Here is a 57671-nt window from a genome sequence, read left to right on the forward strand (position 1 = left end):
TTCTGCTGCTGACCTAAAGCAACTTAGGTTTTATCACCAACAGCTGGTGTTTCCATTACGTAACGCCATGCAATTTGCTCGGGTACGTCGGCAAGCCATGCACGACCACTTAACCGGGGTTGGCAACCGCTTGCTTATGGATGAAATGATTCAGCGCGCTATTATTACCCAACAACGAAACAATTTGCATTATATGCTGTTGCTGCTCGACTTAGACGGCTTTAAAAAGGTAAACGACTCGGCTGGACATCACATGGGCGATCGTATTCTCAAACGCTTTGCTACTGTGGTGAAAGCACAGCTGCGCGGTTACGATAGTGTTTTTCGCTATGGTGGTGACGAGTTTGTTTTATTATTACAAGACGCCGACAACAACAGCGCCAAGCTGGTTTTTGAGCGTATTCAGCAAGGCTTACGCAGCGACCCCTTACTGGCGGAATATAGTATAGGTTGTAGTGCTGGTGGGGTTGCAATAACACAAAGCAGCGACGAGTTAAGCTTAATGGCACAAGCCGATACGGCCCTTTACGAAGCCAAACAAACAGGCCGCGGCCGGCTTTGTTTTGCCCCTGCAAGCATACCTCTAGACGCCGTTAGCTCTTTATAAGATTTTCTCCGTTATGCTTAATCTTTATCAACAAACGTCAGTATAAGCTGGCGTTTGTTGCGTTGAACCGCCCAAGTACCCCAGCGCACCCCAACCTTTCCTTGCGGTAAACGGCTAAGCTGTTGAATTAACTCACTTAGCACTGCGGCACTAGGCATTTTAGCGCCATTTTGTTCCAACCAACGGCGTAATATGGCTTTTTGCATGGCCACCGAGCGCTGTTGCCAGCCTTCAAGCGCAAGCACATTGCCCTGGCTAATGGTTTCCATCAAGCCACTTAGTAACTCATTTAGTAAGCCTTCGTGTTCAGCGCAAAGCTCAGCCGAACGTAAAACAGTATGCTCAATAGCGGGCCAACGACTTTTTAACCGTGGAATAATATCGTGGCGTAAAAAATTACGTTCAATGCGGGTGTCGTAATTGGTGTCGTCTTCAATCCATTGCACCTTAAAGGCTTCACCATAAGCGTACAGTTCAGACTTGCTAATACTTAATAATGGCCGACACAAGCGGCGCTGGCCTACAAAGGGTGCTTCAAATGCCATGGCCGAAAGGCCTTTTGGCCCGGCTCCACGCTTTAGTTGCAGCAAGAAGGTTTCAATTTGATCAGAACGGTGCTGGCCAATTAAAATAACTGCGTTGTGTTCCGTTCGCTCTGCTAAGCCGGCATAACGGGCATCACGGCCAATGGCTTCTTTACTTTCACGCGGCCCCTGCACAATATGCAAGGGTTCGATTAAATAAGGAAAGTTTCGTCGCTCGCAGTCATTCTGCAAAAATGCCGACCAAGCACCCGACTTAGGGTGAAATGAATGGTCTAAATGAATAGCTAAATAGCGATATTGTGGGTAATTGCGGCGATAGCGATCGGTTAAATCGAGGATGGTTTGTGAGTCAACCCCACCACCTAAAGCCACTACAATTTGCTGACCCGCCTGTAAACCAAGCCGGGCCAGCCCTTGTTCAAAAATAGGATAAAGATCAGCAGTAACCAAAGTTCATTAGCTTTTGGTAGCGGCGCTCTAGTAGCTCTTCCTGTGAAAAGCCTTTTAATGACACTAAGTCAGCTGTAATACGTTCTTTTACCTTCGCAGTAACAGCAGCAAAGTCACGATGCGCACCACCTAACGGCTCCTCAATAATGGCATCAATTAATCCAAGCTCTAGCGAACGCTGGGCAGTTACCCCCATCGCTGCGGCAGCAAGGTCGGCTTTGGTTGCACTTTTCCATAAAATAGATGCGCAACCTTCAGGTGAAATTACCGAATAAGTACTGTATTGCAGCATATTTACGCGGTCGCCCACACCAATAGCCAAGGCACCACCAGAGCCCCCTTCGCCAATAACAGTGCACACGGTAGGCACGGTTAAACGCGACATAACTTTCAGGTTACGGGCAATAGCTTCGCTTTGTCCGCGCTCCTCAGCGCCCACGCCAGGGTAAGCACCCGGGGTGTCGATAAAGGTAACAATAGGCATGTTAAAACGCTCGGCCATTTCCATCAGGCGCAGCGCTTTACGATAACCTTCAGGTTTAGGCATGCCAAAGTTTCGACGCACTTTTTCCCGGGTTTCACGACCTTTTTGTTGGCCAATAATCATTACAGGGCTGCCGTCTAAACGGCCAATACCACCAACAATAGCTTTATCGTCGGCATAAGCTCGATCACCAGCCAGTTCGTCGAAGTCAGTAAAAATAGACTCAATATAGTCTAAGGTATATGGCCGCTGTGGATGCCGAGCCAACTGCGCCACTTGCCATGCACCTAAGTTTGCAAATATTTTTTTAGTGAGTTCAGTGCGCTTTTTACGCAGCTGCTTCACTTCCGTTTCTAAATCAATGTCCAATCCGCCTTTTGCACCCACCGCTTGTAATTCATCGATTTGTGCCTGTAATTCAGCTATTGGCTTTTCAAACTCTAAAAAACTCTGTTTCATTTGTACGTGTCCGATTAAGATTCAAAGTTCAAACGCACATCACCTTCACCAACCACTAATTCAAGTTGGTAAAGCAGATCGTCTGTTGGTTCGACGTACCATTGAGCCGGCGTTAATAAACTTACGCTGGCCCCCTCAATTTTGCAGTCAAGCTGTACAGGACAGGTGCCACGCGACGCCTGCTGTAGGGTTTCTATTAGGCGTCGACTCAGCCGATTTTGATCGTTGTTTTGCTCGGCTTCCAAGTTTACCGAAACCTTGATCGATTTGACAAACTGAGCGCGTGCTTGTTCCAACGTCATCATTTCACTGGCTGTCATTGTATTCCCACCATTGAAGTGATCAAAGCCGACCTCTCCTTTAACCCACACTACTTGGTCTTTTGCTAGTAGTGCTTCATGCTGTTCAAATACGTCGGAATAAAAACGTATGTCTAGCCGCGCCGACTTATCATCTAAGGTGACCAAACCCCAGCGTTGGCCTTTTTTGCTCACCATAGCGCGCACATCAAGTATTAAACCTGCCACCGCAACCTGATTACCGCGGCCGGTGGCATCAATGTCGCTTAAGCGGCCATGAGTATAATGTTTAAGCTCTGCACGATAACGGTTTACCGGATGGCCGGTTAAGTATAAGCCTAATGTTTCTCGCTCGCCTTCTAACCACTGACCTTCGGGCCAATGGGGCACCATAACAAAGGCTTCTTCTACTTGCTCTGGTGCTTCCACCATGAGGCCAAACAAGTCGGCTTGCCCTGCAGCTTCTGCTTGCGCCGCTTGCTCTGCTTGGCGCATGGCTTTTTCCAAGGTTGCTAATAGGGCAGCTCGATGCGGCCCAAGGTTATCGAGTGCACCAGCTTTAATTAATCGCTCCATCACGCGGCGATTTAACTTTTTTAAGTCCACCCGCCGACAAAAATCAAACAAGTCGCTAAAAGGCCCATTTTGCCGTGCCGTTATTATCGACTCAATAGGGCCTTCACCTACGCCTTTAATTGCTCCGATACCATACACGATGTGTAAGTTTTCATCGACGCTAAATTTATGCTGCCCTACGTTCACATCTGGTGGCAGTATTTTAACTCCCATCCGGTCGCATTCGTCTACTAGGGTGACAATTTTATCGGTGTTGTCCATGTCTGCCGACATCACTGCAGCCATGTACTCAGCTGGGTAATGAACCTTTAACCACAGGGTTTGGTAGGCCACCAACGCGTAAGCTGCCGAGTGAGACTTGTTAAAGCCATAGCCAGCAAACTTTTCTACTAAGTCAAATATTTTTACCGCCAAGTCGGGGTCGATACCATTGTCTCGTGCGCCAGCTTCAAATAAGTCTCGCTGTGCAGCCATTTCCTCAGGTTGTTTTTTACCCATAGCGCGCCGCAGTAAGTCGGCACCCCCTAGGGTATAACCCGCCATTACCTGAGCAATTTGCATCACTTGCTCTTGATACAAAATAACCCCATAAGTAGGCTCTAAAATGGGCTTTAAACACTCGTGTTGGTAAGTGGCGTCTGGGTAGGACAAAACTTCTCGGCCATGCTTTCGGTCGATAAAGTTGTCCACCATGCCCGATTGCAACGGGCCAGGCCTAAACAAGGCCACTAAAGCAATAATATCTTCAAAGTTGTCGGGCAACTGCCGTTTAATCAGTTCTTTCATACCCCGCGATTCAAGCTGGAATACTGCAGTGGTTTCGGCTTTTTTTAGCGACCGATAACAGGCTTTGTCATCGAGAGGAATGTTCGCAATATCAAGAAGTTCAGCACCACTTTGTTGCAACCTTACATTTGCCATATCTACCGCCCACTGAATAATAGTGAGGGTTCTTAAGCCGAGGAAGTCGAACTTTACTAAGCCGGCCGTTTCCACATCGTCTTTGTCAAACTGAGTTACTGGGTGGTTGCCTTCTTCGTCACAATAGAGCGGTGCAAAGTCAATAATTTTCGTCGGAGCAATAACCACTCCACCGGCGTGCTTACCCGCGTTACGGTTTACCCCTTCTAAGCGCCGGGCCATGTCAATAAGCTCACGTACTTCGTTGTCTTCCTCGTATAACTGCGGTAGGCGCGGCTCTTCTTTAAATGCAGCCGCTAAGGTCATACCTGGTGTACTCGGGATTAGCTTTGAAATACGATCAACAAAGCCATAGGGGTGGCTTAAAACACGGCCTACGTCGCGCACTACGGCTTTCGCGGCCATAGTACCAAAGGTTATAATTTGCGATACGGCTTCACGGCCATATAGTTCAGCTACGTGCTCAATCACTTCGTCGCGGCGGTCCATACAAAAGTCCACGTCGAAGTCGGGCATGGAAACCCGCTCAGGGTTTAGAAAGCGCTCAAATAGCAAGTCAAATTCAAGTGGGTCGAGGTCAGTTATTTTTAACGCATAAGCCACTAATGAACCTGCGCCCGAGCCTCGCCCTGGGCCCACAGGAATGCCGTTGTCTTTACTCCACTGAATAAACTCCATAACCACCAAAAAGTAGCCAGGAAAGCCCATTTCATTGATCACGCGGAGTTCAATAGCCAAACGCTCTTCATACTCGGCACGCTTACCTGCTCTTACTTCAGGGTCAGGAAATAACAGCTGCAGCCGTTCTTCGAGTCCCTCTTCCGACTTCATCACCAAGAAGTCTTCCGTGGACATATCGCCGGTCGGGAAGTTCGGTAAATAATACTTGCCCAGTTCTAATTCCAAATTGCAGCGTTTAGCTATTTCAACCGTATTTTCCAGAGCTTCCGGTATATCTGCAAACAACTCCTGCATTTCTTGTTCACTGCGTAGGTACTGTTGCGGGCTATACTTTTGTGGTCGGCGCGGGTCTGCCAAGGTATAGCTGTCGTGAATTGCCACTCGAATTTCATGTGCTTCAAAATCGTCAGCATGAAGAAAAACCACGTCGTTGGTGGCAACAACAGGCAAATTGTTCTGCTGTGCAAAAGCCACCGCCGCATGTAAATACTCTTCTTCACGGGCACGACCGGTGCGGGTTAATTCAAGATAAAAGCGCTCTGGAAAATGTTGCTGATAAAATGCCAGCAATTGTTCAAGCGCAGTATTATTCGCTTTTAATAAAGCTTCACCAATATCGCCCTGCATACCACCAGAAAGTAAAATCAAGCCTTCACCGTAAGTGGCTAGCCAGTCTTGTTCAATGCAAGGCGTATCAAATTTATGCCCACGTAAATAGGCATTGGAAATAAGTTCGGTAAGGTTTTTATACCCCTGCATATTCATTACTAATGCCGTAAGGCGCAGCGGGGTTTCAGGAAAATGCTCGCTAAGAACACGTAAATCAACGCCAACAATAGGTTTAATACCCAACTTACGCGCGTGCTGGTAATAGCGCACTAAGCCAAACATATTCATTTCATCGGTTAATGCCATGGCTGGCATATTTAAATCGGCAACACTCTGACACAGCGGCTTTATTTTCTGTAGGCCGTCTACGATAGAAAAGTCGCTGTGAATACGTAAATGAATAAAAGTGGTCTGGCTCATTAACTCATCTTTATTATGCAGGTTTGCTCTATTGTGCCTTAAACCACGGGTAGGGAAAAGGCTTGCCCACCTACTTAGGCCGAATGTTTGCTTACATTTATTCACTCAAAAAGGCTTTAAACGCTAACAGCCAAACTAACTCTTTGGTAGTATTGGTCAATCTATGACCTTTATTATAGGCTGAACAATACCAGCTAAAGCAGTATGACCAGCAAGGAAGCAGTAAATTTATGAAGTCATTAAACGTCGACGAAAGCTCTGCTGTTCTTTACAGCATGAAAATAAAAAACAATGTTGCTATTCCCGAGTGGGTTAGTGAAAACGTTGAAAAAGTCACCGGCTATAGCCCCGCCCAAGTTATTCAACCCGCCTGGTGGAATAAATGTATCCACCCCGATGATCAACAAATTGAAGTCGACGTTAATGAAAAGCTTATTAGCGAAGGCTACATTACTTACGAATATCGCTTTATGTTTGCTAATGGTAAATACCATTGGTTGCGTGATGAAATGCGCGTTATTCATAATGATGAACAGGACCACATAGAAATTTTAGGCGTTTGGCGTGACATTACCGAAGAGCGGAATAGTAAAGCCAAACTACTTGCCCACGAAGAGCGCTTGCGTTTTGTTTTTGAAGCCACCGGCGATGGCTTTTGGGATTGGAACATTAACGACCACATTGTGCTTTTTTCAGATAACTGTTGGCACTTACTTGGTTTAAAGCCAACCGCCGACGGCCTTTTCCCTTTCGAGCTTTGGCACCAGTTAGTGCACCCCGACGACAGTGCCCACGTTCAAGAAGCGGCCAACCGTATTTTCAACAATGAGTCTGATCGCTACAACGTAGAATACCGTATGCGCCATAAAAATGGCTCGTGGGTTTGGATTCTCGCTCGGGGCCAAGTTATACAGTACGACAGCAACATGGTACCCGTGCGAGCTATTGGCCTGCTTACTGATATTACGGAGCGCAAACTAAATGAACAAACTGCCTTAACTCGTGAACATATGCTCAACCAACTTGCCCACCAAGTACCGGGCATGCTGTACCAATTCGTTCACCGCGCTGATGGCACCCCTTGCATGCCCTATGCCTCAGACAAAATTGAACAGCTGTATCACGTTACTGCCGACCAAGTAAAAGAAGACGCAACAGTTCTCGCAAAGCATATACACCCAGACGATTTAGTTGAATTACGCCAGTCTATTCTTGAGTCTGCGCGTACTTTGGCCGTATGGCGGCACATGTACCGCACCGTTGATAATAATGGCGTAGCCAGCTGGATAAAAGGCGAAGCAAGCCCAGAACGGCTAAACGACGGCTCGGTGGTTTGGTGTGGTTATAAAATGGACATAACTGCCGAGAGAGTAATCGAACAGCAACAAAAACTAGCCGCAAACGTATTTATACACACCCACGAAGGCATTATGGTAACCGACGCAAACAAAACCATAATCGAAGTAAACCCTATGTTCACTTCGATAACGGGCTATCAGCGTAGCGAGGCCATTGGCCAGCACGCTTCTTTTTTAGCTTCGGGACAACATACCCAGGCTTTTTACGAAAACATGGACCAACACATAGCCAAAGACGGCTTTTGGCAAGGCGAAGTGTGGAACAAAAACAAAAATGGCGACATTTACTGTGAACGGAAATGCATTTCCGCTATTTATGACGACAACGGCAATATATTTCAATATGTAGGGCTGTTTAGCGACATCACGTTACTCAAGAAGCAGCAACAAGAGCTAGAACGAATGGCCCATTACGACCACTTAACTAAATTGCCTAATCGTTCGCTACTGAATGACCGCTTAAGCATGGCCAGTGCAGCAGCGCTTCGTAACGAAGAAAAGTTAATCCTTGCCTATCTTGACTTAGACGACTTTAAACCCATTAACGACCAGTACGGCCATAGTGCCGGCGACAAAGTGCTAAAAGTAATTGGTAGCAGGCTGCAAGCCAGAGTAAGGGCAACCGACACCGTTGCCCGAATTGGCGGCGACGAGTTTATTATTTTACTGCACAACAAGTCTGTTTCGGGTTATCAAACGCTTTTAAAGCGGTTGCTAAATGAAATTACCCAACCTATTGCGTTAGCCGACAGTGAAGTTGTTCTTTCTGCCAGTTTTGGCGTGGCTCATTTCCCCGACGACGCCAGCAGCCCCGAGGCACTACTTCAACTAGCCGATAAAGCCATGTACGAAGCAAAACGCAAAGGTAAGAATCAAATTATAGAATATGGGAAAGCTAAAGCTGCCGGATGGCAATAAGACTGGTAAATACTGGCGGAACGGACGGGACTCGAACCCGCGACCTCCGGCGTGACAGGCCGGCATTCTAACCAACTGAACTACCGCTCCAACGGTATTTAATTCATAATTCCTGCAGTGGCGGAACGGACGGGACTCGAACCCGCGACCTCCGGCGTGACAGGCCGGCATTCTAACCAACTGAACTACCGCTCCACTGCGGAATTATTCACATTAACAAAGACTACACAAATTAACTGGCGGAACGGACGGGACTCGAACCCGCGACCTCCGGCGTGACAGGCCGGCATTCTAACCAACTGAACTACCGCTCCAGTTAATTTATTGTGCGCTGAAAGTGTCTCTCAATGCGGCGTGGATAATACGAGTAGCAGCAAAGCGAGTCAACCCCTTTTTAATGAACCTTGGTTCGTTTGTTCAACTTTCAAGCAATTCCTGTCATTTCGAGGGGTTTTAACTTCATTTTCTGTGCTTTAACTTTATGCTTGCTCAGTTTTCTTTTTCTGTTTCGGGCGCTTTGGTTTACTTGTTTGGTTGCTGCGCAACAGCATAAATAACCCCCACAACCCAACAATAGCTAGGTTTGCCACCACCACCCAAACAATGCGATGCTGCGTTTGCTGTCGCTCTTCTAGCACTGCCGCTAACTCGTTAGTATGCTGTTGCTCTTGTTCCTGCGCAGCCAGTACCGCTGTTTCAACTTGGCTAGGTTCAGGTGTATGTAATCGCTGAGCACGAAATTCATATTTGGCTATGTCGGCAAGAAACTCGCGGCCATTTATGTCGGTGGTACTTAAGGAACTATTTATTTCAAACACACCAAAAGTATAGTTTGGAATAGGCAGGTGTAAGCTATCGCCTTGCGCGGTGCTTATAGCAATAATTTGGTGTTCACCGTTTGGGTAATCTATCCGACCGCTAATAACAATATCGTCGGCATGAATAAACTCATCGTCAACGTTAAACACAAGCGCATGGGGTTCGCTCTCTGCAGTTGCTAAAGTAACCTGTAGCTGCACTGGTGCACGGCGTACTAATATGGGTTCTGCTTCAAATACCCGCTCGTGAATAGGAGTTTTAACATGGTAGCGAGGCACATATTCACCAGCGGTCATGTCTAGCTTAAACTGGCCGGTAAATATTCCGTCGCGTGGCACTTCATCCATCAGTCTACCATCGTCAAAAAACTCACCTACTAGCATTGGTGGCTGACCAAAGTTGTCGTACTGTGGATTGTTGGTACTTTGAAAAAACAGCTGCAAGCTAAATACGTTGCGAAAATCCCGCTGCTCAATTATTTCGCTATCTTGGGTTAGCTTTCCTGCTAACTTTAACCGTTCACCTACAAACACTAGAGGCGGTAAGCTTTCTGGGTGAAATTCAATGTTCGACACCACCATTACACGGCTTTCAGGGCGAATGCGGCCCGACACTTGCCAAGGCCCAGGTACCGGCTCCCTCACCTTTATCAAGTCGTAGTCATTCCCGCTATGCCAACTCACTTTATCGCTCGGATGGCGGCTGGCATACCACTTAGTACCATCAGGCAGTATCACCACCACGGGTGCACTATCGGGCATACGAAAGAAAATAAACGTTACTTCATCAACCGCATAATCAATCCGAAAGCGATCATCGGCCATGGGTATTTGCTGGCCTATGGCTGAATCAATCAATTCTATGGCCGATTTATTGTTGTTGGTTTGCAGCGGTAGCGCCCAGCTTAAACTGGCTTGCAACAGCAAGCTATACACAATACCAATGGCAGCCAGCGGAATAACTAACTGCCTTGCAATGTTCTTTGCGACCAAATGGCTTCTCCATGCTTGGCTAGGTTGTCTAAATACGCATTATGCGCAGCTTCTTCTTCGGCACTAGCAGGCAAAACCTTTAGCGCTGGCCGATCTTGAGCAAGCCATTGTACGCCCGATGCCATTGCGCCCGCACCGCTTTCGTTTAAACCTTGAAAGCCTAACTTGCGTTGGCCACCGGTTAAAAACAGATACACATCAGCAAGTATTTCCGCGTCTAATAGAGCGCCGTGTAACACTCGGTGAGCATTGTCAATGTCGTAACGGCGACACAAAGCATCGAGACTGTTCCGTTGCCCTGGGTATTTTTTACGCGCAAAGGCTAAGGTGTCAAACACACTGGCAAAGTCTTCTAGCACGCCTAGTGTTGGGCTTAATAAGCCCAATTCCATATTAAGAAAGCCCACGTCAAAGGGAGCATTATGAATAACCAATTCGGCCCCACGAATAAAGTTAATAAAGTCATCGGCTACTTGGGCAAACACCGGTTTGTCTTCTAAAAACTCATTCGATATGCCATGCACTTCCATGGCGCCTTGTTCCACCAAGCGGCCCGGGTTCAAATAAACATGAAAGTGGTTACCGGTTAATTTACGATCAATCATTTCCACACAACCAATTTCAATAATACGGTGGCCTTCGGCAATGCTTATACCAGTAGTTTCCGTATCAAGAATAATTTGTCGTGTTGCTGCTAACGTTGTTTCTAGTGCCTGTGTTTGTGTCATTTGGTCCTGCCACGTATACTCGCGAGTCAATTATATTTGTATGGTACCAGTATCCATGGCCGGGAAAAAAGAAGTTGTTATTTATACCGATGGTTCGTGTTTGGGAAATCCCGGACCGGGTGGTTACGGCATTGTTATGTTGTATGGTAAACACCGTAAGGAATTAGCTCAAGGATATAAGTTAACCACCAATAATAGAATGGAACTGTTAGCGGCAGCGGTGGCCTTAGAAACCCTTAAGCAGCCCTGCATTGTCGATCTGTGGACCGACAGCCAATATGTACGCCAAGGCATTATGCAGTGGTTAGCAGGTTGGAAAAAAAACAATTGGCGTACTGCAGCTAACAAGCCAGTGAAGAATGTCGACTTATGGCAGCGTTTAGACGTCGCACAAGCCCGCCACAAGGTTAGGTGGCACTGGGTGAAGGGTCACTCCGGGCACCCAGAAAACGAGCGCTGTGACGAGCTAGCGCGCACGGTGGCTACGCATAACCCTAAGCATGAAGACACCGGCTATAGTCCCGACGCTTAAAGCTGCTTTACCACACTGAATACTGCAGGGCTTACTGCTCGCCCTGCATAACCACCACTTCACCTGCACTAATACCAGAGTGCACTTCTATCCATTCATAGCCACCGTTAACTACTTTAGTGTCGCCTAAGCGAACTAAGCGGCGCTCAATGCGCTGGTCTACGGCCACAAATACATAATCCAGTTGACCTAGCGACTCGATGCTTTGTACGGGTACAACTACCATGTCGCGCTCGCCGGTAGGCACGGTTAAACGACCATACATGCCCGGGTTTAATGGGGTGGTAGTTTCCAGCGCCAAACGCACCTTAAAGCTCCGTGAAGCAGCGTCGGCCGTAGGTACAATTTCAGTCACCACTGCTGGGTAAGTTTTATCCTGAGCATCTATTTCAACCATAAAGGCTTTATTTGGCTCTACGAAACGTAACACCGACTCACTTACCGCTGCTTCAAATCGCAAACTTTCTGGTTGATACAAACTAACTAACGGCATGCCTGGGGTAGCAATGTCACCGGTAAATACCGTTCTATCGCTCACTACACCACTAAATGGCGCCACAATAACACTATAGCTTTCGCTGGTTTTAGCTTCAGACAAAGCTTCGCGGGCACCTATCAGCTGGGCTTCTGCCGTGTCGCGTTGCGCTGTTGCTTCGTCTAGCGAAGCACTTGGTAATAAGCCCTGCTCCACCAACGCCGACACCCGCTGGAAGCTGCTGCGGGCTTCGTTGGCACGGGCTTGTGCGGCAGCCAAGCTTTGCTGTTGTTGCCGCACACGGGCGCTTAAATCGTCGTTATCAAGGCGTAGCAATACATCGCCTTCTTGTACTTGATCGCCCGACTCAACCAACACGTCGGCCACTCGGGCGGTAATTCGTGCCGACACCGACGACTGTCGCCGCGGCTGTATTTGCCCACTAAAGCGCCGTGTGTCGGCGGTGGTTAACATCATGGCGGTAGCCACTGCAGCGGGTTGCTGTTGTTCACTTGGAGCAATAGCCTCGCCAACCTTGCTACTCCAGCTACCAGCCAAAAAAGTAAACACTAAAATAAGCCCTACCAGCGCTAGCGCAAATAAAATTATACGTTGCTTCGGCATTATATTTTCTCCTTTACTTAGCTTGTTGCGTTGCTAGAGCTTCGCTTTGCGCTTCGTCGTCCGTTTCAAGTTGCGGCAAACCGTGGCCTACCGCATCTTTATAAATTAAGTAATAAACCACCGGGATAACGATTAAGGTAAACAGCGTAGAGGCTGTAATACCAAAAATAATCGACCAAGCTAGCCCACTAAAAATAGGGTCTAGGGTAATTACTGTGTTTGCTAACATAGTGGTACCAGCGGTAAGTAATATCGGCCGGGTTCGCGCTGCACCTGCTTCAAACAAAGCGTTTTCCAAACTGCCACCTGCTCGTAAACGCTGTTGAATAAACTCGATAAGTATTAGCGCATTACGAACCACAATTCCGGCTAGGGCTATCATTCCTATCATAGCGGTAGCAGTGAATAACGACGGGTTTGGATAGCGCCCAATATCGGCGGCAAACATATTTAAAAACCAGAAGCCCGGCATAATGCCAATCACGGTTAAGGGTATCGACAACATCATAATGCCCGACACCGCTTTTAAGCCGGTTTGCAGCACCATTACAATATAAACCCCAAGTAATGCCACCACATAAGCAATGCCTAGGTCGCGGAACACGTCGAGGGTTATTTTCCACTCCCCTTCGCCACTCCACACCACGTCAATATCGGCAGGTACCGACCAGCCAAAGCCAGACCCATTGGTAAAGTAGGTGCGCTGCCAAAGGGGGCGGTAACTGTCGGCGTTACTGTCTTGGTCGGCCATCATGTCCACCACCACGTCGGCCGGAACACGCCCCGTTACTTCGCCATACACATACACAATAGGGCGAAGGTTTTTATGGTAAATGGGCCGTTCAGCACTTAGCTCAACAAATTCACCTAACTCTGCTAACGGCACTAAAGGAGCTGGTGCAGCATTCACACCGGCGCCAGCGTCAACTCGCGCAATTCCCTGCTGACCACGTACATACAGCGACAACAAGGCATGCAAATTATCGCGGCCACCTTTGGGTAAGCGTATTTCTATCGGCAAGGGGTTTATTTCCGTTGGCTCTTGCAAGTGGTCTATCGCCCAGCCTTGGGTTGCTGCCACAATAGTTTGATGAATATCTGCCGCTGCAATGCCCGACAAAGCTGCTTTTTCCCGATCTACCACAAAGCGTACTACCGTGCTTTCATTCGGTACCGACGTTGTTACTTGGCTAACAAAGTCTTCTCTCGCCAAGCGTGCCGCAACAGTTGCTGCAGCTGACTCAAGCTCTGCATAGCTAGTGCGGTCGCCACCGTACACTTCACCAATTAAAGTAGCCATAACCGGTGGCCCCGGCGGCATTTGAACAATCTCTAAGTGGCGCACCCCTAGTTCATCGGCTAGGGCTTGAATGTCGTCGCGCAAACGGCTTACCACTTCATTTGACTGCATGGCACGGGCGTCTTTGTCAACTAACACCACTCGGGCTTCCCCATGGTGAGCCAAACCTCGGCGGAAGTAATGCCGCACCATACCGTTAAAGTCCATGGGCGAAGCAACACCGGTAAAAGTCGACACGGTTTTCACTTCCGGCACCCGCTGCAAAAACTCGGCAAAACGACTCATAACTAAGGCCGTGTGCTCTAACGAGCTGCCAACGGGCATATCAACCACCAGTTGGAATTCAGCCTTGTTGTCGTGAGGAAGTAACTTTAATGGTACTAAGCGTAAGGCCGGTAAAACTGCTGCCACCACAAAAAGCCCCGCCACCAACCAAAGAAAGGCTTTGCTGCGCGAAGGCGAGGAAATTAACGGCTTCAGTAGCGCACGGTAACCCCGATACAAAATAGTGGCTTGCGGATTATAGTCACCATTGTGCTCGGCAACTTTCATTAGCTTCCAAGCTAACCAAGGGGTTACAAAAAAGGCCGTAACAGTTGAAAATATAACCGCAATGGGCACGTTAAATGCCATTGGCCCCATATACGGACCCATCATGCCGGTAATAAAAAACATCGGTAAAAATACAATAATAATTGCCAGTGTCGACATTAATAACGCACTGCGAATTTCCACCATGCCAGCAACAATAGCGCGTTTGGTTTTCTTTCCTTCCGCGGCCATGTGGCGTTCAATATTGTCAATTGCCGCAATGGGGTCGTCTACAATTAGGCCCAGCGCCAAAATAAGGGCAAACATCGTTACGCGGTTAATGGTGTACCCAAAGGCTAAATCCATACCTAGGGTAGCGCCATAACTAATAGGAATGGCAATAGCTACCACAGCAGCAGCGCGCCAGTTTAAAAACAAGCCAACAAACACCACCACAACTAAAATAGCCACAGCCAAGCTAGACACCAGCTCAATTACTTTATCGTCGGCAGTTGCACCATAGTTACGAATAACTTCAATTGCCACGCCTGGTGGTAACCAATCGGCTTCTAGCTCTGCAAAGGCGTTTAGTACATCGTCGGCTACCCAAACAGCATTAGCGCCACGCTGCTTAGCCACCGACAGGAATACCGCTGGGTATTGCTCATGCTGATAGCCTGCCACACCCGAAGCAATACCTGGGTAAAAGAAAGTGTAATTTTCTGCCTGCTCGGCACCGTCAGTAACATTAGCAACATCGCGCAAGTACACTGGGTTACCATTAATAACGTTCACCACACTACTGGCAAGCTCATTGGCAGAACGAAAAAACTCACCGCTTTCTACTACTATGCGGTTGCCATTTTGATGCACTGCACCACCTGTATGCTGACTGTTACTTACCTGTACCGCTCGGGCAATATCATTAATGGTGGTGCTGTGGGCCGCCAATGCAACACTATCAAGTTCAATATGTATACGGCGGGCTTGGCCACCAATTACATTTACTTGGTTGGTGTTATCAATGGCTTTTAATTTTTGGGTGGCCTGTTCGGCCAAACGGCGCAGCTTAAAACTATCAATGGCAGTGGCGTCGGTACTATATAGCGCCGCCACGACCATGGGCACGTCATCAATTTCCACCGGCTTAATTAGCCAGTGCTGCACCGCCGCAGGAATTTCATCTTGGTTTGAATACAGTTTGTTATATAACTTAACTAACGACTCAGCCCGTGGTTCGCCCACGTAAAACCGAACCGTAACCAAGGCTTGGTCACGATTTGATTGTGAATAAACATATTCAACACCGTCTATTTGTGACAACAACCGTTCCAGCGGCTCGGTTACTTGAGTCGCCACTTGGCGAGCTGACAACCCAGGTGCCGACACCACTACGTCGGCCATTGGCACCACAATTTGTGGGTCTTCTTCGCGGGGCGTCAAAAGAAGTGCCGCAATACCGGTTAACAACGTCAACACAATAAATATGGCCGGGAAAGTACTCGACAATACCCGACCAATAATTCCTCGTTTAGCTGACTCCTGCATGGGCACTCCTAATCCTTGACGAACATTTGGTTTCACTTACTTAAACGCATTTCCAGGTTGTACACCTAGCTTTTTCAAAATTTTTGCCAGTGGGCAAAAGCCTGTAAATGCGCTTTGGAAAACGTTTAAACCAACAAAAGCCGTTAATAACAGCCACATTTCACTTACTTGCCATGCTAGCAAAGCCGACACCAATACCATAGTGCCTGCAAATGCCATTACCATACGATCAATATTCATATAAACCTCCAGCTGCCATACATTAGAAAACCCTAATATATATAAGCAAAAAAATACGCTTCCTTAGGTTAGCTGCAATACAACCGGTACAGTGTCTCTAAGATCCGCAACGCTTTTTCATCGGCCACCCGATAAAGAACCGTAGTGCCTTCTTTTCTAAATTCAACAATGCCCTGACTACGTAAACGCGCCAAGTGTTGCGATAAAGAAGATTGCGACACCTCTAGTTCTTTCTCTAAGTCGCCGACTGACATTTCGCCATTCACTAAATGGCACAACACCATCAGCCGATGGTTATTAGCCAACGACTTCAAGAGTTCTTCAGCTGCCAACACATTATTTTGCATTTGGCTAATTGTCATCGTGTTCATTTTCATACTTGAATATTAGATCTTTATAATATTAACGTCAAGAACTACAGCAACTAAACAGTAATAACGGCCTTTTTTGCTTCTGTCCAAGCGTTCATTCCGCCGGCAATAGAGTACACCTGCGAGAACCCCATGTTTTGTAACGACAGCGCGGCCAAGGCACTACGCCCACCTGAACGACAAATTAAATAAATCGGCTTGTCACGCAATTGTTCTAGCGCCACTTCAGGCGCACAACTGGCACTAGCCACATGGGGTAATGACGAAAGTTGAAACTCTAAGACTCCCCGTGGCAAGTTTATCGCAAAAGGCGCACGCACAGCCTGATACTCAGCTGGTTCGCGTACATCTATAAGCACTGCGGCCTCTTTTTCTTTCGCCATTATAATGTCTAAGTCGTCAATACTTAATTCGTTTATATATTCTTTTGCTTCTGCAACTAACTGCTGACTTGTTTTCATAAGCTACCTATACCCTTAATGTAATAATAATCATTAGCCTTTAGGGTTATAGTTTAGCTTATATGCTTTGCACTTGCCTACCCCGGTGTTAGCAAATCATTTACAACGGAATTCGCCCAGCTGGTACTACGCCTTTTTCTGCAACCCGCCGAGAGCTTTGCTGGGGTTGCCGCACCAAGGTTAAGGGCCACTCCCGTTTGCGCACAATCATTACGTAGCCTGCCGCAAGAAACGGAAAGCGCCGTATAAATACCGATTGAGCCGGAGCTTTGCCCGTTCGCGATGGCCAAGGTACAGCAAAACCAAAATACCCCTTATGAATCACTTGGTAATTTAACAGTGAAAGCCAGTCTAATACCCGAGCTGGGGTAAACAAGCGACTTTGCCAAGGCTTTTTATTTCGCCAGGCCGGCCACAAGCGGGCCAAGGAATGCAAACCATAAGGATTACTCATAGCAATTAGCATGCAACCGTCGGTACGTAGCGTACGATCAACTTCCCGTAACACTTGGTGCGGGTCAGCGCTATATTCTAAAACAAAAGGTAAGGCAGCCCAATCGGCCGACTCTTTCAAAATAGGCAAAGCGGTTAATTCGGCTTGCACATCTGCCTGGGGGCCTAAGTATATTTTATATTTTGCTTTAACCCGACTATCTACCCATGGCACCTCTAAACCACTGTAAGTAAATAAGTATTCACCAAACACAATAGGATCTTCCTGTTGCAACCACTCACGCAACGCTTGGTGCCACCACAGGCCCTGCTCCAATTCTTGCCAGCTTTGTGGCGGTGGTAATAGTTTATTAGGTGTGTCTGCTTGCCGTGCCGATTTTAAAAACATGCTAAACCCTCGTATACTGCTAGAAAGCATAGCAGCTTGTAGCACTTAACTTGTAGGTTATTCATTTGCAATAACCCTATATTGAAGGACAACACCTTGACAACCACTAGCTTAAAAACCAGCACCTTAAAAAACAATCTGCGCGTTTCGCATATAAAAGCTTTTAACGACAACTACATTTGGGTTATTCAAAGTAGCGATAACCGCTGTGTGGTGGTTTGCCCTGGGGCATCAGAGCCCGTATTGCAATGGCTACAGGCCAACAACTGCACCCTTGAAGCTATCTTAGTTACCCATTACCATTACGATCATACCGATGGTATTGAAGCTCTTGTGGCCGCTACCCAGTGCAACGTTTTTGGCCCTGCCGCTGAAGTTATTCCTTGCAATAACAACCCCGTAGAGCCCGGCGACATTATTATTCCAGCTCCCGACTTTCCAAGCTTCCATGTTATTGGCTGTCCTGGTCATACGCTCGGCCATGTGGCTTTTTATGCCCAACCGTGGCTATTTAGTGGCGACACCTTGTTTGCCAGTGGCTGTGGCCGTATGTTTGAAGGTACCCCGGCCCAATTTGTGCAGTCTTTGGAAACCTTAAGTCGGCTGCCTAGCGACACCCAGGTATATTGTGCCCACGAGTATACGGCGGCAAACTTACAGTTCGCGGCAGCGGTAGAGCCCAACAACCCACATATTCAAGAACGCATTCAGCAGGTCGCCGCCATGCGCGCTAAAGGTATTGCCACGGTGCCAACGCTGTTAAGCAGCGAGCATAAAACCAACCCGTTTTTACGTACCGACACCTTCGACGTACGCCAAGCAGCACAAAAACGGTCTGGTTCGAAAATAACACGTAAGGAAGATGTGTTTGCTGTCATTCGAGAGTGGAAAGACAACTTCTGATTCCATACAATGTGAGCAATTAATGTTCACGCAAAAATATTCGACCCCAACACTGGGTTGAATAAAGGGAGACAAGGTCGCATGACGCAACCGGTAATAAAGTTAGGCGCCCTATTTGGGCTCAGCCTAGTACTTAGTGGCTGTCAACTTACCAGCTTTTTTCACGACGAAACGACCACTCCTATTGTAGCCGAGCAATTGCCCCGTGAAGTGGGTATTGAACGCTATTCAATGAGTTTACCTACTCACCAGCCAGCGGTAATTAAACGCGACGACTTGTCGCCGCTACAACAAGCCGACCTATGGGATCGGGTACGCTTACAGCTGGCAATAGACATGCCAGAGCATGCTCTTATCGATGCTCACCGCGACTGGTATTTGCGAAACCCCAATTATATCGAGCGAGTAACCCAACGGGCTGGGCCACTGTTGTATTTTATTGTTGAAGAAATAGAAAAACGTGGTTTACCCCTTGAGCTGGTTATGGTGCCTATTGTTGAAAGTGCCTACGACACTTTTGCTTATTCTCATGGCCGCGCCAGTGGTATTTGGCAGTTTATTCCTAGCACTGCATTGCATTATGGTTTAGACATCAATTGGTGGTACGACGGGCGCCGCGACATTGTAGCCGCCACGCACACAGCACTCGACTATTTTGACCGTTTACATGCTACCTTCGACGGCGACTGGCTATTAGCTATAGCCGCTTATAACGGTGGCCAAGGCCGTGTGGCTGCCGCAGTGCGTAAAAACAAAGCCCAAGGTAAACCCACCGACTTCTGGTCGCTGCAATTACCCCGTGAAACCCGTAATTATGTCCCCAAAATTCTCGCCTTAAGTAGTTTGTTAGCAGAGCGCCATGCCAGTTCACTTACTTGGCGCTATGTGCCAAACCAACCGGTACTTGAGGTCATCGATGTAGGCCAACAAATGGACCTCGCTTTGGCAGCTAATATGGCCGGCATTCAACTCGACGAGTTACACCGTTATAATGCGGGTTATAATCGCTGGGCGACAACCCCCGACGGCCCGTTTCATTTACTCTTACCACGCCATGCGGCAGAAACCTTTAAGGTGGAAATGGCCAATAGCGAACCTTCTACTTGGGTAAGCTGGGAGCGCCACCAAGTTCGCTCCGGTGAAAGCTTAATTACAATTGCACGCAAATATAACACCACCCCTAGGGCCTTACAGCAAGCGAATAATATTTCTGGCAGCCTTATTCGTAGCGGTGAATTTTTACTTATTCCGGTGGCCAGCCAAGAGCTAAGTGAGTACTCTTTGTCGGCCGAGCAACGGCTTGCCAGCATTCAAAGTAAAACCAATGAAGGTCGCCGTATTCAGCATAAAGTAGTGAATGGCGACACCTTGTGGGACTTAGGTCGCAAGTATAACGTTGGCGTAAATAGCATTGCGCGTTGGAATAATATGGCCCCTGGCGATATGCTGCGGCCTGGCCAAGAGCTAGCTATTTGGATAACCAACACCAACAGCACACCGCAGCGAACCTCTAGCGTTACGCGTACGGTACAGTACCAAGTGCGCTCGGGCGACTCTCTTGCTCGTATTGCCAGCCGTTTTCAGGTTAGCATTACGGATATTGAACGATGGAATCAAATAAGCCGCGAACGTTACTTACAGCCAGGTCAGAAACTAACCTTGCACGTGAATATTACTCAAGGGGGGTAATAGAAATGGATAGCGTCATTTGTAAACTTAAACTATTACTACTTGCCATAACCTTTGCTCTTGTTACCAGTTATGCCTCGGCCAGTTACGCCCAAGACGACGCCATGGGGTTTGAAAGCTACATCTCGGGTACCGCAGTGCTTGGCGACGGCACAGAAGTAGCTGTTAACTTTCCACTGGCCTTTGAGCAAGACAATAGTGTTTGGTATTTTCGGGCTGGTAATCAGCGTGTGGCCATGTACTTGCCACCAAGCCAATACAATTTACAGTTTGCCGTACAAGAAAATGATTCCATGGTGTATTTGCCAGAATTAAGCAATCGCTACATGCGTAGCTTCAAGGTTACCATTGGCGACCATGAGCTCGAGCTTATTCCCACTGCGGTGGCCAAGTACGGAGTACGGCTTCGTATTGACGACCGCATGATGATGTTCGACCGGCGCACGCCATCGGTTAGTATTCAACTCGATGGCTACGGCATAACAGGTTACCGTGCCGAAGGCTTTATCCGCGACTTATCAATTCGCCGGGTAGAATAACCTTACGGTTAGCTTTCGAGTAATTTAATTAACTCTGCTTCCGTATAAATAGGCACACCCAGTTGCTCTGCACGGGTTAGTTTCGAACCTGCGTTTGCACCGGCAAACACGCCAGTGGTTTTTCCCGACACGCTACCCGCCACTTTAGCCCCACGGGCCTGCAATTGCTCTTTCGCTTCATCACGAGTCATTTGTTCTAAGGTGCCAGTTAACACATAGGTGTGGCCGGCTAAATCAAGGCTAGCGGCGTTAGCAGGGGCCACTTCAGGCCAATATACCGCACGCTCACCTTGCGTCAGCATGTTAATTACTTCCTGGTTATGAGGTTCGCGGAAAAAGTTATGCACATGGGCGGCCACAATTACCCCCACGTCGTCAACCTCTTGCAGCTGCTCTTCGCTTGCTGCCATTAATGCGTCTAAGCTGCCAAAATAATTTGCTAAGTTTTGCGCCGTGGCTTCCCCTACTTCGCGAATACCTAAACTATACAAAAAGCGAGCTAAGGTGGTTTTGCGACTTCGAGCCAGCGCATTAACTAAGTTTTCCGCCGACTTTTGCCCCATGCGTGGCAAGCTTGCTAACTGCAACGCATTTAACTTAAATAAATCTGCTGGGTGCTGCACCCAGTCGCGATCAACCAGCATTTCCACCAGTTTGTCGCCTAGGCCGTCCACATCTAGGGCTTTACGAGAAGCAAAGTGCTTAATGGCTTCTTTGCGTTGAGCGCCACAAAAAAGGCCACCAGTACAACGGCTTACTGCTTCGCCCGCAACTCGCTCTACAGCCGAATCGCACACAGGACAACGGCTTGGAAATTCTACCGCGCTGCTATTAGCCGGGCGTTCGTCAACCACTACACCAACCACTTGCGGTATCACATCGCCGGCCCGTCGAATGGTTACACGATCACCAATACGAACTCCTAAGCGTTCAATTTCATCGGCATTGTGTAAGGTTGCGTTCGACACCACCACCCCACCCACTTCCACGGGCTCAAGCCGTGCAACTGGAGTAATAGCCCCCGTACGGCCCACTTGAAAGTCTACGCCCCGTAACCAAGTTAGCTGTTCTTGCGCTGGGAATTTTTGTGCCACAGCCCAACGGGGGGCCCGAGCAACAAAGCCTAGCTGCTCTTGCAAAGCAATCGCATCAAGTTTAAACACCACCCCGTCAATTTCATAGGGCAGCGCATCGCGGCGAGCCAAAAGGTCTCGGTAATAAGTTATGCACGCCTGGTTAGTCGTAAGGCGCTTGGTTTCTCGGCTAACCGGAAAGCCCCACGCTCGTAGTTGTTCAAGGCGAGCATAATGACTGTCATTATCTAGTTGTCGAGCAGGCGTTACTTCTCCCATAGCGTAGGCATAAAAATCAAGTGAACGTTCTGCCGTAATACGCGAGTCGAGCTGGCGTAAACTACCGGCGGCAGCATTACGCGGATTAGCAAAAAGTTTCGAGCCTTGGGCTAACGCTTTCTCGTTCATACGCTCAAAACTAGCTAAACTAATAAACACTTCGCCGCGCACTTCTAAGCGCTCAGGAAACTCACCTTGTTCATTGGCACGTAAACTTAGCGGTATTGCTCGTATGGTTTTAACGTTGGCGGTAATGTCTTCGCCTTGATACCCGTCGCCTCGTGTCGCACCGCGCACTAACTGCCCTTGCTCATACAGTAAGCTAACGGCCAAACCGTCTAGCTTCGGCTCGGCACACCACTGTAGGTCGCCGGTAACACCAGTGCGCTCTTGTACGCGCTGTTGAAACGCCGTTAATTCGTCTTCGTTAAAAGCATTGTCGAGCGACAACATAGGTACTTCGTGGGCCACTTCAGGTAAATGCCCACGCGCCAAAGCCCCAACCCGTTGGCTCGGCGACTGCGCTGATTGCCACTCGGGCTGTTGCTGTTCAATTTCTTGCAAGCGGCGAAACATCCGATCATATTCAGCATCGGGAATGCTCGGGTTATCAAGCACGTAATAATTGTAATTGTGATTTTCAAGGGTCTCGCGCAAACGCACAAGCTCTTGATAAAGAGAGTCAGTACTCATATAGCAGTCCGATTTTATACCTATTTGGTTAGTGGCGGGCAGCGTCAGCCACATGTTGGCGGCGTTCAAACTCACGTATTTTTTGATACGTGTGTTGTACCGCCTGTTTGGTAATAGGGTTCCGATTACCATCAAGTACCGCGGCCCGAGGCATTGCTTCGGCAATTTTATTGGCCGCGTTATACATCATGGTAAAGACTTTATGCCCGTCTGAAGCCACTGGTAACTCCATAAATAACGCTACTCCACGGGTGGTGAACGTTTCTATTTCATCAAGGTTAAACACCCCTGGGTTAAACATATTGGCCAAGCTAAACAAAGTGGGCCCTTTGCCAGCCGTGTCCGCATGGCGATGGAAAATATCCATGTCGCCAAATTTAAACCCAAGCTCAGTCACAGTTTGTAATAAAATGGCACCTTGAATGTCACCCGACACAAACAAAGTAATTACTACTGGCTCGTGTTTCGGTAGCTGCTCACGAGCATTTCCCCCCTGTTCAGTTGCCGCGGCAGTGCCCGCAGCAGCTTTAGGTTTGGTTATGGGGTCTGGCTCTATAGCACCAATGTCTGGGGTCGGTTTTTGATCTTGGCTGGCAAAATCAGTGCTACTAATATTTGGCTCTTTGGTGTTTTCATTGTCACCAAATGCCATTGGCAACTGTTCAATTTCCATCGACGGCTCTTTGCGCTGAAAGCCCTTGTTCGAGCGCCCAACCGCGGGGGGTTCTTCTTCATCAAATAACGCTGGTTGTTGAACTGTCGCAAGCGGCTTTGCTGAAGCCTTGGCTGGCGTTGGAGTAGCCGTGGCCTTGGGTGCCGAATTAGCCGTTTTAATTGTTCGCACCGCACCAATGCCATACTCATCAAAATTGTCATCGCCCATTGTGTTTTTTACTTCTTGACGGCTACGAGCAGTGCTATTTATTTGCTTGTTACTAATGTGTTTTTTGGCCTTGTTGTTTTTGCGTATAGTCCACAGGCCATGACCTAGCGCCGCTAGAATCACAAGAAAACCCACTATAATTAATAAAGTTCGCATTCCGTCCATTACCTTTTTACCCTGTCATTCAATTCGTCAGGAGGCTTCAGCAATTGCCAAAGCTTCGTCTACATCAACAGCGACCAATCGCGACACGCCTGGCTCTTGCATAGTGACACCAATTAAGTGTGTGGCCATTTCCATCGCTATTTTATTATGGCTAATATATATGAATTGCACCGATTCTGACATTTCTTGTACCAAACGGCAAAAGCGCCCCACGTTAATATCGTCCAACGGTGCATCCACTTCGTCGAGCAAGCAAAATGGCGCCGGATTCAGTTTAAAAATAGCAAACACTAATGCTAGCGCGGTGAGTGCTTTTTCACCCCCCGAAAGCAAGTGTATGGTGCTATTTTTCTTACCTGGTGGGCGCGCCATAATGGTTACACCCGTTTCTAGCAGGTCGTCATCGGTTAGTTCTAAATAAGCTGTACCACCTGAAAACACTTTTGGAAATAAGCTTTGCAACCCACTATTTACTTGCTCAAAAGTTTGCTTAAAGCGCGCTCGTGTTTCTCGGTCAATTTTTTTAATGGCGCCATCTAAAATGTCTAACGACGCCTGTAAGTCTTCGTATTGGGCATCTAGGTACTCTTTCCGCTCTAACTGAGCTTCCACTTCGTCAATCGCAGCTAAATTTATTGCGCCTAATTGTGACACTTTGCGTAGGCAGTCGTCGAGCTCGCGCTGCCAACGCTTTTCTTCCGCGTCTTCCGGCATAGCCGACAGCACATTTTTTAGTGACACTTTAAGTTCATTAAAAGACTCTAATAATGCATTGCCACGTTCGCGCGACGCGGCCAATTCTAACCTACTTGCCTCTACCCGTTCACGCTGTTTAGCAATTTGTTCTAACACCGCCGACTGGCCTTGGTTAATTATACTCAATTGCTGCTGGACAGCACTTAATTGTTCTTTTGCCTCGCGTAGCTCTTGCTCCACCAGTTCGCGACTAAGCAAAGCTTCCGCAAGTTGCTCTTCAAGCACTATAATTTCATCTGCATCGGCCGCATGCTGTGCGTCAGCATGCATTTGTTCTTGGCTGTCTTGTTGCTGCTGCGCTAAACGCTGTATCTGTTGTGCTAAATGCTGCAGTTTGCTTTCCACTTGCTGCACGTTAAGCTGCAAGCCATGCACTTGCTGTTGGCTATGTTGCGCCTGTTGTTGCGCTTGCCGCACCTGCGCCCGTAAGTTGTTGCCTTGCTGCTCGGCAGATATTAAACGCGGTCCTACCGCATCAACCTCTAGTGTTATAGCCTGCAGTTCTGCTTTTCTTTGTTCGCTTTGGCGTTCAAGGTCTAGGGTGCGGGTTGTAATATGTTTAAGTTCGGTGTTTAACGCAGCTAAGCGCGCCTGTTGGGCATTTAATTCACGCTCAGCACTTAATAAACGCTCTTGGGTACGAACCAAATTACGCTCACTTTCTTGCGCCTGCTGATTTACCTGCTCAAATTTTAATTTCACCAGCTGCTGTTTTTGTTCATGCTGTGCTATTTCTACTTCCACCGCATTAAACTGCTCATTCAATTGCGCCAATTGTGCTGTTAAACGGTGAATGTCTTGCTGCCAGCTTAATTGGCTGTCTGCATCTTCTGGTCGACCCAGCACCCAGCCATCTCCTATAATTCTACCGTCGGCCAAGGCCACAGCATGCCATTGGGGCTGTAACAGTAGCTGGCGGGCTTGGGTGTCATTTTCCGCCACTGCAACACCGTCGAATAAGCTTACCGTATTACCTACGCCCGCTAGCTGCGCCGCTAGGCTTTGTGCCGGCCACTGAATATTTTCCCGCAGCGCCAGCACCGCTCGATCAGCGCCCTGTGGCCATTGGGCTGGCGTACTAGCCAGTACCGGTGCAGCAAGCCAGCCATGTAATAATGTTTCTGTGGCTGCCAACCACTTGGTTGGCACCGTTAATAATTCACGTAAACTGCCCAGGTTTTGTTGGCTAAGCAACCAATGACTAAATTCGCCACTACTACGGGGGGCTTGTGCGGCTAACAAATGCTTCACCGAACTCAGCTGACCCTCCGTTTTATGTAATAACGATTGTAAGTCACTGCGTTGTTGTGTGGCGCTAAGTTTTGCAGCCTGCAACTGGTCTTGTTGGCGCTGTAATTCACCACCTTGTTGCTGATGCTCGGCTAATTGTTGTTGGTGTACAGCAAGTTCGGCCTGGTACTGTTGCACCACGTTGCTGTCAACGGCCTGAAGCTCTGCTAATTCCTGGTGAATGTGCTGCTGCCGCTGCTGCAGTTGCTCGTGTAGTTGTTGCGCCGCCCGCTGCTCGGCCTGCAGAACAGAGCTGCGCTCGGTTAGCTGAGCACTGTGATCACGTAGCTCTTGCCACTCGTCTTGCCACTGTTGTAAGTTCAACTCCAACTCTTGCCGCTGCTCTGCCTCCAGCATAGCTTGCTCTTCAAGTTCAAGTAGGGTTGCAGCAAGCTGTTCACGCTCTGCCTCATAATCAAGAACACGGTGTTCTTCGCTTGCTAATTCTTCAGCAATACGCACCAAGTTTTGTGCCAAAGCAGCTTGCTGTTGTTGGCGCTGTTGGTTTAACTGGCGTTGATGCCGTATTTGCTGTTCCAGGCTAGTTACTTGCGTGGAATGTTGATAAAAAGCCGCTTGCGTGCTTGCTACTAAATCTTGAAAATTATGCTCTTGTTGCCGCAACTCCGTTTGCCCACGCTCGCTACCCCGCTGTTCTGCCAACCATTTTTCTAGTTCATTTTCTTGCCCCTGCAGCTCTTGCTCAATCCGATCACATTGTTGTTGATAATGTAACCAACGCAAGGCTTGCAGTTCACTTTTCAAACGCCGCTCATCGGCTTTTAATGCTTGGTAACGTTTCGCGGCAGCAGCTTGTCGTTGTAACTTTGCCAGCTGTTGGCCAAGCTCGTCACGCACATCGGTTAATCGGTCTAGGTTGTCGCGAGTGCGCGCCATACGGCTAGCGGTTTCTTTGCGGCGCTCTTTATATTTTGAAATACCTGCGGCTTCTTCAATAAACACGCGCAGCTCTTGCGGCCGCGACTCAATTAAGCGGCTAATCATGCCTTGTTCAATAATCGCGTAGCTACGTGGTCCTAAGCCGGTACCTAAAAACAAATCAGTAATGTCGCGGCGTCGGCATTTGGTACCATTCAAGAAATAAACCGACTGCCCTTCGCGGGTTACTAAGCGCTTAACCGACACTTCATTGTAATCTGCAAACTCGCCTTGTAAACGGCGCTCTTGGTTGTCGAACACCAATTCAACGCTGGCTTGCGAAACCGGTTTACGCGCTGTCGAGCCATTAAAAATAACGTCGGTCATGGCATCGCCACGTAAGTTTTTAGCACTGCTTTCACCCAGTACCCATCGTACCGCATCAATTACGTTCGACTTGCCACAGCCATTAGGCCCGACAATACAGGTCATCTGTTCAGGGAAGGCAACTTTAGTGCTATCAACGAAGGACTTAAAGCCTACTAGCCGAATATATTTTAATCGCATAAGGAACGTTATATCTCGCTTTTATACGCAATTGTGCGTGTTTATAATTATTTTAAGCTGTTGGGATAGTGTAAAACCATTCCTACCAAAATCATAGTTCAGCACAGGTGCAGCCATGGAACAACAACTAAGGCTATGTCAGGTAGGAAAAGGCTTAATTCTTTGTTGTTAGCTTGGCTTTTGCGTGGCTCACTACATACTTAATTGTTCACCGCTATTGTACCAATTAGGAGTGAACAACATGCTTAACCAACACTATTCCGCTTTATTAAACCGGCTAGCCGAAGTCAAGGTTGCAGCGCTTATCATGGACCAAGCAGGCCGCGTCTACCAATGGAACTCGCTTAGTATTCCATTTCGACAATCGGGGCAGGGCTCGCATTGGCAAGACTTCTGTTTAAACCACGACACTCACCTACCACGTTCCGGCGCAACCGTGGTGTATTGGAATACCACTCGTAAAGCCACTGCTGCACGGTTAATAACCACGGCGTTACAAGAGTCGGGGTTTACTTTGGCTTTATTTATCGACCATGAAGAAATTAACAACCCTATCGACAAGCTTGGCTTTGTTATGTATGCACCTTGCTTAAAGCAATGTTATTGGTCGGAATACGCAGCAGAATTGCACGATGAGCAGGCACCTTATTACCATCGGCAAAGTATGCAACAATTTTTGCAGTGGTATACGCCACACCAGCGCGATCGGTTGTTATATGCCTTACTGGAATGCGAGCAAACCCATCAGCCGCAACAAGTTACCTTGCGAGTGGCCCATTCAGGTAAACGCTTACGCTACTTATGGGTTACCTTGCCCATTAACGGCAAGCCCTTAACCTGTGCCTTTGTGCGTGGTGTTGTTACCACACCGCTTCAAACACAGGCTAACTCTCTTCGTCCAGTAACTGTGGGTTAATTTTTTTGCTCGGCTGTACACCTAGTTCGCGAAATTTTTCTACCCGCGCAACCAAGTTACCACGCCCAGTGGAAAGTTTATTCATGGCGGCATCGAAATGTTTAGTAGTCACCGCCATGCTTTGTTCAATTTTGCCTAAGTCGTCTAGAAAGCCAACAAACTTGTCGTAAAGCTTGGCTGCGTCGCTGGCAATACGCTGAGCATTTTGGCTTTGGTGTTCGTATTGCCAAATATTATGCACGGTGCGTAAGGCCACTAATAAATTAGTTGGGCTTACCAGCATAATATTATGATCAAGCGCCAGCCTAATCAGCTCAGGATCTTTATCTACCGCTAATAAAAAAGCCGGCTCAATAGGTACAAACAGCAATACATAATCTAACGTGGTTATGCCCTCAAGCTGTTGGTAATTTTTCTTTCCTAAGTCGCGCACATGGTTTTTTAACGAGGCCACATGTTCCATTAAGGCTTTTTGGCGCAACGCGTCGGTTTCAGCGCTAAAATAACGTTCGTAGGCGGTTAACGATACTTTACTGTCAATAATAACTTGGCGCTTTTCTGGCAAGTGAATAATTACATCGGGTCGGTATCGCTTACCTTCTTCGGCCATACGCTGGCCTTGCACTTCATACTCGTGGCCTTCCCGCAAACCCGACTGTTCTAAAATACGCTCCAATACCACTTCACCCCATACTCCTTGCTGGCGGCTGTCGCCTTTTAAAGCACGGGTTAACGACTCCGCCTCTGCGGTCATTTGCTTATTCAGCTCACTTAAGGTGAAAAGCTCTTTTTGCAACGACATACGTTGCCGCCCTTCTTCCGCGTGCTGCTTGCCTACTTGCTGACGAAAGGCTTCTAACTGTTGTTTTAACGGGTCTAGGGTTGAAGCGAGGTGTTTTTGATTCAAGCTTTCAATTTGTTGCGACTTTTGCTCGAAAATACGTTGGGCCAAACGTTCAAATTCATGTTGCAGCCGCACTTCACTTTGCTGTAAGGCCGTAAGTTTATCTTCTAGGTGGCTGCGCTGGGCGCCTGCCAGCGCTTGTTGCTTATCTAACTCTGCGTGTAATTGCAAAACCTGATCACGATAGCCGCTGCTGCGGCGAGAACTGCGCCACAGTAAAAGGCTGAGTAGCATAATTATAACAGAAGCTATAGCAGCACCTGTCAGCTCCATTAAATGTGTGCTTAACCACTCAGCATTCACCTTAGTTACGTCCTTATTTTTTATCTGCGTCCAGCTCTGCTATTTTCACTGCCCAAATAGCAGGGCCTGCGTCGTGGGCATTGTTACCCAAACTGTCTACCGCAACCGTTACTGGCATATCTTCCACTTCAAATTCATAAATGGCTTCCATGCCTAAGTCTTCAAAGGCTACTACTTTCGATTTCTTAATGGCTTTAGAAACCAAGTAAGCAGCACCACCAACGGCCATTAAATACACCGCTTTATGTTTGGCAATGCTCGCTACCGTGTCGGCACCACGCTCAGCTTTACCAATCATGCCAAGAATGCCGGTTTGCTCGAGCATTTGGTCTGTAAACTTGTCCATTCGGGTTGCTGTTGTCGGTCCTGCTGGGCCAACCACTTCATCGCCTACAGGATCTACCGGGCCAACGTAGTAAATAAATTTATTTTTAAAATCTACTGGCAAGGTCTCGCCCTTATCGAGCATTTCCTTAATGCGCTTGTGGGCGGCATCGCGGCCAGTTAGTAACTTACCTGACAGTAATACGGTTTCGCCCATTTTCCATTCGGTAATGTCGGCAGGTGTCAGTGTGTCTAAGTTCACCTGGCGAGCATTGTCGCCTACGGCCAAGCTAATGTCGGGCCAGTCAGACAACTTCGGTGGCGCTAATTCCGCAGGCCCACTACCGTCGAGCTCAAAATGCACATGCCGAGTTGCGGCACAATTTGGAATTAAGGTTACCGGCTTTGAAGCCGCATGGGTTGGCAGTGAGTTTATTTTCACATCAACTATAGTGGTTAAACCACCTAGGCCCTGTGCACCAATACCTAGTTTATTAACCCGCTCATAAATTTCTAAACGTAGCTCTTCTTCTTTATTTTCTGCGCCACGGTTTATGAGTTCTTGAATATTAACGGGGTCCATAAGCGATTCTTTTGCCAGCACCGCAGACTTTTCTGCAGTACCACCTATACCAATGCCTAACATACCTGGTGGGCACCAACCAGCACCAAGTTTCGACAAGGTGTCTACCACCCAGTCGGCCACTGAGTCGCTTGGATTAAGCATTGCCATTTTAGTTTTATTTTCAGAACCACCGCCTTTAGCAGCAATCATTACTTCAACTTTATTACCGGCAATCATATCAATGTGCACCACCGAGGGGGTGTTGTCTTTTGTATTAACACGGGCTCCTGCGGGGTCTGCCACAATTGAGGCACGCAATGGGTTGTCTTTATTGCTATAGGCGCGGCGCGTTCCTTCGTCTACCATTTGTTGCACTGTGAGGTCGGTTTTGTCCCACTTTACGTCCATGCCTATTTTAACAAAGCAAGTAACAATGCCTGTGTCTTGGCATAATGGCCGGTGGCCTTCGGCCGACATGCGCGAATTAACCAACATTTGTGCAATGGCGTTTTTAGCGGCATCGCTTTGCTCGCGCTCGTAGGCATCGGCCAAAGCATTAACAAAGTCGAGTGGGTGATAATAAGAAATAAACTGCAATGCATCTTCAATACTATCGATAAAATCTTGCTGGCGAATGACAGACATCTGAACTCCTTTTTACGATTCGGAATTACACCTTTAGTACGCCTTAACAATCGATTAAATGCATATTAACGGTGTCGAAAACTAGCAGTTATGATACCCTCTTACACTGATAATCGCCAGTCACGGACCATGGAGCCCATGCCACAAACCATCAATATATACCACGTCGAATATAGCCTTTGGCATAACACCCTCGCACTTTTCGCCCCCTTTGCCAACGAACCATGGGCCATGCTACTAGATTCAGCAAACGCACAGCACCCAGACAGCCGCTACGACATTTTAGTGCGCCAACCGGCTCGCACCATTCGCTTAGTAAACAACAAGGTTATTTGCCAGCCCCCACTTGAAAATAGCGCTCAAACAAATGAATTCGACTTGTTCAGCACCGTTCAAGCCGCCTTAGCGCCGTTAAAAAATTCACACCAACAGCTACCTTTTAGCGGAGGCGCCTTAGGCTACCTAGGTTACGACGTGGCCCGCGCAATAACCCCAGAGCTTTTTCAACAGGCCCCCAACCAGGCCGCCAACGACATTCCTTTGCCCGACGCTGCCATTGGAATTTATACCCATGCCCTAGTTATCGACCACCAGGCAAAACAAACTTACCTAGTGGCACCGGCAAGTATGAGCCAAGCCCAAGCGGAGCAATTTTGGCGGGCACCCGCTGCACCCTATGCGCCCTTTCAATTAACTAGTAGCTGGCAAAGCAACCTTACCGAAGCCCAGTATTATGAGCGTATCGAGCGCTTTCAAACCTATTTACATGCGGGTGAATGTGAACAAATTAATTTAGCCCAGCGCTTTAGTGCCAGCTGTATTGGCAGTAGTTGGCATGCCTATAGCAAATTACGCAGTGTAAACGGGGCGCCTTTTTCTGGCTTTATACAGCTACCAGAAGGTGCCGTACTTAGCCTTTCTCCAGAACGTTTTGTGCAAGTAAATAGCCACGGCCAGGTGCAAACCAAACCCATTAAAGGTACTCGGCCAAGGCATGCTAACCCGGCTATCGACAGGGCCAATGCGGCCGAGCTGTTAGCCTCGGAAAAAGAGCGTAATGAAAACCTAATGATTGTCGAGCTGCTCAGTCATGACCTGCGCCAAGTGTGCCAAGCCGACAGCGTGCACGCGTCTCAACTGTTAGCGTTAGAAAGCTTTCCCGCAGTGCACCATTTAGTTAGTACTGTGGTTGGGCAGTTGGCCGCACACCATACCCCGCTCGACTTAATGCGGGCTATTTTTCCTGGTGGCTCTATTGCTGGTAACCCAAAACGTCGAGCCGTGGCAATAATTAATGAGTTAGAACCGCACCGGCGCTCAGTGTATTGTGGCAGTTTGGTTTACTTTAGCGCCAATGGTCGCAGCGACAGTAGCGTTACCATTCGCACCCTGTGCCATGCCAACAACCAGCTGCACTGTTGGGCCGGAGGTGGTATTGTGGCAGACTCTAAAGCAAGCGAGGAATATCAAGAAACCTTCGACAAGGTAGCTCGCATTTTACCTTTGTTGTAACCAAAATAATGAAGTGACTTGGAGTTAGCTGTGCAGTGCCAACTAAATAATTTTTTAACTCAGTTTAACTTACACCCACCCGAGCCAAAGGCATGGCCCGAATTATTGTGGCAAAAGTCGGCGGTGCTTATTCCCCTGCGCCAAGGCCGCCACGAACTCGAAGTTATTTTAACCCGGCGTACGGCACACTTACGCCACCATGCCGACCAAATTTGTTTTCCTGGTGGCCGCATGGACGCCGCAGACTGCTCTTTATTAACCACCGCACTACGGGAAACCCACGAAGAGCTTGGCGTTCATCCGCGCCATGTGCACATTCTTGGCCAGTTACCCGAACAGCCAGTGCTGTCGCATTTTATGATTCAACCCTATGTGGGGCTTATCGACACTAAAGTTGCGTTAATCAGAGAGCCTAATGAAGTAGCCGAAGTACTTAGTGTGCCTTTACGGCTACTGCTCGACCAGCGTAACCACCTACAAGTAAAGCGTAACCATCCGGTACACCCCACGGTGCATTTTATACCCTGGCAAGGGCAGTTAATTTGGGGTGCCACTGCAGCTATTATTCGGGGTTTGGCTGACCAAATAAACCCCGCCGGCAAACTACTTTACAAACCTGTGTTTTAACCTCGGTACTATAAGGTAGGCAGCTGCATGTGGCTAAACAAGGCATCAATGTCTTCTTGCCGTTGCATAGCCATGGCTTGTTCTACTTTACTACGGCTTAAATGTGGTGCAAAACCTTCAATAAAGTCGTACATATACGCACGTAAAAAGGTACTCCGGCGAAAACCAATTTTAGTGGTGCTTGCTGCAAACAAATGCCCTGCGGGTATTGCTACTAAGTCTGTATCTTTTTCTGGCTCGTAGGCCATCGACGCTAATACCCCTACGCCTAAGCCCATACGAACATAGGTTTTGATCACGTCGGCGTCGGTAGCGGTAAACACTATTTTTGGCGTTATCTTAGCGTTATTAAAAGCGTTGTCTAACTCCGAGCGGCCGGTGAAACCGTGCACATAGGTTACCAACGGAAATTGACCAAGCTCTTCAATGGTTACTTTGTTTACTTGAGCCAGTGGATGCCCAGGCTGCACCAATAATGAACGGTTCCAGTGATAACAAGGCAACATCACCAAGCTTTGGTACAAGTGCAAGGCTTCCGTAGCGATTGCGAAGTCGGCTTGGCCCTGCGCCGCCGCTTCACTAATTTGGGTTGGCGAGCCTTGGTGCATGTGTAACGACACCTCAGGATAGCGCTGTATAAATGGCGCTATTACCTTAGGTAAGGTGTAACGCGCTTGGGTGTGCGTGGTGGCTATGGTTAAATTGCCTTGCTGCGGATGCGTGTGCTCTGCAGCCACTGCTTTAATCGCCTGTGTTTTGCTAAGTATTTCTTGGGCTAAGCCAATTATTTGCTCGCCCACTGCAGTTACATGGCTTAAATGCTTCCCCGAGCGAGCAAATATTTCAAGCCCCAGCTCATCTTCCAGCATACGAATTTGCTTACTTATGCCCGGTTGCGAGGTATAAAGGTGTTCTGCCGTTTTAGAAACATTGAGATTATTATGTAAAACTTCTACGATGTAGTGTAACTGTTGAAGCTTCATAGAAAAGGTTTCCGTGGTGTATTTTTCGTCATGAGGTGTACAAGCAGCAAGCCCTCTTCCGAACGTTGAACAAAAATTAGAGTGTCAGTATCTATGCCGCCTGTCAAACCCAAGGTTAATGTAAATTCGCCTCTTACCACGCCACAACAGCTCGACTTTGCCACGGTTTTGGCAGCAGGCGTGCATGATATGAAAAATTCACTGTTTTTACTTTTACAATCAATAGAAGAAGTTGCCGCCCAAGTAGAAAGTCCTCAACCTCGCAGCCGTTTGGCCGATATTCATTATGAAACCCAGCGCCTTAATACTGGGTTAATGCAGTTATTAAGTTTATATCGACAAAATCATGATCGTTTGTTGGTAAATACCGAGGAGCACTTTTTAGACGAGCTAGCCGACGATTTATTGGCTAATAACCAGTTTTATGCACAACATCACGGCATTGTGCTTACCGTAGAAGCGCTAACCGACAACAGCTGGTTTTTTGACCACAATTTAGTTTTGGTCTTGCTCAACGACGTGGTTATAAATGCATTACGTTATGCAACCAAACAAGTTCAGGTTACCCTAGGTATCGACAGCGTTAACCATGAATTAGTTATTGAGGTATTCGACGATGGTCCAGGCTACCCTCAGACCATGCTCGATACTTACCAAATTGGTCCTGCTGGCGTGGCATTAAGTTCCGGGCGCACGGGTTTAGGGTTATATTTTTCTCACTTAATCGCGCAGGCGCACCAAACAGATATTAAACAAGGTAGTATTTATTTAAGCAACGATAGCCCCTTAGGGGGCAGCCGCTTCACCTTGCGGCTACCGTAAGCAAAGCAAGTCAGGTAGAGTGACATAACAAACAACAAGGACTTACTTAACCACCACATGCTTTTAGCTATTATAATTCTTATATTTGCCCTAGCACTGCTGGCCATTGGTGTTAATGCTATCCAACAGCATAAGCAACGCGCCGAGCTAGAAAGGCGGCAACAAATTTACCGTTATCGTAATATTTTAGACGAGACGGAAGACTTGATTATTCTTGCCAGCGACTTTCCCTTGGGTAAAGCCTTACTGCATGTACTTCGTTGCCGCGCCCGCGATGCCTTGAAACTTCTTGTTGCCGTTCAACCAACCGTTACCGATCTACAAGTTCGGCTTGAAGAATACGAGCAAGCGGTTAATAGTTTTGATCCAAACGACAAAGCCTTACTGGTAGAAAACTTCACCATTCCCGAACAAGACAAGCAAATTGTTTTTATGCTGCAAGGGTTGAAAAAAATTCGCCGCTCGCTGCGTGCCGAACACAGTCGTAACCGTGTTGACAGCCAAACCTTTCATGAAGAAGATCGCCGCATTGAAAAAACCTTACTTCGCATAAGTGCCGAAAGCCTTATACGCCGCGGAGAAGCAGCCTATTTAACCGGTATGATTGGTTCTGCCCGACAATATTTAGAAAAAGCTTACCGCACACTAAACGATGTTGGTTTTACCGATGAATACATTGTTACCAAGCAAGCCTATATAAAAGAAAAACTTGAAGAAATTACGGCTTCATTACGGGCGGCAAATGCCAAAGACGCTAAGAAGCGCAATGAGAAGTCTGCCATTGACGAATTATTTGAACCAAAGAAAAAGTGGTAATTACAGTATGAGTTTTCGAGATCAGCTAAGCCAATTGGTATATAGCACCGACAGCGGTAAAATAACCCCTGAAGAGGCCCCTGAGGCCATTCCAAGTGGCGACGGCATTGTACGCATTCGGCGGGAAACAAAAGGCCGCCGTGGTAAAGGGGTTACGGTTATAGAAGGCTTGGGTTTACCCCAGCAAGAATTAAAGGTACTTGCCACTGCATTAAAGAAACGTTGCGGCGTAGGCGGCAGCACTAAAGATTACACCATTGAAATTCAAGGCGATCAACGCGACACCTGCGCAGCTTGGCTAGAACAAAAAGGCTATAAAGTAAGGCTTTCCGGCGGCTAAACAATTTCAAATAATTGCTCGAACTTAGCGCGAATTAGCTGCGCTCGTATTTCCTCACGGCAATGTATTAAACGAATTGATTTTTCGCCCCCGGCTACACCCAGGAATTTGCGCATATTAAGCAACATGCCTAAACCTGCACTGTCAATACTTTCAGCTTCTCTAAAGTCGACGGTAAATGTGACCACATTGGGTTTATAGCCACCGTACGCTTGACGAAACCGCGCCATCAATTGAAAGTCAAACTTACCTTTCACATGAATCGTAAAGTTTCGGCCATTATCGGTGTACTCCGTATATAAAATCATAACGCATTTACCATCTAGTGGGTTGATACTACTGTATGTTTTTGATTATACCCTTATTTACTGTACTCGTACCCTAGTATCTACAAAACTTGTCAAATGTATACCCATACCATATTCTGACGCTAGTTTTTTTGCATACAGTGAGCAATTTCATGACCTCTTTGACTGTCGACCAACTCTCATTACTGCTAGTTGAGCCGTCTGAAGTACAACGTAAAGTCATTACCCGCCACCTTACCGACGCAGGAGTTATTTCGGTCCATAGCGCCGACAGCATAACCACTGCCAAAGAAAAGTTGCCCGCTTTACAACCTGACTTAGTTGTCAGCGCTATGTATTTTGAAGACGGTGAAGGCATGGACCTACTTCATTTTATACAGCAACAGCAAAGCCTGCGCGACAGTTTGTTTATGCTGGTATCGAGCGAACATAAACGCCAACAGCTTGAAACTTTCCGCCAAGCGGGCTGCATTGCAATTTTACCAAAGCCTTTTACCCCGCAGCATTTACAACGGGCAATTAACGCCACTCTCGACCTTATTGAGCCTACTGCCTTTGAGCTCGAAAGCTTCGATGTAGACGACTTACGTGTGTTGCTGGTCGACGATAGCAATATGTCGCGGCAATATTTACGCCGAGTGTTTGAAAGTATTGGTATTACCCAAATAACTGAAGCCACTGATGGCCGTGAAGGTATCGAAGCGTTAAAACAGCACGACTTCGACTTAATTTGCACCGATTACCACATGCCCGAAATGGACGGCCGCGAATTAGCAGAAACTATTCGTAAGCAACCCACTCACCAACATATTCCTATTCTTATGGTTTCAGCCCGAGCCGATGAACTTCAGCTAGCGCAAATTGAGCAAGCAGGTATTAACGCTCTTACAAACAAGCCTTTTGAGCCTGAAGTACTGCGCCGCACCTTAAAGCAATTGCTCGACGGTTAAGCGCAAACACCAAATTCTTTAATGAAAATCCCAGGTGGTTGCAGTAATCACCCGGGACTTTCCATGCCTAAAACTATACCGCTACAACTGGCTGCTAGTTATTAGGGCGCTCACTATATTTTTCATACAGCTGTAATTGGCGGTTACTTAAATTTACTTCGCGACCATCAATAAACATATACTCAATACGTTGGCCTAAATGATCAAGCACATCGCCGGCCGACACTATTAACGTTGCTTGCTTACCCACATCTAACGAGCCTAAGCTCTTGTCGACCCCCATAAAGCGGGCTGGGGTAAGCGTAATTGCACGTAGTGCTGCTTGGTAGTCTAAGCCATAGGCCACCGCATTGCCGGCACCAAAGGCAAGGTTACGACTGTCCCAGTAGCCTGGGTAGGCAATTGCAAAGTCAACACCTGCTGCATGTAACATCGCGGGGGTTGCATACGCAGTATCGTAGCCATCGTCTACTCGGCTAGGTAAGCCATAAGGGTAACCAAAAATAACCGGCGTTTTTAGTTCTGCTAAGGTGTCTGCCATCATCCAGCTGTCGCGCGCGCCCACGAAAGTCATGGCAAAACCATATTCACGATTAAATTGCAGTGCTTGCTCTAACTGACGCCGATCATCCGCGTGCACAAACAGCTGTAAGTCGCCTGTGAACAAACCTCGCATGGCTTCCCAGCGTTGGTCTACCCGTGTTTGCGTACCTTCTAACCGACCTTCATGATAAGCCTTGGCCATCACAAACACTTGTAGCAGCTCTTGGTAGGCTTCCGCATTGGCTTTATGCTGTTCCGCTGGTGTGCGGCGTTCCCACCATGCACTGTTTAAGCCAATGCGTGGCCAGCTAACATGCAGTGCCACTGGGCCAACTTCAAGGGCGTCACGCCAGTTCCAGCCGTCAAGCTGCATTAAGCTAGAGCGACCATTCACTAAGTTACCTTGCGGCACCGTTTGCGCATGGGTTATACCCATATAACGAATCGTAGGAATAATATCCGAATCGGCATTAAAAGCATGGTGAGCCAACACCTCTGGCGTTACTGTACCCACTTCGCGCATGTCATTGGTGGGCCGCGCTTGCTCAAGTTCAATCAGCCCAAGGGTAGTATCAAGGGCAATTAAACCTGGGTAAACATGTTGGCCGCTCACATTAATAATCTGAGCATTAGCTGGCACCGTAAGCTCTTTACCCATGGCAGCTATCTTACCGTCGACAATTAATAAGTCAGTTTGTTCTAACGAGCCATGGCTAACCGTATGCAAGGTACCCCCTTGCAACAAAATAGCCTGCTTGGCCTCAGCCCCAGGAGCTATGTTGTGCGCCTGAATAGGCAGCGCTACTAAGAATAGCAGCAGTCCTAAAAAACCTTTCATTAGTGCGCTCCTTTCATTTCAAACGTAAGCATTTCAAAGCTCTGTGTCGCGTTATTCAGCTGGCTAAACTCCTGCCAGCGCCACACGTCGTGGTTATCTTCACAGTGCCAAGTGGGCGGCGTAGGCCGATAGCCATTGCTATTACCGCGCTGGGCTTCACTGCCTTTGCTCAACACTAATTCAAGCAGCAATTTGCGCTCGTTGGCAATCTCTGCCCGACGGGCTAAATCTGCCTGGCGATCAAAATATTTCCGCCCTTCAATCCAAGTTTGCTGTGGCTGCGCGTAAGCCGACAATGGGTGTGCATTCCACAGTACAAAGTCGGCTTGTTTGCCCACGGTTAAACTACCCACATACTTGTCTACTTCCAATTGCATAGCCGGATAAAGCGTTATCATTTTCAACGCTTCATGCTCGTCCATTCCACAATAACGTACCGACTTGGCCGCTTCCGTATTTAAGCGGCGCTGTAAGTCGTTGCTGTCAGAGTTAATACTGGTCAGCACGCCTTTATTCATCATGCCACAGGTATTTTGTGGCACGGCGTCATAGGCTTCAAACTTAAACGCCCACCAGTCGGCAAAGGTCGACGCTCGCGCCCCATGTTCACGCATTTCGTCGGCCACTTTGTAACCTTCTAACACGTGGGTAAAGGTGTGTATTTTGAAACCCAATTCATCAACCACGTCCATTAACGACACAATTTCAGAAGCCACATAGCTATGTACGTGAGTGTGGCGCTCGTTATTAACTATTTGTAGTAAGGTTTCCATGCGGTAGTCGGTTCGAGGTGGTGCCGTACGGCGGCGCTCGCTGCGACTTAAGCGAGCATAATCAGCTTTCGCTTGTTCATATTCCCGCGCTGTTTGGAAGTAGTCACGCATCATTGCTGCCACACCCATACGGGTTTGTGGGTAACGAATGCGGTTCATGTCGCCCCAGTTGCTTTGCTTTACGTTTTCACCTAAAGCCATTTTTATGGTGGGCGGCACTTCTTTAAACTTTAAGCCTTCTGCACCTTGGCCCCAACGTAATTTAATGGCTTGTCCTTGGCCACCAATAGGGTTGGCTGAACCATGCAGTAAGTGAGCAACTGTTGTACCACCTGCCAGTGAACGATAAATATGAATGTCGTCTGGGTTTACTACGTCACCAATATGAACTTCTGCTGTTACCGCCTCGGTACCTTCGTTAACCCCTTGGGAAATGGCAATATGCGAGTGTTCGTCAATAATGCCTGGCGTTACATGCATACCAGTGGCGTCTATAACCTGGTAACCACGTGGCGTCGGCAGGTTTTTTCCAATGCGGTGAATTAAGCCGTTGCGAACAATAATGTCCGTTTCAGCTAATACCCCTTGGCTATCGGCTGTCCATACGGTGGCATTACGAATGTGCAGGTTAGTTTGCTCTGGTTGAGTGGTCACCCCAAAGCCTGTGTTCGGCCAAGTCAACTGGCTTACATATTTTGGTGTGCCTGCTTGGCGGCGCTCTGCCGCTGGGGTCGTTTCCGGCTCAGGCCGTGTGGCGGTAAAGGTTAATAGCTCGCTGGCAGTATTCTGCGCTCGCCCTGAAAAGCCGGTAAGCGAATCAGGTTGTAGGCGGAATCGATGCACACCAGCAATACCAAAAGCAGTTAAGTCGGCGGTAAAATATAGTTTATTATCATCGCTACTTAGCTGGGTTAGTTTCACCTCGGTTTCGCCTGCGCTTAACTTGCCTTGTAAACGCCCTTCTCCAGAAACCGAAAGCGTTAAGCTTTGGCCATTTAATTCAAGACTATAGTCACCTACAAACGACGCTGGGTGCATGTCTTTTAAGCGTTGCTCTTGGCCCTGCAGCCACACAGACACAATTTCACCATCGGTAAACAAATCACCGCGTGAAACCACTAAGTCGGCTCGATAGCCAGCAGCTAAACGGCCCGCTTGATTAGCTACCCCGGCTATTTCAGCCGGTACCGTGGTTAATGCCGCCAGCGCTTGTTCCGGCTTTAAACCGTAATCAATAGCTTTGCGAATATTGGCCCAGAAGTCGTCTTTTTTATCTAACCCATGGGTGGTAAAGGCAAAGGTAATACCTGCATTTGCAACCGCTGCAGGGTTACCTGGCGCTCGCTCCCAATGACGCAGATCTGTTAATGACACATCAAGCTCAGCAAACTGGCCGTTTAATTCAGGCGCCGCCGGAAAACCTAAAGGTAAAATAAGCGTACTGCCAGTACTTTTTACTGCATTTATTCGGCTGTATTCAAAGCCCGAACCTAGCACCGTTAAGGGTACCGAAAACTCGGCAAACACATGGCTAGCACGCAATAAGTTTTGTTCGTCAGAGGCTTCAAACACCACCCCGTCGTTAGCCACGCTGGCTAATGCAGCTAAAGGCGCATTAAACTCCACCGGCCCATTGGCACTGTGTAACCCTTGTGCTTCTTTATACCAAGCCGCATCAGAAAGAGTTTGTCGAATAAGGGCAATACTACCCATCAATGAACTGGGGTACTGCTGGGCCGAACTACCTTTGTCGAAGGAAGCAAAGTGGCGCCCGTGGGAACGATAAATAATATCGTTCGGTAGCTGATCGGCAAGCGACACAGTAGCGGCACGGCCACGGAAAATACCGTCTAGGCGTGCCGTTTGTACTGCAGTAAAGCCAAGATCTATGTAACCTTTCGCGTCGCGCTTGCTGGCCGTTACGGTTTCATACCAAGTGCGCTCCGCATGAATTGCTGCGTTGCTACCATTACCGCCTTCTCGTGCATTTGAATATTGTGGCATTTGGCCACGGCCACGAGGACCACGCGGCTCAGGTTTTGCTACCGCATAATTACTATAAGGGTCGATAAAACCAGGATAAATAGTATAACCGGTGGCATCTACCACACGGGCACCTGCAGGGGCACGGTTATTACGCTCAATAGAGCGAATCACACCATGCTCAATTACCAAGGTGGCATTTTCTAAACGTGTACCCGGTTCCGTAATCAACGTAGCATTGGTTAATGCCACTAAACTCGGATTGTGTTCGTGCAAGCCGCGTATAGGTGTTGTTTGGTCCGCAATAGCGAGTACACTCACCCCGGCGGCAGCTATAGCACTAAGGCCTAGCCAAGCGCTTCTTCGCTTCATCCTGCCTTCCTCTTAAGTTTATAATTATGGTATCATTTTCTATTAGTGGCGTGTTTTAGTACTTCTCGCAAGCACTGTCCGATGAAGCGCCAAAACAAAACGACCAAGTTCTTTTTTTACTTTAATACTTTCTGCAAAAACGTGTATTGTTACTGTTGTTGGCACAACTTGTGGCACAACATTACTATATACAACCAGAAGCATACCCCGAATGACAAAAGGATCATCAAATGATTTTAAAAAAACTACTCCCCCTTGCTGCCATTATTAGCATTGGTTTTACTGCCCCATCGGTTTCTGCCGACACCTTCGTAAACGCCGCAGACACAGTGGAATACCGTCAGCACGCCTTTTCAATGATCCGCGACAATTTTGGCATTATGGCGGGTATGGTGCGTGGCGAAATTAAGTACGACGCAGCCACTTTTCAGCAGCATGCCAACGCGGTAAAACATTTAGCCCATATTCCTTTGGCCGGCTTTACGGGTGTTGGTAAAAACGTCACCACCGACAGCGACGCATTACCAGCCATTTGGACCAAATGGAGCGACTTTGAAAGCAAAATGAATGACTTGATTAATGCTTCTGCTGAACTAGCCGTAGCTGCGGAAAGTGGGGCAATACGTACTATCGCACCTAAGTTTTTAGCCACTGCAGGTACCTGTAAGCAGTGCCACGACAACTACCGAGCAGACTAACCATGACGGTACGAGTATGGGACGGTTTTATCCGCGGCTTCCACTGGCTACTGCTAGTGGCATTTGCGGGCCTTTGGTACACGGGCGGCGACTTTATGCATGTGGATCGCCACGAGCAGTTAGGCACTTTTCTATTGGCATTAATTATTAGCCGCATTATTTGGGGCTTTGTTGGTAGTGAATCAGCTCGGTTCCGCTATTTTATCGCTGGTCCAAAAGCGTTATTTCTTTACTTGCGTGCGCCAAAGTCTTTTCAGTCACATACTCACAACCCCATGGGTGGCTGGTCTGTTATTCTTATGCTGGCCTTACTTTTAGTGCAAGGGGTCACTGGGCTATTTACCGACGATGCCATTTTTTATCGGGGCCCGCTCGCTGCTTTAGCAAGTAAAGACACATTAAGAACCATGACCACCATTCATTCTTTGAACTTCGACCTACTAAAAATAGTAATAGGCCTGCACACGCTCGCTATTGTGGTGTATAAATTTGTTGGCGAGCCTTTGGTATACGCCATGATCAAAGGCGACAAAAAAGCCGACCCTGCCACACAACCACGCATTGTTCACGGTGCTTGGGGTTATTTAATACTTGCGGTTGTGTATGGCTTACTCACTTTACTATTTCGCGCTGTTCCTTATATTCAGGCTGCTTTATGACATCAATACTTATTGCCGACGACGACTTTATTAGTTTGGAAGTACTTAAAGCTATGCTAAGCCAATTCCCCGTAACTGTGCATACGGCCAGTAACGGCCCTGAAGCTATTGCATTAGCTGAAAACATTCAGCCCGCGCTAATTATTCTAGACTACGAAATGCCTGCCATGACAGGCGCTGAAGCCTGCCAACAACTGCGTTTACAGCCGCAGTTTGCCGACACCCCCATTATTGCCTTAACCGGTCACCAAAGTCCTACCGAGCTAAACGCCTGCCGCGTAGCGGGCATGAATGAAACCTTATACAAGCCGGTTTCTCCTGAAGCCTTAGCTGCAACACTAGCTAGTTACCTACCGCAACTGGCCAAATAGTTTTTTAACAGCAAGTAAGCCTGCTGAATGTTTTGCATTCGTTTTAACTCACCACCTTTGTCTGGGTGGTGAATATGCACCAAACGGCGGTATTGGTTACGCAGCGCGGCGGTGCTTGTTGGTAATTGCTCTAATTCCAATACTACTAAGGCCGGCGCTACCTCGTTGGCCGCAACTGCCGTACCGGTAAAGCCTTGCCAAAAATTATTTAGTAATGCACTCACATCTGCTGCGCTGGTGTCGTTCATATTTGCCCAATCACTATAATAACTTTGCAGCGGATCAGTTTTCGCAAGCCCAAATGGGCCTGGTTGGTAAGGGCTTAACTTTATTGCAAGGGGTGAAATGTACAGCTCGAAGCTTTGCTCAGCGCGCCATAAGGCCTGCAATTTATATAAACAATGGAACACTAGGAAGTGGGTACGAAACAGTTGCAATTCGCCACGTAGGGCGTGCTTGCTTAACAATTCATAAGGGGATTGTTGTAGCTGTTGAATTAAGTCAAATTCTTTTACTGGCCCGGGCGAGCCAAGTAAAATGTCTGCAATAGCTTGTTGCACCGCAGTAAGTTGTTGTTTAAGTGCCGAAACTGTATTCATGGCAATACATTAACACGCTATACGCCTGCACAATAGGCATAAAAAAACCCAGCCTAAGCTGGGTTTTTAAGGGCTTATGAACCCAATTTTTCTTTGATACGTGCTGAACGACCGCTGCGCTCACGCAAGTAGTAAAGAGTAGCGCGACGAACCGCACCACGACGTTTCACAGTTACACTGTCAACAATCGGGCTATGGGTTTGGAAAGTACGCTCAACACCTTCACCGTTTGAAATTTTACGTACGGTAAATGCGCTGTGTAAACCACGGTTACGCTTACGAATTACCACACCTTCAAAGGCCTGAATACGTACGCGCTCACCTTCTTTAACTTTAACATTGACGATAACGGTATCACCTGGTGCAAACACCGGTACATCGCTTTTCAACTGCTCGTCTTCGAGCTGCTGAAGTATAGATTTATTTACTTTAGCCATTTCATTTCTCCTCCTAGTAATAACTGCACGATTAGTCTTTGTGCTTCAACAAAGCTTGCTGCTCGTCAGTCAGAGCTAGGTTATTAAGTAATTCGGGCCGCCGTTGCTGAGTTCGTATAAGAGACTGCTGCAACCGCCACCGACGTATATCTTCATGGTGTCCACTCAGCAGTACTGGGGGCACACGTTTGCCGTCAAGAACTTCAGGCCGAGTGTAATGTGGGCAATCGAGCAAACCAGCAGCAAAAGAATCTTCTGCGGCAGAACTTGCATGCCCCAACACACCGGGTACTTGCCTTGCTAGCGTATCAATAAGAACCATTGCCGGTAATTCGCCCCCAGAGAGAACAAAATCACCAATAGACCATTCTTCGTCAATATCTGCTTCAATTACACGTTCATCAATACCTTCATAACGCCCTGCTACCAGCACCAATGAAGTATATTGGCTTAACTCAGCAACACCTTGGTGGTCTAACTTGCGCCCTTGTGGCGACAAATAAATAACCTTAGGTGTTGAACCGCTCGTTGCCGTTATGGCCTTTTTGGCGTCAGCAATTGCTGCTCTTAAGGGAGCAACCATCATTAACATGCCTGGCCCACCGCCGTAAGGGCGGTCGTCAACAGTACGGTGCTTGTCTTCAGTGTAGTCTCGTGGATTCCACGTAGCGACTGAAAGCAAGCCTTCCGTTACAGCGCGACGCGTTACACCGGATTCCGTAATTGCACTAAACATTTCCGGAAAAAGGGTAACAACGCCTACAGTTAAGCTCTTGGCCATTAGAAGTCTGCAGGCCACTCAACTGTAATAGTGCCTAGTTCCTTATCCACCGCCACAATATATTGCGACTGAATAAAAGGAATAAGCCGTTCACGCTTACCGAACGCGTCATTGCTATTGGCAGTTACCACTAGTACATCGTTGGCAGCTGTCGACAGCATATGGTCTACCTTGCCCATGTCATACCCTTCGGCATTAACAACTTTTAGGCCTTCAAGATCACGCCAATAAAACTCGTTCTCTTCGAGTGCTGGCAAAGCACTTGCCAACACAGCGACTTCCATGCCCGTTAGCAGCGCAGCTGCATCGCGGTCATCGACATTCGCTAATTTTGCTACCAGGCCTTTATTATGCCAGCGCCATTGGCTGACTTCGACCTGTTGCCATTTACCCTCTCGGCCAATAAACCAAGGAGCGTAATCAAAAATACCTGACACTTCATTGGTGTAAGCATTTACTCGTAACCAGCCTTTAATGCCGTAAACAGCACCTAGAGTACCTAGTATAACGAGATCTTTGTTACTTACTGCTGCAGAAGTCATGACCTTGGTCAGCCTCAGGCAGCAGCAGCTTGTTGTGCTTCTTGAACAAGTTTAGCAACACGGTCAGAAAGCTGTGCGCCAACACCGACCCAATGTTCGATGCGATCAAGATCAACACGTAAAGTTTCTTCCTGGCCACGAGCCAGTGGGTTAAAAAAGCCGACTTTTTCAATGAAACGCGCATCACGTGCGTTTCTGCTGTCGGCAACAACCATTTGGTAGAATGGCCGCTTTTTAGCGCCACCCCGTTGTAAACGAATGGTAACCATTACCGTCCTCAATTTATTTCAAAAATACAAAGTTAAAGTTAATACTTCCTTACCTTGAAAAACAACCAAGATCAGGAAGCCGCGTAAGTTTACGTATTTCACCAGCAATTGCAAGGTAAAAGGCGTATTTATCAACCGCCGGGGAACATTCCCGGTGGCATTTTGCCGCCCATTTGGCGTAATAGCTTCGCCATACCGCCGCCTTTCATCTTTTTCATCATTTTTTGCATTTGGTTAAATTGCTTTAATAACCGGTTTACATCTTGCACTTGCACTCCCGATCCGGCCGCAATTCGCCGTTTACGTGAACCTTTCAGTACATCTGGGTATTCCCGTTCGTGCGGTGTCATAGAACTAATTATAGCTTCCATCCGTATGGTTGCTTTATCGTCTATTTGCCCCTGCATTTGCCCGGCCATTTTGCCCATGCCTGGCATTTTGTTCATCAGCCCCATCATGCCGCCCATATTGCGCATTTGCACCAACTGCTCGCGGAAGTCTTCCAAGCTAAACTTACCGCTTTTCATCACCCGCTTAGCCATTTTTTCGGCTTTAGCACGGTCAACCTTTTGCTCTACTTCCTCTATTAAAGAAAGCACGTCGCCCATACCTAGAATGCGCCCGGCAATGCGGTCCGGATGGAAAGGCTCTAACGCGTCATTTTTCTCGCCTACACCTAAAAATTTAATCGGCTTACCCGTAATATGGCGAATAGAAAGTGCCGCACCACCGCGGGCATCACCATCTATTTTAGTTAAAATAACGCCCGTTAAGGGTAATGCTTCGTTAAAGGCTTTGGCTGTATTAGCAGCATCTTGCCCGGTCATGGCGTCAACCACAAACAGGGTTTCAATTGGCTTAATGGCACTATGTAAGCGCTGAATTTCTGCCATCATCGCTTCGTCAATAGCTAACCGGCCTGCGGTGTCAACCAGCACCACGTCAAGAAACCTTTTCCGCGCGTGGCTAATCGCCGCCTGCGCAATGTCTACTGGGTCTTGGTCGGTAGATGAGGGAAAAAATTCCACTTCAACTTCTTCAGCCAACCGTTGCAACTGCATAATTGCAGCAGGACGGTAAATATCGGCACTTACCACCAATACTTTTTTCTTGTGCTGTTGTTTTAAGTGGCGCGCTAACTTACCAATGCTGGTGGTTTTACCGGCCCCCTGTAAACCTGCCATAAGTATTACTGCTGGGGGTTGGGTGGCCAAATTTAACGGCACATTGGCTTCACCCATGGCTATTTCTAGCTCATTACGAACTATTTTTACAAACACTTGGCCTGGGTTTAGGTTTTTATTCACCTCAACACCCAAAGCGCGCTCTCTTACCTTAGCAATAAAGTCTCTTACTACGGGTAAGGCAACGTCAGCTTCAAGTAGTGCCATGCGCACTTCACGCAGGGTGTCTTTAATATTATCTTCGGTCAAACGACCGCGACCGCTTATATTTCGCAAACTTTGCGATAGACGATCGCTTAAATTATCAAACATGGCGTATTCCTGTCGGTAGACTTTACGCTATTATACGGAAACCAGTTGGGTTTGGCGATTGAAGTCCGTATACTGAACTAACTAGCTGACAATACGAATCATTCACAACAAGTGTCTTTGGTACAGCAACTTCCATAATAGCGAGAGAATTTGAAACAATGTTGATACAGCTACTTACCATTCTCTGTATCCTTATCTATGGGGCCGGAATTTTATTTTTAAACCGCCGCCTCACAGCCCCTACTATTTATGCGCACCGCGTTTGGTTATCAAACATTGGCGCCATAGCATTACATGGGGCCCTTATTGCCACCATCCTAGCTGAACGGGGTGTCAATAATCTTAATTTTCTTATTGTGCTTAGTATTATTGCTTGGCTACTTGGGCTGTTTTCTGTCAGCCGCGGGCGTCAACTTGCCAGCCTTATGTTACGCCCTGCTATTTTCGGTTTTGCTATTGTTAGCGTGCTGTTATTACAAGTATTGCCAGAAAGCGGCGGCTTACACGCCAGCATGACCTATGGCTTAGCCGTTCATATTATTTTATCTCTCATTGCCTTTAGCTTGTTGGTATTAGCCGCCTTGTATGCGGGCCAAATACTATATTTAAACCGAGTGCTAAAAACACGTAGTGCCCGCGCCCTTAACGAACACTTTCCACCGTTAATGACCGTTGAGCAATATTTTTTCCGTTTACTAGGTGCCGGTACTGCGGTGCTCACCTTGGCAATCGTGGCGGGCATTTTATTTGTCGACGACCTTTTTGCCAAAGGGCAAATTCATAAAACTGTTCTCTCTATTGCCGCTTGGCTATGCTTTGGTGGTATCGTGGTGGCCCATAATACTCGTGGGCTACGGGGTAAACCTATTGTACTGTTCACACTCACTGCTGCTGTTTTACTTACCCTCGCTTATTTTGGTAGCCGTTTCGTACGCGACATCATTTTGTCATAATCAATAAATCTTAAACGCCATGTCTTGACATCTTCGGCGGTGTCCATACATTAGTAGTTGTCAATCATAAACAGGAATCAAACTTGGACGAACTATCACTGAGTACGCTTTTTATAACCTTAGGCGTGCTGGTACTTATTTCTGCATTTTTCTCAGGATCTGAAACGGGCATGATGTCCGTTAACCGTTATAAGCTTCGCCACCTTAGCCAAACTGGCCATAAGGCAGCAAAGCGCGTGAGCTATTTGCTCGATCGCCCAGACCGCCTCATCGGCCTCATCCTGATCGGTAATAACTTGGTCAATATCGCCGCATCGGCCGTGGCAACGGTCATCGGCATGCGCCTATATGGCGATTACGGTATTTTAATTGCCACCATAGTACTTACCCTTATTATTCTGATTTTCTCTGAAGTAACCCCTAAAACTATAGCGGCACTACGTCCCGAACGGGTTGCTTTTCCAAGTTCTTTTATTCTTAAGCCCATGCTTAAGATATTTTACCCCTTAGTAGCAGCGGTAAACTTCATTACTAATAACTTAATGCGGGTGCTGGGTATCGACCCTAACGGTACTGGCAAAGACAGTCTTAGCGCCGAAGAACTTCGCACTGTAGTGCACGAAGCGGGCTCGTTAATTCCGTCTCGTCACCAAGAAATGCTGTTAAGTATTCTCGACTTAGAAAAAGTTACTGTCGACGACATAATGATTCCCCGTAACGAAATAAACGCCATCGACATTAATGCCGACTGGTCGGTTATTGCTCGCCAGCTCAATAATATGCAAAGCACCCTGGTGCTGTTATATCGGGGCGAAATCGACGACGCCATTGGCTTTTTACATGCCCGCGACGTATTGCAATTAGTAACGCGTAACCCAGACGAACCAGACAAGCCTTCATTGGTTCGTGCCGTACGGGAAATATACTTTATTCCTGAAAGCACCCCATTAAGCGTGCAACTGATTAAATTTCAACAAAACAAAGAGCGCATTGGTTTAGTGGTCGACGAATATGGTGACATTCAAGGACTGGTTACCTTAGAAGATATTCTTGAAGAAATTGTTGGCGACTTCACCACCACCATGACCGGTCAAGCTAGCGAAACGTTGCGCCGCGATCCCGACGGTAGCGTGGTTATTGAAGGTAGTGCAAACTTACGCGAGTTGAATAAAGAGTTAAAACTGAATTTTCCTACCGACGGGCCGAAAACCCTTAATGGTTTATTAACTGAAATTATTGGCGACATTCCCGACAACCCCATGTGTATTAAAATAGACGAGCATGCGGTGGAAATTCTTGAAGTGTCAGACAGCGTTATTAAAAGCGTGCGGTTACTACCAAAGTTACGCAAAAAAGCTAAGCGGTCGTCCGCTTAGCTTGTTAAGCTTTTAGCCAAACAGCAGACGTCGTAGCCAACCCCGGTTTAACTTCTTCTCGCAGCCTTTTAGCTGTTGTGCATAGGTATTCGAACGGTCGTCAACCCGCCTAGCAACTTGCACTAACCATTGTTTTTGCAGGTAGGTGCGACGCTTATAACCGCCCCAACCCTCGTGGTAGTTAAGGTATTGAGCATAAGCGTCCCACTTCGACACACCATTTACTTGGTGCGATTTAGTAATAAACCAGCCCATAAAGTCAATGGCGTCGTTGTAGTTATCACGACGCGCTCGACGCTTGCCAGTTTCCCGCACATAGTCGTCCCAAGTCATGGTTTTAGCTTGCGCATAGCCATAGGCATCGCTTACTCGCCCCCAAGGTATAAAGCCAAGCAAATAGCGCTTTGGTGGCTGCGCTCGGGCTTTAAACGAACTTTCCTGATACATCATTGCCATGGGCACATGAATGGGTACGCCCCATTCTTTATTCATTTTTTTTGCGCCTTTCCACCAGTCTCGACGCTCTTCAAAAATATGACATATATTTTCCGGGTCGCTTGGTGGAGCCGTTGTACAACCAGATAAAAGCGTAGTTGTAACAAGCACTAACGCCAACAATGTAGTTTTATTTCGCATTCTACTGAACCTTTTCTTATTCTGTCCCTCTTACCCTATGTAAGGTGTTCGTAAGTAACCTTCATCCCCTGGATTTATAAGCTATCTTTTGCGCCTCGCTTGGGGCGCTTTTTTTTAACCTGCGCACGCTCAAAGTAGTCAGCTAAAAACTCTCCAAAGGTTCCCTTTGAATTTGCTTCTAAGGTTGCTTTATCGGCAATCGACTGTTTGGTCCAAGCGGCAAATTGTTCATGGGTGTAATACTCTAACTCGCTACCCATTAGTTCAGTTCGATACATTTCAGCTAAGCGCATGCCCGGCTTGCCACCTTCGGCTACAGCGCGTAGGTACATTCGCATTACTTTACCCGACAAGGTTTGCTCTGGGTCTGCAATTGCAGGCGTTAAGGCGGCTAAACTTTGCTGGTATAAGGGCTCGGCCTCGGTTTTATCTAGCACCACAGCAATATCGTTTAATTCTTTAAATAAGGCGGTTAAACGCTCTTCAACAGTGGCAATACCGTTGCTGTCTGTCAATTGTAACCCTGGCGTACGGCCCTGCTTAATAACCTCACTAACTAGCCGCTCGGTATCCACTTGTTCTTCCCAACTTAGCGGCGGGCTATTATCGAGCAAACAATACAACAGAAATAAATCAATAAAGCGCATTTGATCTGCCGTAATACCCACATTACTAAAGGGGTTTACATCAAGTACCCGCACTTCAATATATTCAATACCCCGGTTTTCAAGTGCTTGAGCCGGCGTTTCCCCTTCGAGAGCAATCTGTTTTGGCCGAATAGGCGAATAAAACTCATTTTCTATTTGTAAAATATTCGCGCTTAATTGTTTCCATTCATCGCCATCGCGGGTGCCAATTGCTTCAAAACGTTTTACTGGCGTAAAAACGGCACATCGCAAGTCGTCTACATATTCTTGTAGCGAATTATAAGTAATGCCTAATTCTGCTTGCTCACGATTGGTATAACCTAAGTCACTCATTCGCAACGAGGTAGCATAGGGAAAACCGGCCAAGCCGCCACCCATATCTTCTAGCCCAATATCAACTTTAGTGTGGCGTAAAAACGACTTACATAACAACGGCGAAGCGCCAAACATATAAGGAATAACCCAAGCTAAGCGTTTAAAATTACGAATTAAGCCAAGGTAGCGTGCGGAACGAAAATCGCGGTTGTCGCGGTCGCCGTCTTCAGCGGCAAGCGCCGCCCATAACTCATCGGACACCGAAAAGTTATAATGCACTCCAGCAATGGTTTGCATCATAGCGCCATAACGGTGGGTTAAACCCTGTCGGTAGGTGCGCTTCATTATGCCCGAGTGAGATTCACCATATTGGGCAATGCGAATGTCACTTAATTCATTCACATAACAGGGCATACTTAAAGGCCACAGGCGTTCGTCGCCTATGGCGGCATAAGTTGCCCGATGCAAATCCCGTAACTGCGCTAAGGTTTCATCTACCGAGCGCGACACAGGTGTGATAAATTCCAATAACGCTTCCGCATAATCTGTCGTAATAGCAGGATGCGTTAAGGTAGCCCCTAGTTTTTCTTCTGGGTGCATGGTAATCGCTAAGCGACCTTCAGGGGTTATACGAAGCGCTTCGCGCTCGATGCCGCGACGAATTCCTTTTAAACCACTACGAATGGCAGGGTTTTCAAGTAAGGCGTCTAAGGCAAGACCTTTGTGTAACTGCATAGTGTCTCGGATATTGTCTGGTATGATGGTGCCTAGTTTGCCACAAAAAGTAATTAAATACAGTCTAAGGAGTGCTCGTTGACACAAAGTTCACGCCCCAAAATACTTCTACTCATGCAGCACAGTTACTGGTTGCTTAATGCGGTGGGTCTTTTAGCTATATTTTTTTTACCACGCCCATTAGCCCTGCCCTTATTAGTGCTACTGCTAGTGGCTGCAGTTATATATGGCTGGCTTACTTGGCAAGGCCGGCGCGACAGCGAGTTACATACGGGTACCGCATCGCCGGTATTTTTCTCCCCCGGCAGTACACAATTATTACAACAAGTATTTAACGACTTACCCAACCGAGTGTATTGGCGTGACACTGAACTGCGTTTTTTGGGTGGTAACCAAGCGTTTTTACGCGACTTCGGCTTTCAGCACCCGCAAGAAATTATCGGTAAGCGCGATCAAGACATAAAACTGTTAGCTGAAAACGCCGAATTATTTGTTCGCGACCAGCTTACTTTACAGCGTTGCACCGCCAGTGGTAATCAAGAAGTGTCGTTACAAATGCACGACGCCAATAATGAGCGCCGTTGGATTGAGCATTCATCGGTGCCATTATACGACGAGTTTGGCGCTGTGGTGGGTGTACTAGGTAGTTATTACGACATTTCCGGGGTGAAAGCCGCCACTGAGCAAATGGCCCGTGCCAAAGAAGCCGCCGAGCAAGCACGAGAAGAAGCAGAGCAAGCGAACCAGTCTAAAAGCGACTTTTTAGCCAATATGAGCCACGAAATACGCACCCCCATTAATGCCATTGTGGGTATGGCTAATTTAACTTTAAAAACCGACCTCGACGACAAGCAAAAGCGTTACCTTCGGGTGATTGACAGTTCTTCTAAGGCATTGCTTGGGGTTATTAACGACATTCTCGACTTTTCAAAAATTGAAGCCAACAAGCTTACTATTGAGCGTATTCCTTTCGACCTCGACGAAGTGCTTGCCACTATTGCCGACATGTTCGCCTACAAAGCATACGACAAAGACTTAGAGTTTATTATTAATTTACCGGCCAATATACCCACCATGCTGATTGGCGACCCCATGCGCTTAAGTCAGGTGCTTATTAACTTAGTGAGCAATGCGGTTAAATTTACCGACGAAGGCGAAATTAATATTACTTGCACCTTGCTAGAGCAAACCGACGAAAAAATCTTTTTCCGTATTTCTGTCACCGACACCGGTATCGGTATGAGTGAAGAGCAGCGTGCCAACCTATTTCAGGCCTTTACTCAAGCCGACACGTCCACTACCCGTAAATTTGGTGGCACGGGGCTTGGACTCACCATTTCACGCCGCTTAATTCATCTCATGCAAGGCGACATGGGCATGACCAGCTCCTTGGGCCAAGGCTCAACCTTTTATATCGAGTTAGCACTGCCTGTACAGCAAGCCCAAGATATATCGCACTTACAACTACTGCTGAAAAAGCTAGCCGGCATTCGTATTCTAGCCGTCGACGACAACCTCAGCACTCGTGAAATGCTATATGAAATGCTGCGCTCTTACGGCATGAACGCCAAAGTTAGTCGCAGCGGCGAACAAGCCCTTGAATTTATTCACCAAGCCGCTAAAGACAATGCCCCCTTCGACGTGGTACTGGTGGATTGGCGCTTACCTGGCATGGACGGCCTTACCTTAGTAGAGCGGGTGCAACAGGAGTTTACCGAAGAGCAGCGCCCTGAAATGATTCTAGCCACCGGTTACTACGCCGAAGAGCTAGCTGAAAAAGCCAAACAAATGGGCGCCCGCGACTTTATTACCAAGCCATATACCACCAGTACCTTGGCGCGGGTTATTTCATCGGCCGTGTTCCAAAATCGCCACGATGAGCTTAGCCAAGCGCCTGATTACCGTTCTGGGGTGAATAAAGCGCTTAAAAACGCGCCCTTATTAGTGGTAGAAGACAACGAAATTAACCAACACGTGGCCCGTGAAATTCTAGAAAACCATGGCTTTATGGTCGACATTGCCGCACACGGCGAAGAAGCCGTACGCATGGTGCAAGACAAGCCTTACGCCCTTGTGTTAATGGACATTCAAATGCCGATTATGGACGGCTACCAAGCGGCAGAAATGATCCGCCAACAGTTTAGTTATCAGCGCTTGCCTATTTTAGCTATGACTGCCAACGCCATGAGTGGCGACAAAGAGCGCTCCTTAGCTGCAGGTATGCAAGGGCATATTCCCAAGCCTATTGACGAAGAACAACTACTTGCCCAAATTAACAAATGGGCGGTGCCAGGTCCTTATGAACGCCTTGCCGAGCCTGTGGCGGCACCCGTTGCACAAGAATCCAAACGTCGCTACCCGCAAGTGAAAGGTATCGACTTTGAAGGTGCGTTGAATCGTTTAAATCATAACGTTGAACTATATACCCGTTTAGTCGGGCAATTGGTCGAACAGTATCGCCACAGTGCCATGACGGTTTCTGAATTTATTGCCAAAGGTAAATACGAAGAAGCGAAACGTTACTTTCACACTCTTAAAGGTGCGTCAGGAAACTTAGGCTTAAATAGCTTACATAAAAAGGCCAGCATACTAGAACAGGCCGTAATCGACGGCGACATTGGTGCCGTTGCCGACCAAATTATGGGGTTAGCCAGTATGCTCGACGTGGCTGAACAAGCGGCGCAAGACTTACAGCTAGCAACTAATACGCAGGCTCACACGGAGACAAATTAAACATGGTGCGATTGTTATTTCTTATTCCTTTATTGCTTTGTTTTGCTTGGTACATATTTTTAACTAGCCGCGGCTTTCCAATTCGGCAAGGCAAACAAGGTTTTATTTACATTCTTGTTTTTAGCGCCGTTATTGCCGCTTTTTATACTTTAATGTGGTGGTTAACCAACCTCTAGGGTGCCATACAGCACCCTAACCCACTAACGCCAGCAATACCCCTGCAGCCACGGCCGAGCCTAACACGCCGGCCACGTTAGGCCCCATAGCGTGCATTAAAAGGAAGTTTTGCGGGTCTGCCGCTAACCCCTCTTTGTTTACTACCCGTGCTGCCATAGGCACTGCCGAAACGCCTGCAGCACCAATTAAAGGGTTTATTTTTGTCGTGCTAACCAAGTTCATCAGCTTGGCCATTAATACTCCCGACGCAGTACCAAGTACGAAAGCGGTTGCGCCCAGCAGTAGAATACCCAAGGTTTGAGCCGTTAAAAAAGTTTCCGCAGACAGCTGTGCCCCTACCGCCAAACCTAGAAAAATAGTAACAATATTAATCAGCTCATTTTGGGCGGTTTTACTTAATCGTTCTACCACACCGGTTTCACGCATTAAATTACCAAAACAAAACATACCTATTAGCGGAGCTGCCGTAGGCAGCAGCAAGGCGGTAAGTAATAGCACCATCAAAGGAAAAAGTATGCGCGCTCGTTTCGACACCGGTTTTAATTGCACCATGCGTATTTTGCGTTCTTTTTGCGAGGTTAACAAACGCATAATGGGCGGTTGAATAATAGGCACTAAGGCCATGTAAGAATAAGCCGACACAGCAATAGCGCCGAGTAATTCAGGCGCTATTCTCGATGACAAATAAATAGCCGTGGGCCCGTCGGCGCCACCTATAATGGCAATTGCCGCCGCTTGCTCTAGGGTAAACTCTATTGCCGGCACCCAGTTCAAAGCTATCGCACCAAGTAAGGTAGCAAAAATACCAAATTGCGCTGCGGCTCCTAATAGCAACACCCGCGGATTACCCAGTAAGGCACTAAAGTCGGTTAAGGCCCCTACGCCAAGAAATATAATTAGCGGAAATACGCCTGTACTTACCCCCACATGGTAAAGGTAATACAGCAGGCCACCATCGTCGTTTAAACCGGCTAAAGGAATATTCGTTAACACCGCACCAAACCCAATCGGCAGCAGTAGTAATGGCTCAAACTTGTGTACTACCGCAAGGTAAATCAATACCAAGCCAACCACAATCATGGCTAGCATGCCCACAGTTAAGGCGTACAAGCCCGTGGTATGCCATAAGGTAATTAGGGTTTCCATGCTAACCCTCGCTTAAGCTAATTAATGCTTCGCCCGTGGACACACTTGCCCCTTCGGCAATAAGCACCTGCTGCACCGTACCAGCAAACTCGCTACGTATATCGGTTTCCATTTTCATCGCTTCAAGAATAATCACCACGTCGCCAGCATTTACCTTATCGCCCGGCTTTACTTTTAGCTGCCAAATATTTCCCGACAAGGGGGCAGTAATAGTATGTGCTACGGTGCTAGTTGTAGGCTTAGCTGCGGGCACTGCGGCCTTAGCTTCAGCTGCCGAAGTAGCCATTAGGGTTATTGCCCCTAAACTACCTTCTGGGCCCACCTCAACTTGGAATACTTGGCCGTCAATGGCAATGTCATAGCGCTCCACCGTACCAGCAACAGCCGTGGGCGCAGCAACTGCACTGGCTACACTAGCCGCCGCTTCAGGAGCGGGCTCAAAGGCCGCTGGATTATCGCGATTTTTCAAGAATTTCAAGCCAACTTGGGGAAACAGCGCGTAGGTTAATACGTCATCGGTCAGTTCCGTGGCCAGTTTTATGCCCTCTGTTTTAGCCAAGCTGGTTAATTCTTTAGTTAATTTATCAAACTCATGTTCAATCAGGTCGGCTGGCCGGCAGGTAATGGCTTCAGCGCCGTCTAGCACACGTTTTTGTAACGCCGCATTAACCGGTGCCGCAGTAGCGCCATACTCGCCTTTTAACACGCCCGCCGTTTCTTTCGAAATCGACTGATAACGTTCACCCGTTAATATGTTTAGTAGCGCTTGGGTGCCTACTATTTGCGAGGTGGGTGTAACCAGCGGTATAAAACCTAGGTCTTCCCGCACCTTTGGTATTTCTTCCAGTACCTGTTCAAATTTGTCTAACGCCCCCTGTTCACGCAATTGGGTTTCCATGTTGGTTAGCATACCACCGGGTACTTGAGCTAATAAAATACGCGCGTCGACACCTTGTAGCGAGCCTTCAAACTGTGCATATTTTTTTCTTATTTCGCGGAAATAGGTGGCCACTTCAGTTAAGGCCGATAATGACAACCCCGTATCGCGGGCAGTACCTTCCACCATCGCTAC

Annotated in this window: 50 protein-coding genes and 3 tRNA genes (2 of these 53 cut by a window edge); 20 read left to right on the forward strand and 33 right to left on the reverse strand. The window is 47.6% G+C overall.

What is annotated here, in order from left to right:
* Positions 1 to 607, forward strand: the 3' portion of a protein-coding gene (locus M1L23_RS01070; RefSeq protein ID WP_252625140.1) for a GGDEF domain-containing protein. 302 nt of this gene lie to the left of the window's left edge; the window shows 607 of its 909 coding nt (coding positions 303-909); its start codon lies off the left edge, out of view; it ends in the stop codon at positions 605 to 607.
* A gap of 17 nt (positions 608 to 624) precedes the next feature.
* On the opposite strand, the gene tilS is transcribed toward M1L23_RS01070, so the two are convergent.
* From tilS to dnaE, 3 genes are read right to left on the reverse strand one after another with little or no spacing between them, the layout of a single operon-like run.
* Positions 625 to 1602 carry a tRNA lysidine(34) synthetase TilS gene (gene tilS, locus M1L23_RS01075; protein ID WP_252625142.1) on the reverse strand — a complete coding sequence of 326 codons (978 nt, stop codon included), beginning with the start codon at positions 1600 to 1602 and terminating at the stop codon, positions 625 to 627.
* Entirely contained in the window at positions 1589 to 2545 is a 957-nt protein-coding gene (gene accA / locus M1L23_RS01080) for an acetyl-CoA carboxylase carboxyl transferase subunit alpha (protein ID WP_252625144.1), read from the reverse strand. Before accA ends, tilS begins: the two co-directional genes overlap by 14 nt.
* A 14-nt stretch (positions 2546 to 2559) precedes the next feature.
* The gene (gene dnaE / locus M1L23_RS01085; RefSeq protein ID WP_252625146.1) at positions 2560 to 6051 is read right to left on the reverse strand and encodes a DNA polymerase III subunit alpha; all 3492 of its coding nucleotides are present in this window, start codon (positions 6049 to 6051) and stop codon (positions 2560 to 2562) included.
* A gap of 230 nt (positions 6052 to 6281) precedes the next feature.
* On the opposite strand from dnaE, the gene M1L23_RS01090 reads away from it, so the two are divergent.
* Positions 6282 to 8327 carry a sensor domain-containing protein gene (locus tag M1L23_RS01090; RefSeq protein WP_252625148.1) on the forward strand — a complete coding sequence of 682 codons (2046 nt, stop codon included), beginning with the start codon at positions 6282 to 6284 and terminating at the stop codon, positions 8325 to 8327.
* 13 nt (positions 8328 to 8340) lie between these two features.
* Here M1L23_RS01090 and M1L23_RS01095 read toward each other — a convergent pair.
* The 5 genes from M1L23_RS01095 to dnaQ form a co-directional block, all read right to left on the reverse strand.
* Positions 8341 to 8417 (reverse strand) — tRNA-Asp (locus M1L23_RS01095).
* Positions 8418 to 8445: 28 nt separating this feature from the next.
* Positions 8446 to 8522 (reverse strand) — tRNA-Asp (locus M1L23_RS01100).
* Positions 8523 to 8564: 42 nt separating this feature from the next.
* Positions 8565 to 8641: transfer RNA gene (locus M1L23_RS01105), tRNA-Asp, on the reverse strand.
* A 165-nt stretch (positions 8642 to 8806) separates the two neighbouring features.
* Positions 8807 to 10138: a TIGR03503 family protein gene (locus M1L23_RS01110; protein ID WP_252625150.1), complete on the reverse strand. Its 1332-nt coding sequence runs from the start codon at positions 10136 to 10138 to the stop codon at positions 8807 to 8809.
* Complete coding sequence (gene dnaQ / locus M1L23_RS01115; protein ID WP_252625152.1) at positions 10108 to 10866, reverse strand: DNA polymerase III subunit epsilon; 759 nt, start codon at positions 10864 to 10866, stop codon at positions 10108 to 10110. The genes M1L23_RS01110 and dnaQ overlap by 31 nt, the downstream gene beginning before the upstream one ends.
* A 55-nt stretch (positions 10867 to 10921) precedes the next feature.
* Here dnaQ and rnhA point away from each other — a divergent pair, with 55 nt between their 5' ends.
* A complete protein-coding gene (gene rnhA, locus M1L23_RS01120) occupies positions 10922 to 11398 on the forward strand; it encodes a ribonuclease HI (RefSeq protein WP_252625153.1) in 477 nt (158 codons plus the stop codon).
* A 31-nt stretch (positions 11399 to 11429) separates the two neighbouring features.
* Here rnhA and M1L23_RS01125 read toward each other — a convergent pair whose 3' ends face one another.
* The 6 genes from M1L23_RS01125 to M1L23_RS01150 all read right to left on the reverse strand — a co-directional run bounded on the left by M1L23_RS01125 (position 11430) and on the right by M1L23_RS01150 (position 17789).
* Positions 11430 to 12497 carry an efflux RND transporter periplasmic adaptor subunit gene (locus M1L23_RS01125; RefSeq protein ID WP_252625154.1) on the reverse strand — a complete coding sequence of 356 codons (1068 nt, stop codon included), beginning with the start codon at positions 12495 to 12497 and terminating at the stop codon, positions 11430 to 11432.
* A 13-nt stretch (positions 12498 to 12510) separates the two neighbouring features.
* Positions 12511 to 15876, reverse strand: a complete 3366-nt coding sequence (locus M1L23_RS01130; protein WP_252625155.1) for an efflux RND transporter permease subunit — start codon at positions 15874 to 15876, stop codon at positions 12511 to 12513.
* A gap of 36 nt (positions 15877 to 15912) precedes the next feature.
* A complete protein-coding gene (locus M1L23_RS01135; protein ID WP_252625156.1) occupies positions 15913 to 16116 on the reverse strand; it encodes a YgaP family membrane protein in 204 nt (67 codons plus the stop codon).
* Between the two features lie 68 nt (positions 16117 to 16184).
* Positions 16185 to 16487, reverse strand: coding sequence for an ArsR/SmtB family transcription factor (locus tag M1L23_RS01140; RefSeq protein WP_252625157.1), 303 nt, complete (start codon positions 16485 to 16487; stop codon positions 16185 to 16187).
* A 53-nt stretch (positions 16488 to 16540) separates the two neighbouring features.
* Complete coding sequence (locus M1L23_RS01145; RefSeq protein ID WP_252625161.1) at positions 16541 to 16948, reverse strand: rhodanese-like domain-containing protein; 408 nt, start codon at positions 16946 to 16948, stop codon at positions 16541 to 16543.
* 100 nt (positions 16949 to 17048) lie between these two features.
* Positions 17049 to 17789 (reverse strand): class I SAM-dependent methyltransferase, encoded by a 741-nt coding sequence (locus M1L23_RS01150; RefSeq protein WP_252625163.1) that lies wholly within the window; start codon positions 17787 to 17789, stop codon positions 17049 to 17051.
* 96 nt (positions 17790 to 17885) lie between these two features.
* Here M1L23_RS01150 and gloB point away from each other — a divergent pair, with 96 nt between their 5' ends.
* The 3 genes from gloB (at position 17886) to M1L23_RS01165 (ending at position 20920) form a co-directional block, all read left to right on the forward strand.
* A complete protein-coding gene (gloB, locus tag M1L23_RS01155) occupies positions 17886 to 18692 on the forward strand; it encodes a hydroxyacylglutathione hydrolase (protein WP_252625164.1) in 807 nt (268 codons plus the stop codon).
* An 81-nt stretch (positions 18693 to 18773) separates the two neighbouring features.
* Positions 18774 to 20381 carry a LysM peptidoglycan-binding domain-containing protein gene (locus M1L23_RS01160; RefSeq protein WP_252625165.1) on the forward strand — a complete coding sequence of 536 codons (1608 nt, stop codon included), beginning with the start codon at positions 18774 to 18776 and terminating at the stop codon, positions 20379 to 20381.
* Positions 20382 to 20386: 5 nt separating this feature from the next.
* Positions 20387 to 20920: a hypothetical protein gene (locus M1L23_RS01165; RefSeq protein WP_252625168.1), complete on the forward strand. Its 534-nt coding sequence runs from the start codon at positions 20387 to 20389 to the stop codon at positions 20918 to 20920.
* 8 nt (positions 20921 to 20928) lie between these two features.
* Here the strand turns inward: M1L23_RS01165 and ligA are convergent, their stop codons facing one another.
* Genes ligA through smc form a run of 3 tightly spaced genes read right to left on the reverse strand, consistent with a single transcriptional unit; the run spans position 20929 to position 27505 of the window.
* Entirely contained in the window at positions 20929 to 22965 is a 2037-nt protein-coding gene (ligA, locus tag M1L23_RS01170) for an NAD-dependent DNA ligase LigA (RefSeq protein ID WP_252625169.1), read from the reverse strand.
* A 28-nt stretch (positions 22966 to 22993) separates the two neighbouring features.
* On the reverse strand, positions 22994 to 24004 hold the full coding sequence (gene zipA / locus M1L23_RS01175) for a cell division protein ZipA (protein ID WP_252625170.1): 1011 nt from the start codon (positions 24002 to 24004) through the stop codon (positions 22994 to 22996).
* Positions 24005 to 24040: 36 nt separating this feature from the next.
* Positions 24041 to 27505 carry a chromosome segregation protein SMC gene (gene smc / locus M1L23_RS01180; protein ID WP_252625172.1) on the reverse strand — a complete coding sequence of 1155 codons (3465 nt, stop codon included), beginning with the start codon at positions 27503 to 27505 and terminating at the stop codon, positions 24041 to 24043.
* Positions 27506 to 27746: 241 nt separating this feature from the next.
* Between smc and M1L23_RS01185 the strand changes: the two genes are divergently transcribed.
* On the forward strand, positions 27747 to 28421 hold the full coding sequence (locus tag M1L23_RS01185; protein ID WP_252625174.1) for a hypothetical protein: 675 nt from the start codon (positions 27747 to 27749) through the stop codon (positions 28419 to 28421).
* Here M1L23_RS01185 and rmuC read toward each other — a convergent pair.
* On the reverse strand, positions 28390 to 29628 hold the full coding sequence (rmuC, locus tag M1L23_RS01190) for a DNA recombination protein RmuC (RefSeq protein ID WP_252625176.1): 1239 nt from the start codon (positions 29626 to 29628) through the stop codon (positions 28390 to 28392). The genes M1L23_RS01185 and rmuC overlap by 32 nt on opposite strands.
* Positions 29629 to 29641: 13 nt before the next feature.
* Positions 29642 to 31162 carry a fumarate hydratase gene (locus tag M1L23_RS01195; protein WP_252625178.1) on the reverse strand — a complete coding sequence of 507 codons (1521 nt, stop codon included), beginning with the start codon at positions 31160 to 31162 and terminating at the stop codon, positions 29642 to 29644.
* A 138-nt stretch (positions 31163 to 31300) separates the two neighbouring features.
* Here M1L23_RS01195 and pabB point away from each other — a divergent pair, with 138 nt between their 5' ends.
* Both pabB and M1L23_RS01205 read left to right on the forward strand, forming a co-directional pair.
* On the forward strand, positions 31301 to 32674 hold the full coding sequence (pabB, locus tag M1L23_RS01200) for an aminodeoxychorismate synthase component I (protein ID WP_252625179.1): 1374 nt from the start codon (positions 31301 to 31303) through the stop codon (positions 32672 to 32674).
* Positions 32675 to 32704: 30 nt separating this feature from the next.
* Positions 32705 to 33301, forward strand: coding sequence for a CoA pyrophosphatase (locus M1L23_RS01205; protein ID WP_252625181.1), 597 nt, complete (start codon positions 32705 to 32707; stop codon positions 33299 to 33301).
* 8 nt (positions 33302 to 33309) lie between these two features.
* Here the strand turns inward: M1L23_RS01205 and cysB are convergent, their stop codons facing one another.
* Positions 33310 to 34284: an HTH-type transcriptional regulator CysB gene (gene cysB, locus M1L23_RS01210; RefSeq protein WP_252625186.1), complete on the reverse strand. Its 975-nt coding sequence runs from the start codon at positions 34282 to 34284 to the stop codon at positions 33310 to 33312.
* Positions 34285 to 34377: 93 nt separating this feature from the next.
* Here cysB and M1L23_RS01215 point away from each other — a divergent pair, with 93 nt between their 5' ends.
* From M1L23_RS01215 to yciH, 3 genes are read left to right on the forward strand one after another with little or no spacing between them, the layout of a single operon-like run.
* Entirely contained in the window at positions 34378 to 35106 is a 729-nt protein-coding gene (locus M1L23_RS01215; protein WP_252625187.1) for a sensor histidine kinase, read from the forward strand.
* A 57-nt stretch (positions 35107 to 35163) separates the two neighbouring features.
* A complete protein-coding gene (locus M1L23_RS01220) occupies positions 35164 to 35922 on the forward strand; it encodes a hypothetical protein (RefSeq protein ID WP_252625189.1) in 759 nt (252 codons plus the stop codon).
* A 7-nt stretch (positions 35923 to 35929) separates the two neighbouring features.
* A complete protein-coding gene (gene yciH / locus M1L23_RS01225; protein WP_252625190.1) occupies positions 35930 to 36262 on the forward strand; it encodes a stress response translation initiation inhibitor YciH in 333 nt (110 codons plus the stop codon).
* Here the strand turns inward: yciH and M1L23_RS01230 are convergent.
* Positions 36259 to 36570: an STAS domain-containing protein gene (locus tag M1L23_RS01230; RefSeq protein ID WP_252625192.1), complete on the reverse strand. Its 312-nt coding sequence runs from the start codon at positions 36568 to 36570 to the stop codon at positions 36259 to 36261. The two genes, yciH and M1L23_RS01230, sit on opposite strands and share 4 nt — an antisense overlap.
* A gap of 152 nt (positions 36571 to 36722) precedes the next feature.
* Between M1L23_RS01230 and M1L23_RS01235 the strand changes: the two genes are divergently transcribed.
* Positions 36723 to 37520: a response regulator gene (locus M1L23_RS01235; RefSeq protein ID WP_252625193.1), complete on the forward strand. Its 798-nt coding sequence runs from the start codon at positions 36723 to 36725 to the stop codon at positions 37518 to 37520.
* 94 nt (positions 37521 to 37614) lie between these two features.
* Here M1L23_RS01235 and M1L23_RS01240 read toward each other — a convergent pair whose 3' ends face one another.
* Both M1L23_RS01240 and M1L23_RS01245 read right to left on the reverse strand, forming a co-directional pair.
* Positions 37615 to 38901, reverse strand: a complete 1287-nt coding sequence (locus tag M1L23_RS01240; protein WP_252625194.1) for an amidohydrolase family protein — start codon at positions 38899 to 38901, stop codon at positions 37615 to 37617.
* Entirely contained in the window at positions 38901 to 42029 is a 3129-nt protein-coding gene (locus M1L23_RS01245) for an amidohydrolase family protein (RefSeq protein ID WP_252625196.1), read from the reverse strand. Before M1L23_RS01245 ends, M1L23_RS01240 begins: the two co-directional genes overlap by 1 nt.
* A 230-nt stretch (positions 42030 to 42259) precedes the next feature.
* On the opposite strand from M1L23_RS01245, the gene M1L23_RS01250 reads away from it, so the two are divergent.
* From M1L23_RS01250 to M1L23_RS01260, 3 genes are read left to right on the forward strand one after another with little or no spacing between them, the layout of a single operon-like run.
* A complete protein-coding gene (locus tag M1L23_RS01250) occupies positions 42260 to 42727 on the forward strand; it encodes a c-type cytochrome (protein WP_252625198.1) in 468 nt (155 codons plus the stop codon).
* Positions 42728 to 42729: 2 nt separating this feature from the next.
* On the forward strand, positions 42730 to 43386 hold the full coding sequence (locus tag M1L23_RS01255) for a cytochrome b/b6 domain-containing protein (RefSeq protein WP_252625200.1): 657 nt from the start codon (positions 42730 to 42732) through the stop codon (positions 43384 to 43386).
* Positions 43383 to 43757, forward strand: coding sequence for a response regulator (locus M1L23_RS01260; protein ID WP_252625202.1), 375 nt, complete (start codon positions 43383 to 43385; stop codon positions 43755 to 43757). The genes M1L23_RS01255 and M1L23_RS01260 overlap by 4 nt, the downstream gene beginning before the upstream one ends.
* Here the strand turns inward: M1L23_RS01260 and M1L23_RS01265 are convergent.
* The 6 genes from M1L23_RS01265 to ffh all read right to left on the reverse strand — a co-directional run bounded on the left by M1L23_RS01265 (position 43733) and on the right by ffh (position 47881).
* Positions 43733 to 44356 (reverse strand): DNA-J related domain-containing protein, encoded by a 624-nt coding sequence (locus M1L23_RS01265; RefSeq protein ID WP_252625203.1) that lies wholly within the window; start codon positions 44354 to 44356, stop codon positions 43733 to 43735. The genes M1L23_RS01260 and M1L23_RS01265 overlap by 25 nt on opposite strands.
* A 74-nt stretch (positions 44357 to 44430) precedes the next feature.
* A complete protein-coding gene (gene rplS / locus M1L23_RS01270; RefSeq protein WP_252625204.1) occupies positions 44431 to 44793 on the reverse strand; it encodes a 50S ribosomal protein L19 in 363 nt (120 codons plus the stop codon).
* A gap of 31 nt (positions 44794 to 44824) precedes the next feature.
* Positions 44825 to 45574, reverse strand: coding sequence for a tRNA (guanosine(37)-N1)-methyltransferase TrmD (gene trmD / locus M1L23_RS01275; RefSeq protein ID WP_252625206.1), 750 nt, complete (start codon positions 45572 to 45574; stop codon positions 44825 to 44827).
* A complete protein-coding gene (gene rimM, locus M1L23_RS01280; RefSeq protein ID WP_252625207.1) occupies positions 45574 to 46116 on the reverse strand; it encodes a ribosome maturation factor RimM in 543 nt (180 codons plus the stop codon). Before rimM ends, trmD begins: the two co-directional genes overlap by 1 nt.
* Positions 46117 to 46130: 14 nt before the next feature.
* Positions 46131 to 46385: a 30S ribosomal protein S16 gene (gene rpsP, locus M1L23_RS01285; RefSeq protein WP_252625208.1), complete on the reverse strand. Its 255-nt coding sequence runs from the start codon at positions 46383 to 46385 to the stop codon at positions 46131 to 46133.
* 131 nt (positions 46386 to 46516) lie between these two features.
* Complete coding sequence (ffh, locus tag M1L23_RS01290) at positions 46517 to 47881, reverse strand: signal recognition particle protein (RefSeq protein WP_252625210.1); 1365 nt, start codon at positions 47879 to 47881, stop codon at positions 46517 to 46519.
* A 158-nt stretch (positions 47882 to 48039) separates the two neighbouring features.
* Between ffh and M1L23_RS01295 the strand changes: the two genes are divergently transcribed.
* The gene (locus M1L23_RS01295; RefSeq protein WP_252625215.1) at positions 48040 to 48834 is read left to right on the forward strand and encodes a cytochrome C assembly family protein; all 795 of its coding nucleotides are present in this window, start codon (positions 48040 to 48042) and stop codon (positions 48832 to 48834) included.
* 83 nt (positions 48835 to 48917) lie between these two features.
* Positions 48918 to 50210, forward strand: coding sequence for an HlyC/CorC family transporter (locus M1L23_RS01300; RefSeq protein WP_252625217.1), 1293 nt, complete (start codon positions 48918 to 48920; stop codon positions 50208 to 50210).
* Positions 50211 to 50222: 12 nt separating this feature from the next.
* On the opposite strand, the gene M1L23_RS01305 is transcribed toward M1L23_RS01300, so the two are convergent.
* Positions 50223 to 50846 (reverse strand): transglycosylase SLT domain-containing protein, encoded by a 624-nt coding sequence (locus M1L23_RS01305; RefSeq protein WP_252625218.1) that lies wholly within the window; start codon positions 50844 to 50846, stop codon positions 50223 to 50225.
* Between the two features lie 74 nt (positions 50847 to 50920).
* A complete protein-coding gene (gshA, locus tag M1L23_RS01310) occupies positions 50921 to 52543 on the reverse strand; it encodes a glutamate--cysteine ligase (protein ID WP_252625219.1) in 1623 nt (540 codons plus the stop codon).
* 78 nt (positions 52544 to 52621) lie between these two features.
* Here gshA and M1L23_RS01315 point away from each other — a divergent pair, with 78 nt between their 5' ends.
* Together M1L23_RS01315 and M1L23_RS01320 are read left to right on the forward strand one after the other, a co-directional pair.
* Positions 52622 to 55276, forward strand: coding sequence for a response regulator (locus tag M1L23_RS01315; RefSeq protein WP_252625221.1), 2655 nt, complete (start codon positions 52622 to 52624; stop codon positions 55274 to 55276).
* Between the two features lie 2 nt (positions 55277 to 55278).
* Positions 55279 to 55452, forward strand: a complete 174-nt coding sequence (locus M1L23_RS01320; protein ID WP_252625222.1) for a hypothetical protein — start codon at positions 55279 to 55281, stop codon at positions 55450 to 55452.
* A 16-nt stretch (positions 55453 to 55468) separates the two neighbouring features.
* Here M1L23_RS01320 and M1L23_RS01325 read toward each other — a convergent pair whose 3' ends face one another.
* Positions 55469 to 56599, reverse strand: a complete 1131-nt coding sequence (locus tag M1L23_RS01325; RefSeq protein WP_252625223.1) for a sodium ion-translocating decarboxylase subunit beta — start codon at positions 56597 to 56599, stop codon at positions 55469 to 55471.
* A 1-nt stretch (position 56600) separates the two neighbouring features.
* On the reverse strand, positions 56601 to 57671 hold the 3' portion of the coding sequence (gene oadA, locus M1L23_RS01330; RefSeq protein WP_252625224.1) for a sodium-extruding oxaloacetate decarboxylase subunit alpha. The gene runs 738 nt beyond the window's last position; only the last 1071 of its 1809 coding nucleotides appear in the window; its start codon lies beyond the right edge, outside the window; its stop codon occupies positions 56601 to 56603.

The organism is Aliidiomarina quisquiliarum (genome assembly GCF_023922585.1).
Lineage (GTDB): Bacteria > Pseudomonadota > Gammaproteobacteria > Enterobacterales > Alteromonadaceae > Aliidiomarina > Aliidiomarina quisquiliarum.

Coding starts and splice junctions, on each gene's coding strand:
- M1L23_RS01325 (WP_252625223.1), bottom strand. CDS start 56,599: ATGGAAACCCTAATTACCTTATGGCATACCACGGGCTTGTACGCCTTA.
- M1L23_RS01220 (WP_252625189.1), top strand. CDS start 35,164: ATGCTTTTAGCTATTATAATTCTTATATTTGCCCTAGCACTGCTGGCC.
- accA (WP_252625144.1), bottom strand. CDS start 2,545: ATGAAACAGAGTTTTTTAGAGTTTGAAAAGCCAATAGCTGAATTACAG.
- rpsP (WP_252625208.1), bottom strand. CDS start 46,385: ATGGTTACCATTCGTTTACAACGGGGTGGCGCTAAAAAGCGGCCATTC.
- M1L23_RS01185 (WP_252625174.1), top strand. CDS start 27,747: ATGCTTAACCAACACTATTCCGCTTTATTAAACCGGCTAGCCGAAGTC.
- M1L23_RS01250 (WP_252625198.1), top strand. CDS start 42,260: ATGATTTTAAAAAAACTACTCCCCCTTGCTGCCATTATTAGCATTGGT.
- M1L23_RS01305 (WP_252625218.1), bottom strand. CDS start 50,846: ATGCGAAATAAAACTACATTGTTGGCGTTAGTGCTTGTTACAACTACG.
- M1L23_RS01195 (WP_252625178.1), bottom strand. CDS start 31,162: ATGTCTGTCATTCGCCAGCAAGATTTTATCGATAGTATTGAAGATGCA.
- M1L23_RS01265 (WP_252625203.1), bottom strand. CDS start 44,356: ATGAATACAGTTTCGGCACTTAAACAACAACTTACTGCGGTGCAACAA.
- dnaE (WP_252625146.1), bottom strand. CDS start 6,051: ATGAGCCAGACCACTTTTATTCATTTACGTATTCACAGCGACTTTTCT.
- M1L23_RS01320 (WP_252625222.1), top strand. CDS start 55,279: ATGGTGCGATTGTTATTTCTTATTCCTTTATTGCTTTGTTTTGCTTGG.
- M1L23_RS01235 (WP_252625193.1), top strand. CDS start 36,723: ATGACCTCTTTGACTGTCGACCAACTCTCATTACTGCTAGTTGAGCCG.
- M1L23_RS01260 (WP_252625202.1), top strand. CDS start 43,383: ATGACATCAATACTTATTGCCGACGACGACTTTATTAGTTTGGAAGTA.
- trmD (WP_252625206.1), bottom strand. CDS start 45,574: ATGGCCAAGAGCTTAACTGTAGGCGTTGTTACCCTTTTTCCGGAAATG.
- dnaQ (WP_252625152.1), bottom strand. CDS start 10,866: ATGACACAAACACAGGCACTAGAAACAACGTTAGCAGCAACACGACAA.
- M1L23_RS01230 (WP_252625192.1), bottom strand. CDS start 36,570: ATGATTTTATATACGGAGTACACCGATAATGGCCGAAACTTTACGATT.
- smc (WP_252625172.1), bottom strand. CDS start 27,505: ATGCGATTAAAATATATTCGGCTAGTAGGCTTTAAGTCCTTCGTTGAT.
- M1L23_RS01295 (WP_252625215.1), top strand. CDS start 48,040: ATGTTGATACAGCTACTTACCATTCTCTGTATCCTTATCTATGGGGCC.
- M1L23_RS01130 (WP_252625155.1), bottom strand. CDS start 15,876: ATGCAGGAGTCAGCTAAACGAGGAATTATTGGTCGGGTATTGTCGAGT.
- M1L23_RS01245 (WP_252625196.1), bottom strand. CDS start 42,029: ATGAAGCGAAGAAGCGCTTGGCTAGGCCTTAGTGCTATAGCTGCCGCC.
- M1L23_RS01215 (WP_252625187.1), top strand. CDS start 34,378: ATGCCGCCTGTCAAACCCAAGGTTAATGTAAATTCGCCTCTTACCACG.
- M1L23_RS01150 (WP_252625163.1), bottom strand. CDS start 17,789: ATGTTTTTAAAATCGGCACGGCAAGCAGACACACCTAATAAACTATTA.
- rplS (WP_252625204.1), bottom strand. CDS start 44,793: ATGGCTAAAGTAAATAAATCTATACTTCAGCAGCTCGAAGACGAGCAG.
- yciH (WP_252625190.1), top strand. CDS start 35,930: ATGAGTTTTCGAGATCAGCTAAGCCAATTGGTATATAGCACCGACAGC.
- M1L23_RS01240 (WP_252625194.1), bottom strand. CDS start 38,901: ATGAAAGGTTTTTTAGGACTGCTGCTATTCTTAGTAGCGCTGCCTATT.
- M1L23_RS01160 (WP_252625165.1), top strand. CDS start 18,774: ATGACGCAACCGGTAATAAAGTTAGGCGCCCTATTTGGGCTCAGCCTA.
- M1L23_RS01165 (WP_252625168.1), top strand. CDS start 20,387: ATGGATAGCGTCATTTGTAAACTTAAACTATTACTACTTGCCATAACC.
- pabB (WP_252625179.1), top strand. CDS start 31,301: ATGCCACAAACCATCAATATATACCACGTCGAATATAGCCTTTGGCAT.
- M1L23_RS01145 (WP_252625161.1), bottom strand. CDS start 16,948: ATGAAAACAAGTCAGCAGTTAGTTGCAGAAGCAAAAGAATATATAAAC.
- M1L23_RS01090 (WP_252625148.1), top strand. CDS start 6,282: ATGAAGTCATTAAACGTCGACGAAAGCTCTGCTGTTCTTTACAGCATG.
- gshA (WP_252625219.1), bottom strand. CDS start 52,543: ATGCAGTTACACAAAGGTCTTGCCTTAGACGCCTTACTTGAAAACCCT.
- cysB (WP_252625186.1), bottom strand. CDS start 34,284: ATGAAGCTTCAACAGTTACACTACATCGTAGAAGTTTTACATAATAAT.
- M1L23_RS01135 (WP_252625156.1), bottom strand. CDS start 16,116: ATGAATATTGATCGTATGGTAATGGCATTTGCAGGCACTATGGTATTG.
- M1L23_RS01125 (WP_252625154.1), bottom strand. CDS start 12,497: ATGCCGAAGCAACGTATAATTTTATTTGCGCTAGCGCTGGTAGGGCTT.
- rnhA (WP_252625153.1), top strand. CDS start 10,922: ATGGCCGGGAAAAAAGAAGTTGTTATTTATACCGATGGTTCGTGTTTG.
- rimM (WP_252625207.1), bottom strand. CDS start 46,116: ATGACTTCTGCAGCAGTAAGTAACAAAGATCTCGTTATACTAGGTACT.
- ffh (WP_252625210.1), bottom strand. CDS start 47,881: ATGTTTGATAATTTAAGCGATCGTCTATCGCAAAGTTTGCGAAATATA.
- M1L23_RS01140 (WP_252625157.1), bottom strand. CDS start 16,487: ATGAACACGATGACAATTAGCCAAATGCAAAATAATGTGTTGGCAGCT.
- zipA (WP_252625170.1), bottom strand. CDS start 24,004: ATGCGAACTTTATTAATTATAGTGGGTTTTCTTGTGATTCTAGCGGCG.
- M1L23_RS01255 (WP_252625200.1), top strand. CDS start 42,730: ATGACGGTACGAGTATGGGACGGTTTTATCCGCGGCTTCCACTGGCTA.
- ligA (WP_252625169.1), bottom strand. CDS start 22,965: ATGAGTACTGACTCTCTTTATCAAGAGCTTGTGCGTTTGCGCGAGACC.